Source organism: Pseudoalteromonas sp. APC 3250 (assembly GCF_030407915.1).
Classification (GTDB): domain Bacteria; phylum Pseudomonadota; class Gammaproteobacteria; order Enterobacterales; family Alteromonadaceae; genus Pseudoalteromonas; species Pseudoalteromonas tetraodonis.
This window is the reverse complement of the sequence record NZ_JASDCM010000007.1, coordinates 173014-230684: the sequence shown is the minus strand read 5'-3', so window position 1 is coordinate 230684 and position 57671 is coordinate 173014. Positions and strand designations below refer to the sequence as shown.

46 protein-coding genes (1 of these 46 running past the window's edge) are annotated in these 57671 nt (G+C 40.6%); 23 read left to right on the top strand and 23 right to left on the bottom strand.

Going from position 1 to position 57671, the window contains the following annotated elements:
• Positions 1–33: 33 nt before the first annotated feature.
• The 5 genes from QL986_RS10125 to QL986_RS10105 form a co-directional block, all read right to left on the bottom strand.
• Positions 34–2439 carry a glycoside hydrolase family 15 protein gene (locus tag QL986_RS10125; RefSeq protein ID WP_290191503.1) on the bottom strand — a complete coding sequence of 802 codons (2406 nt, stop codon included), beginning with the start codon at positions 2437–2439 and terminating at the stop codon, positions 34–36.
• 14 nt (positions 2440–2453) lie between these two features.
• Positions 2454–3944, bottom strand: coding sequence for an MFS transporter (locus QL986_RS10120; RefSeq protein ID WP_138686564.1), 1491 nt, complete (start codon positions 3942–3944; stop codon positions 2454–2456).
• On the bottom strand, positions 3941–5797 hold the full coding sequence (locus QL986_RS10115; RefSeq protein WP_138686563.1) for an alpha-amylase family protein: 1857 nt from the start codon (positions 5795–5797) through the stop codon (positions 3941–3943). Before QL986_RS10115 ends, QL986_RS10120 begins: the two co-directional genes overlap by 4 nt.
• Positions 5798–5946: 149 nt before the next feature.
• Entirely contained in the window at positions 5947–7440 is a 1494-nt protein-coding gene (locus tag QL986_RS10110; RefSeq protein ID WP_138686562.1) for a tryptophan halogenase family protein, read from the bottom strand.
• Between the two features lie 118 nt (positions 7441–7558).
• Entirely contained in the window at positions 7559–10351 is a 2793-nt protein-coding gene (locus QL986_RS10105; RefSeq protein WP_138686561.1) for a TonB-dependent receptor, read from the bottom strand.
• Positions 10352–11009: 658 nt separating this feature from the next.
• Here QL986_RS10105 and QL986_RS10100 point away from each other — a divergent pair.
• The gene (locus tag QL986_RS10100; RefSeq protein WP_016899530.1) at positions 11010–12650 is read left to right on the top strand and encodes an alpha-glucosidase family protein; all 1641 of its coding nucleotides are present in this window, start codon (positions 11010–11012) and stop codon (positions 12648–12650) included.
• 53 nt (positions 12651–12703) lie between these two features.
• On the opposite strand, the gene QL986_RS10095 is transcribed toward QL986_RS10100, so the two are convergent.
• Positions 12704–13258: a TIGR00645 family protein gene (locus QL986_RS10095; RefSeq protein ID WP_016899531.1), complete on the bottom strand. Its 555-nt coding sequence runs from the start codon at positions 13256–13258 to the stop codon at positions 12704–12706.
• A gap of 243 nt (positions 13259–13501) precedes the next feature.
• On the opposite strand from QL986_RS10095, the gene QL986_RS10090 reads away from it, so the two are divergent.
• Positions 13502–13744 carry a hypothetical protein gene (locus tag QL986_RS10090; RefSeq protein ID WP_016899532.1) on the top strand — a complete coding sequence of 81 codons (243 nt, stop codon included), beginning with the start codon at positions 13502–13504 and terminating at the stop codon, positions 13742–13744.
• Positions 13745–13910: 166 nt separating this feature from the next.
• Here QL986_RS10090 and topA read toward each other — a convergent pair whose 3' ends face one another.
• Together topA and QL986_RS10080 are read right to left on the bottom strand one after the other, a co-directional pair.
• A complete protein-coding gene (gene topA / locus QL986_RS10085; protein WP_138686560.1) occupies positions 13911–16619 on the bottom strand; it encodes a type I DNA topoisomerase in 2709 nt (902 codons plus the stop codon).
• Between the two features lie 253 nt (positions 16620–16872).
• Positions 16873–19584, bottom strand: a complete 2712-nt coding sequence (locus QL986_RS10080; RefSeq protein ID WP_290191502.1) for an Ig-like domain-containing protein — start codon at positions 19582–19584, stop codon at positions 16873–16875.
• Positions 19585–19769: 185 nt separating this feature from the next.
• Between QL986_RS10080 and QL986_RS10075 the strand changes: the two genes are divergently transcribed.
• Complete coding sequence (locus QL986_RS10075) at positions 19770–21101, top strand: dicarboxylate/amino acid:cation symporter (RefSeq protein ID WP_013464802.1); 1332 nt, start codon at positions 19770–19772, stop codon at positions 21099–21101.
• Positions 21102–21184: 83 nt separating this feature from the next.
• Here the strand turns inward: QL986_RS10075 and sohB are convergent, their stop codons facing one another.
• Complete coding sequence (gene sohB / locus QL986_RS10070; protein ID WP_036956513.1) at positions 21185–22201, bottom strand: protease SohB; 1017 nt, start codon at positions 22199–22201, stop codon at positions 21185–21187.
• A gap of 100 nt (positions 22202–22301) precedes the next feature.
• Complete coding sequence (locus QL986_RS10065) at positions 22302–24737, bottom strand: VolA/Pla-1 family phospholipase (protein WP_036956409.1); 2436 nt, start codon at positions 24735–24737, stop codon at positions 22302–22304.
• A 207-nt stretch (positions 24738–24944) separates the two neighbouring features.
• Here QL986_RS10065 and QL986_RS10060 point away from each other — a divergent pair, with 207 nt between their 5' ends.
• Positions 24945–25691: a YciK family oxidoreductase gene (locus QL986_RS10060; protein WP_028835839.1), complete on the top strand. Its 747-nt coding sequence runs from the start codon at positions 24945–24947 to the stop codon at positions 25689–25691.
• 61 nt (positions 25692–25752) lie between these two features.
• Here the strand turns inward: QL986_RS10060 and rluB are convergent, their stop codons facing one another.
• From rluB to QL986_RS10040, 4 genes are all read right to left on the bottom strand, one after another.
• Positions 25753–26622, bottom strand: coding sequence for a 23S rRNA pseudouridine(2605) synthase RluB (gene rluB, locus QL986_RS10055; protein WP_008110001.1), 870 nt, complete (start codon positions 26620–26622; stop codon positions 25753–25755).
• Positions 26619–27209: an SMC-Scp complex subunit ScpB gene (scpB, locus tag QL986_RS10050; RefSeq protein WP_013464798.1), complete on the bottom strand. Its 591-nt coding sequence runs from the start codon at positions 27207–27209 to the stop codon at positions 26619–26621. Before scpB ends, rluB begins: the two co-directional genes overlap by 4 nt.
• 151 nt (positions 27210–27360) lie before the next feature.
• A complete protein-coding gene (locus QL986_RS10045) occupies positions 27361–27882 on the bottom strand; it encodes an EF-hand domain-containing protein (RefSeq protein WP_036956407.1) in 522 nt (173 codons plus the stop codon).
• A gap of 201 nt (positions 27883–28083) precedes the next feature.
• Entirely contained in the window at positions 28084–28515 is a 432-nt protein-coding gene (locus QL986_RS10040; protein WP_013464796.1) for a hypothetical protein, read from the bottom strand.
• Positions 28516–28755: 240 nt separating this feature from the next.
• On the opposite strand from QL986_RS10040, the gene xthA reads away from it, so the two are divergent.
• From xthA to rlmA, 3 genes are read left to right on the top strand one after another with little or no spacing between them, the layout of a single operon-like run.
• Positions 28756–29562 (top strand): exodeoxyribonuclease III, encoded by an 807-nt coding sequence (xthA, locus tag QL986_RS10035; RefSeq protein ID WP_036956404.1) that lies wholly within the window; start codon positions 28756–28758, stop codon positions 29560–29562.
• A 5-nt stretch (positions 29563–29567) separates the two neighbouring features.
• Positions 29568–30215: an energy-coupling factor ABC transporter permease gene (locus QL986_RS10030; RefSeq protein WP_036956402.1), complete on the top strand. Its 648-nt coding sequence runs from the start codon at positions 29568–29570 to the stop codon at positions 30213–30215.
• The gene (rlmA, locus tag QL986_RS10025) at positions 30212–31015 is read left to right on the top strand and encodes a 23S rRNA (guanine(745)-N(1))-methyltransferase (RefSeq protein WP_036956400.1); all 804 of its coding nucleotides are present in this window, start codon (positions 30212–30214) and stop codon (positions 31013–31015) included. Before QL986_RS10030 ends, rlmA begins: the two co-directional genes overlap by 4 nt.
• Here rlmA and yfbV read toward each other — a convergent pair.
• Positions 30999–31445, bottom strand: a complete 447-nt coding sequence (yfbV, locus tag QL986_RS10020) for a terminus macrodomain insulation protein YfbV (RefSeq protein ID WP_016899917.1) — start codon at positions 31443–31445, stop codon at positions 30999–31001. The two genes, rlmA and yfbV, sit on opposite strands and share 17 nt — an antisense overlap.
• Before the next feature lie 253 nt (positions 31446–31698).
• On the opposite strand from yfbV, the gene QL986_RS10015 reads away from it, so the two are divergent.
• From QL986_RS10015 to QL986_RS09985, 7 genes are all read left to right on the top strand, one after another.
• Complete coding sequence (locus QL986_RS10015) at positions 31699–32913, top strand: acetate kinase (protein WP_013464791.1); 1215 nt, start codon at positions 31699–31701, stop codon at positions 32911–32913.
• Position 32914: 1 nt separating this feature from the next.
• A complete protein-coding gene (gene pta, locus QL986_RS10010) occupies positions 32915–35068 on the top strand; it encodes a phosphate acetyltransferase (RefSeq protein WP_016899915.1) in 2154 nt (717 codons plus the stop codon).
• A 221-nt stretch (positions 35069–35289) separates the two neighbouring features.
• Positions 35290–35673 (top strand): ACT domain-containing protein, encoded by a 384-nt coding sequence (locus QL986_RS10005; protein ID WP_010389757.1) that lies wholly within the window; start codon positions 35290–35292, stop codon positions 35671–35673.
• A gap of 6 nt (positions 35674–35679) precedes the next feature.
• Entirely contained in the window at positions 35680–36177 is a 498-nt protein-coding gene (locus QL986_RS10000) for a PTS glucose transporter subunit IIA (RefSeq protein ID WP_290191501.1), read from the top strand.
• Positions 36178–36181: 4 nt separating this feature from the next.
• Complete coding sequence (locus tag QL986_RS09995) at positions 36182–36526, top strand: ArsC family reductase (RefSeq protein WP_024602574.1); 345 nt, start codon at positions 36182–36184, stop codon at positions 36524–36526.
• Entirely contained in the window at positions 36526–37656 is a 1131-nt protein-coding gene (gene dapE / locus QL986_RS09990; protein WP_013464786.1) for a succinyl-diaminopimelate desuccinylase, read from the top strand. Before QL986_RS09995 ends, dapE begins: the two co-directional genes overlap by 1 nt.
• Complete coding sequence (locus QL986_RS09985; RefSeq protein WP_024602573.1) at positions 37656–38351, top strand: M15 family metallopeptidase; 696 nt, start codon at positions 37656–37658, stop codon at positions 38349–38351. The genes dapE and QL986_RS09985 overlap by 1 nt, the downstream gene beginning before the upstream one ends.
• Here QL986_RS09985 and QL986_RS09980 read toward each other — a convergent pair.
• Positions 38338–39213 carry a DMT family transporter gene (locus tag QL986_RS09980; RefSeq protein WP_290191500.1) on the bottom strand — a complete coding sequence of 292 codons (876 nt, stop codon included), beginning with the start codon at positions 39211–39213 and terminating at the stop codon, positions 38338–38340. The two genes, QL986_RS09985 and QL986_RS09980, sit on opposite strands and share 14 nt — an antisense overlap.
• 216 nt (positions 39214–39429) lie before the next feature.
• On the opposite strand from QL986_RS09980, the gene QL986_RS09975 reads away from it, so the two are divergent.
• Genes QL986_RS09975 through QL986_RS09960 form a run of 4 tightly spaced genes read left to right on the top strand, consistent with a single transcriptional unit; the run spans position 39430 to position 42341 of the window.
• Positions 39430–40794, top strand: a complete 1365-nt coding sequence (locus tag QL986_RS09975) for an adenine DNA methylase (protein WP_138765009.1) — start codon at positions 39430–39432, stop codon at positions 40792–40794.
• An 8-nt stretch (positions 40795–40802) separates the two neighbouring features.
• Positions 40803–41228: a YcfL family protein gene (locus tag QL986_RS09970; RefSeq protein WP_290191499.1), complete on the top strand. Its 426-nt coding sequence runs from the start codon at positions 40803–40805 to the stop codon at positions 41226–41228.
• An 8-nt stretch (positions 41229–41236) separates the two neighbouring features.
• Positions 41237–41857 carry a penicillin-binding protein activator LpoB gene (lpoB, locus tag QL986_RS09965; protein WP_013464781.1) on the top strand — a complete coding sequence of 207 codons (621 nt, stop codon included), beginning with the start codon at positions 41237–41239 and terminating at the stop codon, positions 41855–41857.
• 16 nt (positions 41858–41873) lie between these two features.
• The gene (locus QL986_RS09960; RefSeq protein WP_024602570.1) at positions 41874–42341 is read left to right on the top strand and encodes a glycine zipper 2TM domain-containing protein; all 468 of its coding nucleotides are present in this window, start codon (positions 41874–41876) and stop codon (positions 42339–42341) included.
• A gap of 97 nt (positions 42342–42438) precedes the next feature.
• On the opposite strand, the gene QL986_RS09955 is transcribed toward QL986_RS09960, so the two are convergent.
• Positions 42439–42885 (bottom strand): DUF4826 family protein, encoded by a 447-nt coding sequence (locus tag QL986_RS09955; RefSeq protein WP_008110031.1) that lies wholly within the window; start codon positions 42883–42885, stop codon positions 42439–42441.
• Between the two features lie 119 nt (positions 42886–43004).
• The gene (locus QL986_RS09950) at positions 43005–44399 is read right to left on the bottom strand and encodes a M28 family metallopeptidase (RefSeq protein ID WP_024602569.1); all 1395 of its coding nucleotides are present in this window, start codon (positions 44397–44399) and stop codon (positions 43005–43007) included.
• Positions 44400–44679: 280 nt separating this feature from the next.
• Here QL986_RS09950 and QL986_RS09945 point away from each other — a divergent pair, with 280 nt between their 5' ends.
• From QL986_RS09945 to yddG, 3 genes are all read left to right on the top strand, one after another.
• Positions 44680–45135, top strand: a complete 456-nt coding sequence (locus QL986_RS09945) for a phosphate-starvation-inducible PsiE family protein (RefSeq protein WP_013464778.1) — start codon at positions 44680–44682, stop codon at positions 45133–45135.
• A gap of 110 nt (positions 45136–45245) precedes the next feature.
• Positions 45246–47093, top strand: a complete 1848-nt coding sequence (locus tag QL986_RS09940) for an ABC transporter ATP-binding protein (protein ID WP_138686553.1) — start codon at positions 45246–45248, stop codon at positions 47091–47093.
• 181 nt (positions 47094–47274) lie between these two features.
• Positions 47275–48177, top strand: a complete 903-nt coding sequence (yddG, locus tag QL986_RS09935; protein ID WP_024602567.1) for an aromatic amino acid DMT transporter YddG — start codon at positions 47275–47277, stop codon at positions 48175–48177.
• A 52-nt stretch (positions 48178–48229) separates the two neighbouring features.
• On the opposite strand, the gene QL986_RS09930 is transcribed toward yddG, so the two are convergent.
• A complete protein-coding gene (locus QL986_RS09930; protein ID WP_024602566.1) occupies positions 48230–48649 on the bottom strand; it encodes an MAPEG family protein in 420 nt (139 codons plus the stop codon).
• Between the two features lie 273 nt (positions 48650–48922).
• On the opposite strand from QL986_RS09930, the gene QL986_RS09925 reads away from it, so the two are divergent.
• Positions 48923–50095: a DUF3103 family protein gene (locus QL986_RS09925; RefSeq protein ID WP_024602565.1), complete on the top strand. Its 1173-nt coding sequence runs from the start codon at positions 48923–48925 to the stop codon at positions 50093–50095.
• Between the two features lie 138 nt (positions 50096–50233).
• On the opposite strand, the gene QL986_RS09920 is transcribed toward QL986_RS09925, so the two are convergent.
• The 4 genes from QL986_RS09920 to QL986_RS09905 form a co-directional block, all read right to left on the bottom strand.
• The gene (locus tag QL986_RS09920; RefSeq protein WP_024602564.1) at positions 50234–51355 is read right to left on the bottom strand and encodes an ABC transporter permease; all 1122 of its coding nucleotides are present in this window, start codon (positions 51353–51355) and stop codon (positions 50234–50236) included.
• Between the two features lie 2 nt (positions 51356–51357).
• The gene (rbbA, locus tag QL986_RS09915; RefSeq protein WP_024602563.1) at positions 51358–54147 is read right to left on the bottom strand and encodes a ribosome-associated ATPase/putative transporter RbbA; all 2790 of its coding nucleotides are present in this window, start codon (positions 54145–54147) and stop codon (positions 51358–51360) included.
• Positions 54147–55151 (bottom strand): HlyD family efflux transporter periplasmic adaptor subunit, encoded by a 1005-nt coding sequence (locus QL986_RS09910; RefSeq protein WP_024602562.1) that lies wholly within the window; start codon positions 55149–55151, stop codon positions 54147–54149. The genes rbbA and QL986_RS09910 overlap by 1 nt, the downstream gene beginning before the upstream one ends.
• A 355-nt stretch (positions 55152–55506) precedes the next feature.
• Entirely contained in the window at positions 55507–56520 is a 1014-nt protein-coding gene (locus QL986_RS09905; protein WP_024602561.1) for an endonuclease/exonuclease/phosphatase family protein, read from the bottom strand.
• A gap of 234 nt (positions 56521–56754) precedes the next feature.
• Between QL986_RS09905 and QL986_RS09900 the strand changes: the two genes are divergently transcribed.
• Positions 56755–57671: the 5' portion of a valine--pyruvate transaminase gene (locus QL986_RS09900; protein ID WP_024602560.1), read on the top strand. Its footprint extends 346 nt past the window's final position; only the first 917 of its 1263 coding nucleotides appear in the window; the start codon lies at positions 56755–56757; its stop codon lies off the right edge, out of view.

Genomic DNA, 57671 nt, shown 5'->3' with positions numbered 1-57671 from the left:
TGTTAATTAACCTGAACTGCGGATAGTTTGTGGTTATTTTAGTGCTTTAGTTACCACCGGATAATGATCCCATACTTGTTTGTCGCTTAGTGAGCGCACTAGCTTCACGTATTCAGCATGCGTCCACGCCAGTGGTGTGGCCGAGTTTGTACCCTCGCCTAACGTGTATCCTGCTTTATTTACGCCTACGCCATCCCATACTTGTTCTGGTAGCATCATACCTTCGTTAGCAAATTGCTCTAGCCCTTTTACATAGCTATTTTTAATAGCCTGCTGTTTTGTTGCATCTAAGGTATTATTAGCATTTGCGGCGGCAATTTCATAATGGCCCCGTTCACCGGTAAAAAATGGCCAAACTCGCCCACGTTGCCCTGGGCTATTTTTTCCACCTTGCGCATAGTTAGCGCCAGTTACTTCATCTTCACCGTACCCGTCGTTACCATAGCGGCGGTATCCTGCAAATGTGCCGCTGCCATCAGTAAACTCAAAGCTGTATTTAACTTGTAGGTTATCGGTTAGGGTTTCGTCATCATATTCTGGGAGTGTTTTTACTATGCTAGGCGCTAGTGCATCACGTACACCATAGCGAACGAGCTCTAAAAATCCACCATCGAGAATTTGCTTTTTATTAAACCCTTCACGGCCATTATTGGCGTTAATTTTAGTATTTGAATTGGCGTCTTTGTCTTGACCAATACGTATAAAATACTCGCCGTCTGATGCGTTTGATTCTAAATTTCCTGCGGTGGTAAACATCATGCTTTCTATATTGGCGTTGTAACTTTTTGCTGTTGCTAGGTAGCGTTTAGCATTTACCTCATCACCTGCCATTTTTGCAATATCAGCGGCGGTAATTAAACCGGCAATAACAGCAGCGGTGGTTGATGGCGAATACCCTTCTTGCTCTTCCCAACGCTCTTGTTGAGTCGCAGGTGGGGTTATTTGCATGTCGTTCCATAGGATTTTAGCGCGCCCACCGTCTACCAAAAAGTCAGCGGCCGGTTTTAACATGCGGGTATACCAATCAGTTAGCTCAGCATCACTTAACACATCTGCCTGATGAAGCTTCCACGCTAGCATAATAGGCATAGCGGTTTGGTCTAGCTGTACGCCTACCCATTCAAGTTCGCCATCTACGTGTGTTTTTTGTAAAAACCACCCTGTGTCGCCTTTGTTGCCCGGGGTTTTGCTGTTTACTTGTACTTTTTCAAGGTATTCAAATGCGGTTTTGGCTGTTGCGGTATCGCCTAGTGCCATAAATGCCATGGCAACTTGATAAAAGTCGCGCACCCATACCGCTTTGTAACCGGTAGAGCCGGTTTTCGCCGATACGGTTTCACCCCATGGGTTAGATAAAGAGGCAATAAGTGCCCCAGCATGAGTTTTGTCTTCTTGCGCTTTTAACACCATAGCACTGGTGTAAAGTAACTTGCCGTTATCAGCGGTTTGTTCGCTCATGTTGTTTAGCGGTGCAAGGCTTTGCAGGTAGTCTTGCCAACCAAGCGCTTCGCCTTTACCGTTGTAATTATCAAGCACAGCTTGGTAACCTTTGGCAAGCGTAGCTTGCCCTTGTTTAAAGCTTGATTGCTGGTTGTTACCAAAGCTTAAGGTTAAATCGAACTGGCTGTTTTCACCAATTTCACCCAGCTCTGCAAGTAGGCTAACATTACCCGATTGTTCACCGGTAGTTTTATAAACTCGGGTAAGCTGCTGAGTTGTTTTAAGCTGGCTTAAACCATCGCTCACACCTGTAAAACCAACACTTGTTTGTTTAAATGGCTGTGCACCTTGCAATGACAAGTAATTATCGCCCTGCCACGCTACCAATCCTTGCTCGGTGGTTTTTGCAAAGTCATCTAAGCCGTTGTTGTTTATATACGGGTTAACTGTTACATATGCTTTTACACCGTCAAGCTGGGTATTAAAAATACTGCGTACAAATAAGCTTTGACCGTCTGGGTCGGTAAATATATGTTTTTCGAGGCTAAAGCGACCTTGCTTATCTTTGCTTACTACTTTGTATGCTAATGATAACGGGCGGCCTTTATCGTCTTTGTATAAGTAATCAATGGTAACGTCTAAATCGTCAGCTTCGGTGACTGTAAAATCTTTTCCGACTACAACAAATTGCATGTCTTTAATTTGCGCTTGATGAATAAGCCCGAACATGGTTTCGGTGATCATCCCTTTGGCAATCGAAAACCATACTTTTGACACTTTACCTGTAGGTGCTTCGTCACTGTAATGGCCATTTTGGTATTGCTCAAAAGACGTGCCTATCCCAGTTTTGCCTGCGTATGCCCAAAATGGGGCTTCGCCTGGTGCGCCTGACGCACTCACTGATGTTTGCGCTACTGCACTGGTTTGCGTATTTTGCACGCCACAACCTACAAGGCCTGCGGCCAATATTGTCGCGGTAATTAGGTTATATTTTTTCATTTTAGCCCCTTAAATTAAGACTGTTTAACACGCAGTACGGCAACCGCTGCAAGTACAAAAGACACAGCACCTAGCATCAATGCGTAAATAGGTTGATTTTGGAAAAAGTGACGGAGTATCAGGCCAAGTACACTGGCGGCTAATAATTGTGGGATCACAATAAAAAAGTTAAATATTCCCATATACACACCCATTTTATGACTCGGTACTGAGGTACTTAACATGGCGTAAGGCAACGACAATATAGACGCCCACGCAAAACCAATACCTATCATTGGCCAAATAAGTAAGCTCGGTTCTTGTATAAACATAAAGCTCGCCAAACCTAACGCACCTAAAATAAGGTTAAGTGCATGTGCTAGTTTTAAACCAACACGCTTAACGATGATCGGGATACATAAAGCCGCCAATGCAGCAAAACCGTTGTAAGCCGCAAATAAAATACCCACCCAGTCTGCACCATTGTTATACGCCGCTGAACTTGTGTCACTGCTACCATAATGAAAACTGGTTACCGCTGAGGTGGTGTAAATCCACATGGCAAATAAGGCAAACCAGCTAAAAAACTGTACCCAAGCGAGTTGTTTCATCGCCTCTGGCATGGTGAATACATCGTTAACGACTTGGTAAAAGCCACCGCTGGTGTGGTTTTTTGCCTGTAGTGCGGCTGCAATAAATTGAATAACGCCAAAACTCACTAAGCCAGCTGCTAATAGGTACAGCTCTTTTTCTAGGTTTAATCCCGTGACTAAACCAAGTACGGCAAGCCCTAGCACGGTAAATACACTGCCGCCTTTACTAAAGTTAATTTGTGCACAAACCGTCTGTTCGACTTGAGCTTGCTCTTGTTGATTAAATGCGGCCAATTCTTCAGGTGAATATTCTTTGGTGGTTATAATTGTCCAGCCCACTGCGACCAGCAATACAACTGCACCAAAGTAAAATGAGTACTTTACTGAATCAGGAATTTGCCCTGCAGCGGCGGTGTTGGCAATATCAAACCAGTTTGTCATCATCCAAGGGAGTGCAGAAGCAACCACGGCGCCTACGCCTATAAAAAAGCTTTGCATTGCATAGCCCTTAGCACGCTGTTTGTTTGGTAGGTTATCGCCTACAAGGGCGCGAAATGGTTCCATGGTGACGTTAATCGATGCATCCATGATCCATAACATGCCCGCTGCAATCCAAAGTGTTGGTGAGTTTGGCATAATAAATAACGATAATGTGGTTAAAATAGCGCCGTATAAAAAAAACGGACGACGGCGACCTAATTTACCCCACGTTTTATCACTCCAGTAACCAATAATTGGCTGTACAATTAAACCGGTAAGTGGTGCAGCTACCCACAAAATAGGAATATCGTCGACATTAGCGCCAAGGGTTTGAAAAATCCGACTTACGTTACCGTTTTGCAATGCAAAGCCAAATTGAATGCCTAAAAAGCCAAAGCACATGTTCCAAATTTGCCAAAAACTTAAATCTGGTTTGTTTTTATTGTTATTCATTTTTCAGCCTTATTAATTAAAACCGCACTACTAAATGCATCAAGGGTCAGTGTAAAGGTTGTATTTTGTTTCTCATCGCTCACCAAAATACCGTTATGCGACTCTAATAGATCGTAAAGCGTTGAGTTTGGTTTGAGCATTGTTGCTTGATTGGGCGTGAGCGTAATAGTGACTGTTTGCGCTTGCTGACTAAAGTTACTCAGCACCCATAATGATTGCTGTCCTAGGGTGCGTACAAAACCTACCACTCTATTACTGCCTGTTACCAACAAGGGTGCCATATCGCCGGCAACAATCGCTGGTAAATCGTTAAGTGCCATAATTGAAATGTAATATTGGCGTAATTGCGCTTGTTCAGTTGTTAACTGACCGCCATCAAATTTACCGTTGTTCATCCACGCTTGGTGAGCAGGAACACCAATATAGTCAAAAATACTGGTGCGAGTCGGGCTACCAAACCCCGCGTTTTCTGAGCCATCTTCACCGACATCTTGACCAAAATAAAGCAAGCTTGGCGAGCGACTGATTAGGTGAGAGACCAGCATTGCTGGCTTGCCCAATGCGGCATCGCCGGCAAAATCAGGACTTGCGATACGTTGCTCGTCATGGTTTTCTAAAAAGTGCAGCATATGTTGCTCTATGTCAGCCACTTTTTGCTGAGCATTAAAAATACTACTTGCGGCTTGCTTGCCTTGCATTATGGCTTTTAAGGTGTCGTAAAAGCCTACTTTGTCATACAAGTAATCCATTTTACCTTGGTGAATATAAGTTCGGTACATCAATGGGTTGTACACTTCTGCAAGTAAAAACGCATCGGGTTTATGCATTTTTATCGATGAATTTAAAAAGCTCCAAAATTCAACCGGCACCATTTCAGCCATATCATAGCGAAAGCCATCCACGCCTTTATCTAACCAATAAAGCGCAATATTTCTAAATTTATACCAGCTATTAGGTAACTCTTTATCTTGCCAAAAGGCGTAATGAGCGCGGTAGTCTTGGTGTTCTAGCGCCTTAGGTAAAGTTGGAAAATCTAGGCTACCATCGGGTTTAACGCCGTAGTTTACTTTTACTGTTTCGTACCAGTCGTTTATATCAGGCTGTGGAGAGCGTGCACCGTTTCCTGTCCATTTAGCCGGTGTTTCATTAAATTTACCATCAGCTAAGGGATGAGAATTTCCGCCAAGCACTTGATAACTGTCGCTCGAAGGCACTTGAAATGACTCACCAGGTACATAATAAAAGTTATTATTAACATCATAGTCTTTGCTGGTATCGTCTTGTTCACCAAAGTCTTTAACGCCATTAGGCTTAGCCGTTGAGTGGTAATCACGTGCAACGTGATTGGGCACAATGTCTATTATCACTTTCATATCATGATCGTGGGTACGTTCAATAAGCGCGCTAAACTCTTCGATTCTGTTCGTTACATTTACCGCCAAATCAGGATTTACATCGTAATAATCTTTAATTGCATAGGGCGAGCCTGCACGCCCTTTAACCACATCTGGATCATCCTGACTAATACCATATTCGGTGTAATCACCCACTAAGGCATGATGTAAAACGCCGGTATACCACACATGCGTAGTACCCAACTCTTTAATACCTTTAAGCGCAGCATCGTTAAAATCAGCAAACTTACCCACGCCATTTTGCTCTTTAGTACCCCACGGAATATTAGCTGTTTGCGTATTACCAAATAAACGAGTAAACACTTGATAAACAACTGGCTTTACAGGCTCTGTCTTATTTACAACCGTTTTTGCTTGCGTGCTTTCATTATCATCACTGCAGCCTTGCACAACTAATGTGCTTAATAGCAGCAAGGGTATGTAAAATCTTTTTTTCATTGTGTGTGTCATTTTTATTTCAGTGTTGTCATTGGTTTATACTAAAGCTAACTGTAGTTTGGTTACAGTTGCTGCATACGTATTCACAGCTATATTCAGACCCTGTTAACCCAAAAATTAAACTGCCAGCATGAAACTTTTTTTGGGGCTTACTTTGGTTTTAAACTACTTAAAAATACGGTGTGACTTGGCAGTTGCTCTACCGTTGAATTTATTAATGTTTTTAAATTACTAAATAACTCGGCTAATTGCTCATTGGTTAATGAATCTGCTAGTGCACCGTAATCATCGGGTAATAGGCCTTGACCTATCATGACTTGTTGCCATGCCACTTCGGCAAATAACTCGTCGTTTTCGCGCACTACTTTGCCTGTTTGTTTAAATAAATCCATTTTATGCGCTAACGATTGCGGAATTTCCATTTGCTTACATTGACGCCAAAATGGAGTATCTTCCCGCTCAGTTAGCTTATAGTGCAAAATAATGAAGTCACGAATATGCTCGATTTCGGTGATGCTTTGCTTATTAAATTCTGTTACTAACGCATCACTAACCCCATGGCGAGGAAATAACTTAATTAAACGCGTCACAGCACTTTGTATTAGGTGAATACTGGTTGATTCAAGTGGCTCTAAAAACCCACTCGATAAGCCAATGGCAACGACGTTTTTATGCCACTGTTTTAAACGACGACCTGTTTTAAACTTAATTAATCGGGGTTCAGTAATAGGCTCTGCAGGAAGATTATTGAGTAATAATTGTTTTGCGTCGTCATCAGATATATGGCGGCTACAATATACTAAGCCATTCCCCATTCTGTGCTGTAAGGGAATTTGCCACTGCCAACCGGCACTGTGCGCAATTGAACGTGTATAAGGTTTTAATTCATCATTTGATGCTGTTTGTACTGCAATGGCGCTATCGCAGGGTAAGTAGTGCGACCAATCTACATATCCAGTATTGAGTGTTTGCTCAATCAGTAAGGCACGCAGACCCGTACAATCTAAAAATAAATCGCCACTGATACTGCTGCCATCATCAAGGGTTAGGCTCTGAATATTGCCACTGGTTGGGCACTGCATGACCTCATTAATTTTAGCATCTAGATGTTTTACCCCCCGCTCTGTGGCTAAGTGCTTTAAAAACTCAGCATACAAACTGGCGTCAAAATGATACGCGTAGCTTAATCCTGGCAACGACGTGTTAGAAATGGTATTCAGTGGAGCAAATTTATTGTTTTTCGCAGCCTGATAATTTAATGAAAAATCCCAAAAATCATCTTTGTTGCCTTGCGTTTGGCCTTTAAGCCAAAAATTATAAAAGTCACAAAAAGGGAAGTTTTTACCCAAAGTGCCAAACACATGCATATAACTGTGTGCTGAGCTTTTCCAGTTTTCAAACTCAATACCAAGCTTAATCGTCGCGTTAGTGGCATTTATAAAGTGTTGTTCATTGATACCCAATGCATTATTTAGCTGCATTATAGGGGGTATAGTGGCTTCCCCTACGCCCACTGTGCCAATGTGAGTTGATTCTATTAGGGTAATATTAATTACTTTACCTAATACTTTATTTAACAGTGCAGCGGCTATCCATCCAGCTGTACCACCGCCTGCAATGACGACGTGTTTTATTGGTTTCATATTATTGCTCACTTTTTTAAATCAGAATTTAAAAAGTTTGATAAAACTTAGGTAAGGTAGTTATAAAAAAGCCCTTGTAAAACTAATTACAAGGGCTAATAACTTAACTAAATTTCAGTTAAAGCTTGTAGCTAAATCCAAGAATAAAGTTACGCCCATAATCTTGGTAATCACGCACTTGTAAAGCATTATCACCACTTAGTGTTGTAAATGGTTCTTCAGTGATATTTTGTACTTGGAATGTCACATTTAAGCCATCTAAGCTCTCAACACCTGCTTCGCCAAAATCGTAACCAACTTGTACGTCCCAAATTGTTTCACCTAAGATATTCACTTGCTGAGTTTCATAACCTGCGTTGTAAATATCACCTTTAAAGTCGCTACGCTTACGCATACTAGTACGTGCTTGGAAGCCATAGTTTTCATAATAAAAAGTTAAGCTTTCAATTTTATCCGACAAACCAGGTAATTCGTATTCATTACCGTTTTGATCTTCAATATCTTGTTCAATTCCTGTATGGCTGGCAATTAAACCAAAACCTTCTAATGAATCACTAAAAATATTAAACGGTAGAGCAAGAGACAATTCATAGCCCCAAAGATCTCCACCACCGCCATTCACTTTACCTGATCCAGTACCGGTACTATTCTCTGGTATCTCACCCGTTGAAGGGTTAGCAACTCCTGACATATCAACTTCGTATACACCATCAAATATCCATTGGCTTAAGTCTTTATAAAATACAGCCGCTGAGAAGTATCCTTCTGCACTAAAGTAGTTTTCATAAGTAAAATCAAAACCCGTTGCTTCTTTTGGTTCAAGTGTAGGATTACCACCAGATACTGACCAATAGTTGCCATTCTCATCAGGACGCTCTGAATTATAGCTCGCATTAACAGAAGCATTCATTTCATCTAGGCGGGCTCGTGAGATAGTTTTGGCGGCACCAAAACGCACAGTTTGATTTTCATCTAGCGCTAAAGATAAATTAAGACTAGGTAAAACATGACTATAATCGTGTGACACATTGTTAGGAACGGCGTCAACTAGACCAGTCACGTCATTCGGCACAGCCGCAAAACCTTGCGAAGATTGCTCAGTTCTAACATAGCGAACACCAAAGTTACCTGTTAATGGTAGTTCACCTACTTCAGCATTAATATCAGCTTGAACAAAAAACGCCGTAACTTTTTCTTGAACTGTGTACGACTGCGTAGTGTGTTTTATATCCGTTAAACTTTCTTGAATTGAGTCATAATATCCATCGTCAACTAGTGCACGGGTATCATAGGCAATCATATCCCCCATACCGATAAAGCCTAAGCTAGCTGTTCCGAGGCGATATTGATCTGGAACGACAAGCGTACCAGGATTATCTAATGAGAAATCGCTTAATGTTAAGTAATACCCTTCAGACTTTTTACTCTTCTCGCGGTCGCGATATGACATACCAAAACTTACTTTGCTTAAGTAATCGTTTTCTAATAGCTTGCTTGCTGCTAGTTTTAAAGTATGTAGTTCATCATTAACTTCAGGTGCATTAATAAAGCCATCTTGTGCGGTGTTTTGATAAGCCGTATCATTTAAGCCGTACTTATTATTTAGCGCTGAGCTGGTTCCCCATGACAAAGGACCACCTAACTGAATTAAAGCATAATCACTATAATCTAACTCGTGGCTAAATTTGGCGCCGGTATTGCCGCCATCAAGTGAGTAACCAATGTTGTCAGCAATACCGTTTGCATCGCCACGGCCTGTGCCAGAATAACTTTGTAAGCTCCAGTCCTTACGCTCAACTTCAGATAAGCTCGCATCAAACTCTACCGACCATGAATCGTCAATGTCATATTTAGTATTAAATCCAAATTGCGTTAATTCAGCATCACGTTCTTCAACATCATTGCGAACTACAACGCGTTGACCTTGCGTTGTTGCACTGGTGATAAAGCCAGACTGTTCATCTACAGTAACACTATTCGGGTCGATGCTACCTTGACCCCAGGCGAAAGGTACTTCAATACCACGTAAGATTTTTTCATCGTTAAAATCTACATATAACGCATCAAACGTCATGTTTAGACGATCATTTGGTGCAGCTTCCACTACTAGCATCGCTGAATCACGTTCAAGTGTTGATGAACGTACGAATGGTTTAGCGCCGCCTAAGATTGAATAATTCTGTCCATCAACGTCGAATTCAGGGTATCCCCAAGAATTCCAGCGTTTTTCTTGATTTGGTGAGCTCATTGTGTTGTAAGCAAATGCAACACCTATAGTGTCATCTGCAAACTGATCAATGTATGAAACCGTGCCACGAAAGCCTTTATCATCACCATCAGGGTTTAGCTTATCAAAACCTGACTGCTCTAACTGACCATTAAACATGATCACGCGCTCGCCTTTACTTAAAGGCTTTACCGTTTGCATGTCGATTACACCGGCAATACCTTCTGCTTCAATGCTAGCACTTGGTGTTTTATAAACGGTTACGCCGCTCATTATTTCTGATGGGTAAAGGTCAAACTCAACACCACGGTTGTCACCAATCGATACTTGCTCACGACCATTAAATGTGGTTGCGCTTTCGTTTTCGCTAAAACCACGAACACTTACACGACTAGCACGGCCATCAAGACGCTGGGCTGTTAAACCAGGTAAGCGTGCAATTGACTCAGCAATAGATGTATCTGGAAGTTTACCAATGTCTTCTGCAGAAATTGACTCAACCACCTGTGTTGAAAAACGCTTAGTATTAATTGATTCAACAACACTACCGCGAAAACCTTTTACTTCGATGATTTCTACATCATCATTTTTTATTGTTTCTTCTTGTGCCGCAGTGGTGGCAAAGCTTGATAGTCCGGCAGCAGTTAATGCTAGCGTTAGTATACTTGGTTTGAACATAGCCATAATGTTTTCCCGTTACCCATAATGTGATACCCGCTTACTTGCTTAAGTGATAGTTAAGCCTGCGAGCTTATTTTGTTGTCAGGATGAATATTAACGCTCGTATTATTTTATTAACAACTTTATGCATACGTATTCAAAGTTACACCACACGCATTAAGTTAACATTAAATTTACACACTATTTTATAAGTGACTGTTTTATTATGAGTTATTTTAGTGCAATTAGCATTTATAGCTTTAATGATAGTCATTATTTATTTTTTGATAAAATAAGTGTGTCATTAAACATAAATAAAGTGACACGACGCTATTTTATTTTCTAATTTATTATTATGGAGAACATTTATTTATGTACAATTGGTAAGACCAATATTAATAATCACCAATTTAGTGCACCCCCTTATTTTTAAGCACCTAAATAATGCAAACAATAAATTAACAATTTAACAAACCAAATTGGTAAAGAGATATTCAATAAACCGGCGTTAAAATCGATGAAATAAGCGATTGATTTAACCTCTTTTAATGGCCTTAAAACGGTGCATACGTATGCAGACTTTTTACAGTATGACGGGCTTCAAGTATGCTTTTTCAAATAAACGAGGATTAACACCTCTAAAAAAGAACAACACAAAGACAGTGTGAAAACGGAGAAAGGCATGGCCCAAAAGCAATGGTATAAAGGTGCGGTTATTTATCAGGTTTATCCGCGTAGCTTTCAAGATAGCAACAACGATGGCATTGGTGACTTAAAAGGGATAATTAATCGCATTGATTACATTAAAAGCTTAGGGGTGGATGCTATCTGGATCTCACCTTTCTTTAAATCACCTATGAAAGATTTTGGTTATGATATTAGCGACTATCGCGATATCGACCCCCTTTTTGGTAACTTAGATGATTTTGATGAGCTCATTGCGCAAGCACATCAACGCGATATTAAAATTATTATAGACCAAGTGCTTAGTCACACCTCAGATCAACACCAATGGTTTATTGATAGCCGTGAAGATTTAACCAACGATAAAGCTGATTGGTATGTATGGGCCGATGCTAAAGAAGACGGAACAGCACCAAACAACTGGTTATCAATTTTTGGTGGCGGTGCATGGCAATGGGAGCCGCGTCGTGGACAATACTACTTACATAACTTTTTCACGGAACAGCCAGATCTTAACTTTCATAACCCTGATGTTCGCCAAGCTGTATTAGATAATGTTGAGTTTTGGCTTAAAAAAGGCGTTGATGGTTTTAGGTTAGATGCAATTAACTTTTGCTACCATGACGCACAGCTTCGTGATAACCCTGCAAAACCAAAAGAAAAGCGTCAGGGCCGTGGTTTTAGTGAAGATAATCCGTATGCTTTTCAGTATCACTACTACAACAACACACAGCCAGAAAACATTGAGTTTATGCGTGATATTCGCACCTTGCTCAATAAATACCCAGGAACCGTGTCACTAGGTGAAATTTCATCTGAAGATTCATTAGCCACCATGGCAGAATACACCCAAGGCGGCGATAAACTGCACATGGGTTACAGCTTTGAGCTACTAACTGATGACTACTCGAGTGAATATATAAGAAACACCGTTACTACACTTGAACAACGTATGACTGAAGGCTGGCCTTGCTGGGCATTTAGTAACCATGACGTAGAGCGCGTTGCAAGTCGTTGGAGCGAAACGGGTGAAGTAAACCCTGCGCAATGTAAGATGTTAACCGCCCTATTGGCCTCGTTACGTGGTAGCGTGTGTATGTATCAAGGTGAAGAACTCGGGCTAGGTGAAGCCAGTGTTGCGTTTGAAGATTTACAAGACCCATACGGCATTACGTTTTGGCCAAACTTTAAAGGCCGTGATGGTTGTCGTACCCCAATGCCTTGGGAAAACCTTGATAGCTCACATGCCAATGCTCACAATGCGGGCTTTAGTGAAGTAAAACCGTGGTTACCTGTTGATCAACAACATAGACTGCAAGCAGTTGCTGAACAAGAGAATGATTCAAACTCAATATTAAATGCGTACCGTGAATTTATGGCATGGCGTAAAAACCAGCCGGTATTACTTGAAGGTGATATTGAGTTTTTACAAACCAAAGAGCCAATTTTAGCGTTTTACCGTACTCTAAACGATGAAAAAATGTTGTGTGTATTCAATTTGAGTGCTTCACAAGCAAAACTTACTATTAATGCAAGTGTTGAAAATGAACATAGCGACCTTTCTCATCACAACGCAAAGCTTGATAATGAAACACTGACAGTTGAGCCATTTGGTTGTTATTACGCCCACTGCAGTTAATATTTATATTATTATAAAAAACCCGAGCACTGCTCGGGTTTTTTTAGCATTTTTTAATGGCTAATTGTTTTACTATTTAAGTAATCAGTAAATGCAAACAGTACACCCGACACAACAAAGGTAACGTGTATAAGCACTTTCCAGAGTAATTCATCACTTGAATGAGATGCAGAGCTTATAAACACCTTTAGTAGCTCAACGGCTGAAATGGCGACTATTGCACTAATCAGTTTCATTTTTAAACCAGAAAACCCTACTTTTCCCATCCATACGGGACGGTCCTCATGATTTTCTATATTAAGCTTAGAGACAAAGTTTTCGTAGCCACTGAATATAATAATTAATAAAAGTCCAGCTAACAAAGCGGTATCAACCAAAGTTAATATACCCACCAACAACTCTTGATTACTGGCAGTAAACGTTGCGATCCCCATCAAATACAGCTGTTTAAAAAATTTTATTAGTAATAAAACCACAGCAAATAGTAAACCGACAAAAAATGGGGCTAATAACCAGCGTCCTTTGAATATAAACGACTCAAGAGCATGCTCTACTTTATGAACAGGTTGTATTTTTTTATTTATATTATTTGTATCTGGCTCTGACATAAGAACACCTAAAAATTAAAACGCGACATTAGCCTAAATTTAGCTGTAACACAATTAGTTAAGGTTAAACACTTTTACGCGATACGCTCATCTTGACGATAAAAATATTTCGTTTCCCTTTATTTTATATTCGATTAAAAATCAATATACCAACAGAGATGTTCTGGCTTGGTTACACTTGTTTTATGTAGGCATTGTATGAATGCATAACTCGATTGTTACTCCATTTTTAGGAATAAGAAAATGAATAAAGCATTACTCGCGTTAATCGTTGCACCATTTTTCGTTTTATCTGCTGCTAATGCAGTGGCAAACGATGCTACAGACGCTTCAGCTGAGACGATTCAAGAATTCACAGAAATGTGTGTTAGTTGGGCTAAAGAAGACGACGTAAGCAATGAAGAGCTTTATAACTATGTTTTAAAGTGTGTGAATGATGAACTAACATCTGAAGGCTATAACAAAGTCACTGCTGTTAAAATTTAATGAATAATTGAGTGAATTGAACCTAAATTGGTTACATTTTTTAATCCTGTAAAGTAAAAAAACAGATTAGAAATGCCATTGCGATAGGTTTGATTTGACAAAAAAAACCGGAACTGTCCAGGCTGTGCATTCCGGTTTTTTATTACTTAAAGCGGTGAATAATTAATTATTCATCGTCTTTTTTTACTTTTGCTTTCGCTTTACTTTTAGCAGGCGCTTTTTTAGCGGCGGCTTTCTTTTTAGGCGCGGCTTTTTTCTTTGCCTCTTCTACCCATTTACCACCTTCGTAGTGTGCCGTCCAACCAGTTGCTTTGCCATCAACCTCAGTCATTACATACTGTGATTTATTCTTACGACTGTAACGCACAATAGCAAGATTACCATCAGGATCTTTAGCTGGTGCATCAGCTAAGTAGTAAAACTTAGGCGAAATACGATCTCTAAAACGCTGTAACTCTTCTACTTTGGGGGCGCGTGTTTCTCGTGATTTAGGAAACGTATTTGCTGCTAAGAAAATACCTGCAGCACCATCACGTAATACAAAATAGGCTTCAGACTTTTCACATTCTAATTCAGGAATATGAACGGGATCTTCTTTTGGTGGCGCGGCTTCGCCATTTTTTAATAACTTACGGGTATTTTTACACTCGTCATTGTTACAGCCAAAATACTTACCAAATCGACCTGATTTTAATTCCATATCAGCGCCACATTTATCACATTCAATAATAGGGCCGTCGTAACCTTTAATTTTAAACGTACCCTCTTCAACCACATGCCCATGACACGCTGGGTTATTACCACACACGTGTAGTTTACGGGTTTCATCGATAAGGTATGAATCCATCGCTGTTTCACAAATTGGACAGCGCTTCATTTGCATTAATGTTTCTGTTTCAACGTCTTCAACATCAGCTGCAACCGCTTCATCACCCGACACTAAGTTCATAGTGGTAGTACAGCGCTCTTTAGGTGGCAGGTTATAACCAGTACATCCTAAGAATACGCCCGTTGAAGCAGTACGAATACCCATTTTTCTGCCACACGTTGGGCAGTCAATGTCGGTTTCTACCATTTGATTAAGACGCATACCGCCTTCATCGGGTTCACCTTTGGCAATATTCAATTGCGTTGAAAAATCAGCGTAAAATTTATCGAGAACTTGCGTCCAAACACGCTCACCTTCGGCGATATCATCTAAACGGCCTTCCATTTTAGCGGTAAAATCGAAGTTCATTAAATCGGTAAAGTTTTCAACAAGGCGATCGGTGACAATCTCCCCCATTTTTTCAGCGAAAAAGCGACGATTTTCTACTCGTACATAACCACGGTCTTGTATCGTTGATATAATAGAGGCATACGTAGATGGACGACCAATCCCACGTTTCTCGAGCTCTTTAACTAAGCTTGCTTCACTAAAACGAGCCGGTGGCTTAGTAAAGTGCTGCTTAGGATCAAGCTCAACTAACGTGAGCACCTCGCCATGCTTAACAGCAGGCAGCGATTGATCTTCTTCATTCTTTTTACGTACTGCCGGTTGCACTTTAGTCCAACCATCAAAACGTAAAACACGTCCTTTTGCTTTCAATGTAAAATCGTTGGCAGCGACCGTTAAGGTGGTTAAATCGTACTCAGCTGGCACCATTTGACAGGCCACAAACTGACGCCAAATAAGCTCATAAAGCTTTTTCGCATCGGCATCCACACCTTCAACATGCCCAGAAAGCACTGATACGCTAGAAGGACGAATCGCTTCGTGCGCCTCTTGTGCATTACCTTTAGAGCTATAGTTAATCGGATCAGCAGGTAAATACTTGGCACCAAACTCATTGGTTACGTATTCGCGACACATTTCAACCGCATCTTTCGATAAATTAGTTGAATCGGTACGCATATAAGTAATATAACCCCCCTCGTATAAACGCTGGGCAAGCATCATGGTCTTTTTAACGCCATAACCTAATCGGGTACTTGCTGCTTGTTGCATTGTTGAAGTAATAAATGGCGCACTTGGACGGCTCTTACTTGGTTTCTCTTCAACGCTGACAACTTTATATTCGGCATTCTCAAGGCTTTTAACTGCTGCACTAGCCTGAGCTTCATTTACTGGCTTAAATGGCTTGTCTGCTTGTTTAGTGACTTCTAAACGTAGGTCAGACTCGCTATTTTTAACATCGGCATGAATATCCCAAAACTCTTCAGGAATAAATGCTTTAATTTCACGTTCGCGTTCAACTAATAAACGCACTGCAACAGATTGCACTCGACCCGCTGATAAACCACGCGCTACTTTAGCCCATAATAGGGGCGATACCATAAAGCCAACAACACGGTCTAAGAAGCGACGGGTCTGCTGTGCATAAACCATGTCGGTGTTTAACTCACCTGGGGTTTCGAATGCTTGTTGTATTGCATTTTTAGTGATTTCGTTAAAAACAACACGCTTATATTTTTCTGGCTCGCCACCAATTATTTCTTGAAGGTGCCAAGCAATAGCTTCCCCTTCTCTATCCAAATCCGTTGCGAGATAGATTTGATCAGCATTTTGGGCAAGCTTTTGTAATTCTTGAACAACCTTTTCTTTACCCGGCAATATTTCGTAATGTGGCTCCCATCCTTTTTCAGGATCGATGCCCATTCGCGCGACTAAGTTAGTATAGTCACGTTGCTGTTTATACGCTGCTTTCTCATCAGGTGGCATTTTACGCACCTCAGCAGGCGTTTTGCTTGCTGGTGCTTTGTTTTTGCCAGAACCCGAAGTAGGTAAATCTCGTACGTGTCCAATACTGGACTTAACGATAAAATCATTACCTAAGTATTTATTAATTGTTTTAGCCTTAGCAGGTGACTCTACAATTACTAGCGATTTGCCCATAGTTGCCTATTTCTAACCTAGTTTTTTAAATGTGTTTAGCCGACTCATGCGGCGCGAATATTTATAGGTATATCTACAAACACTAGTTCTTACAAGCTTTTAATACAAACTTTTCAGTATTTACTGAATAAACAAACAATTTCTGTTGTAAATTTAATCAAACCAGTGCTTTTTGAATAATTGATGTGGAATATATAGAATAGAAACAAAAATGCCAACCTTATTGGTTGGCATTTTCTATGCTTTATTAATTTTAAACCTTAGGCTCGTCTAAAATCGACATCACGGTATATTGAGTTTTCACCCCACCAGGGGTCACAAATTCGATGTATAAAAAGCCAGAATCAACATCATTTGGCTCAGCCTCTTTTGTAATATTTACTGAAACAGAGATAGGCACTTGTTGCGCAGTATTCACAACGGTGTAATCTGTTAACCCTCTTAACACACCATTATCGGCACTGACAGTAACTGTAGTACCTGCAGGCAATGGATTGTTATAAATATCACTGAAGAAAATAGTCACTGAAATCGCGCTGTAAGGTGTGGAATTGCTAATATCAATAAGGTTTATGTCACACATACCCGCCATATCGGAAGCTTCTAAGCGAATACCATCACTTAAACTACAGTCATCTAAAGCCGTTACAGCTCTAATGAAAGGTGTACTTCCAGACATCACTAACTCTGAGCGATCGCGTACATTTACTGTTTCACGCGTACATGCATTTGCAGTAAGCGCCTCGTCACTACATAACAAACCATTGTAAATGCCATCGCCGGAATCAAACTGACCATTATTTAGTGCACCAGAGCGCTCCACATACCACTCATCCTCACCGCCATTAGAATTTACTGGGTTTGCAGGTGCGGGTAGATTTCCGTCAAAAATACCATTTTCATTAAAATCTATAAATGCTTCAGGTAAATCTTGTAATGTAGAATCAAACTCGTTTTGATTAAATTCACCGTTAGCAGATACATCATTAAATGATTCTTCACCCACTGAGTATGCTAACAAGCTTACACGCCCACCTAATGGATAATCTATTGGCGCATTACTTGGCGCATCCGCAAGTGATATCGGGTTACCACTACTATCAAAATAGGTAATTAGATTGCCGTTTGCGTCTAGTTGTGACTCTCTGATACCTAATGTACAAGGTGCTGCTTGACCAAAGTAACGGTCGCACTTATCAGCAACAGTATTCTTGTATTTGATATCACTATATGGAATTGGGTTTTGGCTTCGCCACTGCGCTTTACACACACCATCTATGGTGCGACAAAGTAATAAAGGTGTAAATTGTTGATCATCTATTGTGCCTACTGCACCACCTTCGCTGGCTATATAAATTGCCGTGTTATCAGGAACAAAATTATTAAAGTGATCGGCTGCAAATACAGTTAAGTCTGTTGTCACCCCGGCTTCATTTAATGACTCGGTATTAAATGTTTGCACTGCAAGCGTAAAACTGTCTTGATCTGGCACACCAGTGGTAATGGTTATGTCATTTGACACAATAGAGATCACATTATTTTGTGATGTGTCGCCAGCCTCAACTTGATGTGATGCAATAACAGATAAAACTCCTGCGGCTCTTCCTGAGCGGACATTTACAGTTACTAAACCTTCGTTATTGGTAAACTGAAATGCACTGTCTAGCAACGCGCCGCCGGGGTTTTGCGAAAGAGCAAAATCAATCTGCTTTTGACCAACAGGGTTACCATTAATATCTAAAAGTTTAAAGGTAAGCTCTGAGTTTTCAGTGAGAGTCTGACCGCCAGCTCCTTTAATAGCTAACACTTGATTGGTCACACCCATAAACGCGATTGAACCCGTTTGAGCGGCAGCTACATTAATATTAATTGTTTTAGTGGCAACGTTGCCACCGGTAACCACGGTTGCTGTAATCGTATCTATACCATTACAACCATCCGCTTTATAAGTTGCGCTTGCCGTGCCGCCAATGCTAGTTACCACACTATCGATAGTGGCTCTAGGAGTAGATTCTTCTGCACATGCCGAGTTAAATTGTACTTCAAGTGGAGTGGTGAATAAGTTATTGCTGCCATCTACAATCTGAGCGGTAATAATAGTAGTAGAACCTGCAGACAACACATCACCAGTTGCAATACCCGCGCTTAAATTGACATTTACTTGAACAGCGTTAATTTCAAATAAAGCACTCGCAACGCCGCCCTGAGCGGTTAACTCAACTTGGCCAACACCTGAGCTGCTGCCAGGCAATAAATTCAAAATAGCAACACCAAACGCATCCGTTTTAGCCGTTAAGCTTTCAGGTAATAAAATACCTAGCGTTGTTGTCGCTTGAACAAGTACATTACTTGCTGGCGTATTACTGCCAGGTTTGGTGATTTTTGCGTATACAATAGCTTGTTGCCCGAGTAAATTACTATTTTGAGAACATTCAGATGGATCAAGCTCTATAGAATCTCTGTCTATATTTAACCAGCTATCAGGGCAGTTTTGTAAAATTTTAATGTCAATATTTGCGGTTGAGTCATTCGATTGAGGCTCATCACCTGCCGTGTAAAAGCCAAGTTTACTTGTGGCATCTTCGTAACTTGCAACAATGGTTCCTGCTCCTTCAACACTACCCGCGCTAAGCTCGATAGTTGCAACACCGCTGGAATTTGTTAAAGCGCTACCTGTAGCCGGTATAAAAGAACCCAGTGTTGTGGTAAAGCTTACCTCTTGACGCACAACAGGTTGACCATCACTTCCGGTTACCGTTGCAACCACCTCTAGCGGGTTATCAGCAGTAACAATTCTATCTTCAAAATCAAGTTCAACTTGAATTGCTTGTTCGACAACGTCTCCACCGGTGCCTCCAGTATCACCGCCAACGGTTCCACTTTCTTTTTCCAGTGAGCCACCACCGCCACAGGCTATGAGTAATGTGCTGAGCCATATAATGCTGAGCAAACGAGTTAAAGGCATAGGTTTCTCCGTTGCGCTATTACTAAGTTAAACTTATTTACTTAATGTTAACCTATAACTTAGTCTAAAATCTCAGTTTTTTACTCCTTTTTTTGATAAAAATTTTTAAAAAGTTGACGTTTTTTCTGTAAAAAAAATTACATGCTGTTAGTCTATGCCAAATTTATAAAAAATAGATTGGAAATATGTCTAAAATCCGTTCAATGAGTTTAACTACTCGCATCATGATTGGTATGGTGCTTGGTGTTGCAGTAGGCTTTATATTTCAGGCTATATTAGCTGGTGAAGACGATTACCTAATTCCTCTTGGGTTATTCTCTTTGCCAATTAAAGCCTTTTTTGTTGATGGCCTTTTCCATGTAGGTGGGCAAATATTTATAGCCAGTTTGAAAATGCTGGTTGTGCCTTTAGTATTTGTATCGCTGGTATGTGGTACCTGCAGTTTAAGCGATCCGAAGAAACTAGGCCGTTTAGGCGGTAAATCAATTGGTTTATACTTAGTTACAACGGCAATAGCGATTACAGTCGCGATTACCTTAGCGTTACTATTTAACCCAGGTGAAGGCATTGGGTTACCCTCTCAAGCAAGTTATGATGCCAAAGAAGCGCCTACTTTAGCTCGCGTAATTATTGATATGTTCCCTACCAACCCTTTTGAAGCAATGGCAAAGGGCAACATGTTACAAGTAATTGTGTTTGCTCTATTATTCGGTATTGCAATGGCACTTAGCGGAAAAGCAGGTAAACGTGTCGCTACTGTATTTGAAGACTTAAACACCGTTATCTTAAAACTGGTTACTTTGCTAATGAACATTGCCCCTTACGGCGTATTTTTCTTAATGGCTAAATTGTTCACTACCATTGAACTAAACTTAATTGTGAGTTTAGCTAAGTACTTTGGCGTGGTTGTATTAGCCTTATTACTACACGCATTTGTAAACTACACCCTACTGCTAAAAATACTCACGGGTCTAAACCCGCTCACTTTCTTGGCTAAAATGAAGCACACTTGTTTATTTGCTTTTAGTACCTCAAGTTCAAGCGCGACTATGCCTATTACACTTGAAACGGCAACTAAAAAGCTTGGCGCTAATAATTCGGTCGCTTCGTTTACTATTCCGCTTGGTGCAACCATTAACATGGATGGCACCGCAATTATGCAAGGTGTGGCTACGGTATTTATCGCTCAGGTATTTAGTGTTGACTTAACTATTTCTGATTACTTAATGGTGATACTAACTGCAACGCTTGCCTCTGTTGGTACGGCGGGTGTACCTGGTGTTGGTTTAATTATGCTAGCCATGGTACTTAACCAAGTTGGCTTACCTGTTGAGGGCATCGCCATTATTATTGGTGTAGACAGATTGCTTGATATGACCCGTACAGCAGTAAACGTAACGGGTGACTGTATGGTTACGTGTGTCGTCGCTAAAAGCGAAGGTGAACTAGATGAAAGTATCTTTAACGACCCAAATGCAGCAAAAGATTTAGAGGACTACCACAAATCTATTGATTAGTATTTCTGACAATAGTCATAAAAAAAGCCTTGCTACTTCGTTAAGTAACAAGGCTTTTTTGTTGGGTTTGAGTGATTAAATTATTAAGGGTTTAACGCCTTAAACTTTGACATTAAACTTACACCCGCTTTATTCACACCATGGCTCAAACCCATTGCCAGCTTGTCACTTAATCCTTTTTTAATCTTGTATTGCACTTTATAAATTTGATATTGCTGTTGTTGCTCTAACAACGCATCATCGCTGGTTTTAATAGTATCGACTAACCCTTTTTCAATTGCTTGGGTTGCAAACCAATGTTCACCCGTTGCCACTAAATCCATATTTAAACTTGGGCGCTGAGTGCTCACAAAAGTTTTAAACAATACATGAGTTTGCTCTATCTCTTCGCGGAACTTTTCACGGGCTTTATCGGTATTTTCACCAAATAAAGTTAACGTGCGTTTAAATTCACCCGCCGTAATTTGCTCAAACTCGACATCATTTTTCTTTAAAATTTTATTAAAATTTGGAATTTGTGCAATAACACCAATAGAGCCAACAATTGCAAACGGTGCTGCAATAATATGATCAGCCACACAAGCCATCATGTAACCACCACTGGCGGCGACTTTATCTATTGATACAGTCAACTCAATACCGGCTGACTTTAAACGTTGTAATTGTGATGCGGCTAAACCATAGCCATGTACCACGCCACCACCACTTTCAAGGCGAACTAACACTTTATCTTTTTTTGCATCCGCTATCGAAATTATCGCGGTCACTTCTTCGCGCAAGCTTTCTACTTCATGTGCGTCCATACTGCCTTTAAAGTCAATAACATAGAGTCGTGATTTAGGCGCTTCTTTGTCCGCTTTTTTTTGCTCTGCTTTTTGTTGTTTTTGATAGGCTTTTAACTCTTTTTTACCTAGCGTATTATTTAAAAAGCTTTCTTTTATATTGGTCAGCTGCTCTGATAGGTCATCAATTTCAATCTCACCTTTTTTCGCTTTTGGCTTAACAGCCGAGCTTACAATTAAGGTTAAAATCACAGCAATAGCAATAACAAAGGTAATGGTTTTTGCAAAAAATAAGCCGTACTCGTATAAAAATTCCAACTGTGTTCTCCGTTTATAAATTTCAGCCAATTTAGCATGCTTTAAAATAAAAAAAAGCCACTATACAGTGGCTTTTTAGACTTAATTGAGTGGTTGATTATTAATTAGTCACAATGTCAGTATCTGATACAGATAATAAACGTCCACGCGATGCTAGATAAGTTGCAATTTGCAATTGCATTTCTGCATTAGCTGCGGCGCTGCCCGCTGCTGTAGACGACTGTCTTTCATCTTGCGCCGGTGTCAATACCGAGCCATGATGACCTGTGTTAAATTTAACTAAATAGCTAGCGCCCATCTCTGTTGGTGCTTGAGTTGTACTCACTGTTTCTAACCCCATAAAGTTAGCTAGAGGTAGTGTACCTGCAATTGGATTGTTAGCAGTCATCGGCGGAATAACTTGGTCTGGCTTGTTACTATCAGTACCATCACCAACAACAACATTCATATACACAGGTGTTTCTAGTGCTTTAACCGTTGCTGCATAGTTAGTCGGGTCGCCACTATCCAATGCGGTTTGAGCTGCAAATACAAACTGCGTCATCACGCCCTTAATGTTAGCCAATTTATCAGCTTCTCCCGCCATCGTTAGCGATGCTGCAAATTCATTAAAGCCACAGCTTAAGAAGTCCTGCATGTCTGGTAACAAGGCGCCACAGTTTGATAACGCACCAGCATTTAAGAATGCATTAAACTCGTCAGCTTCAGCAGTTCCAGCTTGAGAAAGTACAGAGCCTTGAATAAATGGACCAAACGCGGCTGACTCTAATAAGAAGCTAGCAATACCGCCACCGCCGCTTGCCAATGCAACAGCATTAACTTTAAAGAGTGGGTCTACTTGATCAGCCAATGGGCTATTCGCTTGTGCAATAAATGCAGGCGCTACAATTGAGCCCAGTGAATGGCCAATATAAGATACATCTCTAGAATTGAGTGAACTATCACCACTGAAGTTTAAGCCTAAACGTAAACCAAGTAAGTCAGCACTTGACTGGCGTAAGCTGTCTCTAGCGACCAATAACGAGCTTAGGTTCATGTAACTAAGTACAGAGCCTGATGTTGCGTTAAAGTCATCTGTGCCATCAACATCAACATCTATTCCACGCTCGCCATGACGAGGATGGTCAATTGCAACCGTTGCAAAGCCTTGCAATGAAAGCTGCGCTGTTAGCGTTAACATGCTTTCTTTTTGTGTGGTAATACCGTGTTGCATAATAACCACTGGCCAGCCATTTTCTGGCATAGCAGCAAAAGGCTCTAAACCTAAGCCTGTTCGGTACGCATTAACAACCGGTAAAATCGGTTTGGTAATTTGTACTGGCACATTTTCCATACTTTGCATTTTAGGAAGTGAGTTATATTTAGTTAAGTGTTTAGTGCTATCAAGCCCTAAGTCACGAAGCTGTCCATCACTCAAAGCAGCACACATCGCATCGTTAGTGCTAATGGGATCAGTTGGGAACGCTTCACCCGCTTGCGCTTTGTAACCTAAAATAGCAACGGCACTGTCACACATACCTTGCCAGTAAGTATCATTTAAATCACTGATTTCTTTACCCGTAGGTGTACCTAAATACATAGGTAGCTGGATGCTGCCTTTTTGATACTGTGCTACTTGGAATACGTCAGGCACCGTTACACCTTGTATTGCAAACGCTTGTTGTACATTAGCCATAGGCTGTGTTGGAATTTGCAACGCAGGCGTTGGAATTGTTGGCTCTGTTAAGCTTGCTGCTAAAACCTTTTTAATCGTGCCAAGCACAGGACCTGCTGATTGCATTGTCATGGCAGCTGAGTAAATGATATCGTCTTTGGTGATATTTCCTGAGCTTACCACTACGTTTTCGTAGCTGTTAACAGCCCCTTGCAGCGCAAGTTGTGATGGCGTTACTAACGGCGCTTCTTGTTTAACAGTCGCATATGTTGATGATGGCTCAATTGAGCGACCTTCTGAATCTTTAAGCCCAGTCGTTAATACATTAATGTACGAGCTACCAGCCTTAAATGGCTTAAGTGGAATAATTGCAACCGCGTCTCCAGAGCCTTGTGTAACAAAATCAACACCAAAGGTTAATTCGCCCACTAATTTACATGCAGCACCGGCTGGTGCTTGTGAGCATTCGGCATCTGTTAGGCTTGCACCCATGATCACTTCAAAAATACGTACTGAGCCTGGTGAAGCTGCAGACGTTTCATCTAGGCTAATGCCCGGTGGAAACGTTAAATCTATTTTAAAAGGAACTTGCGTAGACCAGCCATCAAGTGCCCCTAGTGCAAGTTGCGGATCCGCATACGCAGCGCGAGGGATAGAAACATTTTCGTCATTTAGCTCACCAGGAATGTTTAATGTGCCATCGCGCGTACCGCTCATCAATAAATCATTAGGAACCGAAATTACACCATTTGCAGGGTCAAATTTTACCGTAGCTTTTGGAATAACTGTAACTGAATCGTTTTTAACATCTTCTAACGTTTCTCCGCCGCCACAGCCTGCTAATGCAGCTGCAACTGAGAGCGAGAGTAGCATTTTTTTCATAGTGTTCTCCGCACAAATCTTATTTTTATAGTGTGTTTATAGCCAGTGTAATTAAGTTAAAATAATGTAGCTAGTATATTAATGAGACATTAGACCAGTTAAACTTAACGTAAACTTTCTAGTTTCGCCACCTAAATTTGTAATAAATTCGATTACTTGTCGATTTGCTATGTTAAAATCAAAAAAAATTTAAACATTGGTACTTTTATGCATACCTATCAAGCAACTGAAAACGCACTTAAAGACAAAGTAATTTTGATAACAGGCGCAGGTGATGGTATCGGCCGTGTTGCAGCAATTACTTATGCTAAACATGGTGCAACCGTTATTTTATTAGGAAAAACAACTAATAAACTAGAATGTGTGTATGACGAAATCGTCAATGCAGGCTACCCACAGCCAGCGATTGTGCCTATGGACTTAAAAGGTGCAACTAAACAAAACTACCGCGACCTTGCTGCAACTATCGAGAGCCAATTTGGCCGCCTTGATGGACTATTAAATAACGCGGGTATTTTAGGTACTTTAGGGCCGTTGGAGCACTTTTGTTCATCAACATTCGAAAATGTAATGAAAGTAAACGTAACTGCACAAGCGATGATCACCAAAGCGTTGTTCCCTGTAATGCGTAAGTCAAAAAGTGCTTCAGTGGTATTTACCTCATCGGGTGTAGGTCGTAAAGGAAGAGAATTTTGGGGACCTTACGCTATTTCTAAGTTTGCGGTAGAGGGTATGATGCAAACATGGGCGTGTGAAGTTGAAAAAACGCCAATCCGTGTTAACTGCATCAATCCAGGCGCAACACGTACATCAATGCGTGCAAGTGCATTTCCAGGTGAAGATCGTGATTTACTAGCAACACCTGAAGATTTAATGCCAACTTACCTGTATTTAATGAGTGATGACTCAAAAAATATCAATGGCCAATCGTTAGACGCACAAGCTAAAAAGTAATATTTAGTTTTAAACGTAAAAAAGCCGCTATAAAAAGCGGCTTTGTTGTTTTATGCTTTAATTACTTACGTTTAGTCGGTTTTACACGTTGATTGTGCTTTTTAACCGCCTTGCGAATTTGGTTTATTTTAGCGCGCTTGTCTTTACGCTTTTCAGGAATAACCGACAGCTTAGTTTGTGTTTCTTTGCCAAGCTTTACTGTTTTACGTAAATAGTTAACCGTATCTAAATCATACTCAATCCAGCCACCTTGCGGTACACGCTTATCAAGCTCTAATTTACCGTAACGAATACGAATAAGACGTGATACTTCCACATCTTGTGATTGCCATAAACGACGCACTTCACGGTTACGACCTTCGTTAAGCGTTACATTATACCAACGATTAATACCTTCACCGCCCATAGGCTTGATACCAGTGAACTTTGCGGGGCCATCTTCAAGTTCTACGCCACGCAGTAAGTTTTTCATTGTTTCGTCAGTGACTTCACCAAATACACGTGCTGAATATTCGCGTTCAACTTCATAGCTTGGGTGCATTAAGCGGTTTGCCAATTCACCGTCATTGGTAAACAGCATTAGGCCTGAGGTATTCACGTCTAATCGGCCTACTGCTATCCAGCGATCGCCATCAATACGAGGTAAGCGGTCAAAAACGGTTCTACGGCCTTCAGGGTCTTTACGCGTACTTAACTCGCCTTCTGGTTTGTTATACATAATTACACGACAAATTCTGTCTGCTTTTTCCTCTATTTTAACGGTATGGCCGTCAACACGAATTAAATCGGTTTCTTCAACCCTGTCGCCTAACTTAGCTACTTTACCATTTACACTCACACGATTTGCATCAATGTATTTTTCCATTTCACGGCGTGAGCCTACACCTGCACGGGCTAGGACTTTTTGTAACTTTTCACCTTGTATACTCATTCGGATGGTTCTCTCACAGAAGGATCACTTAATAACTGGGTAATTTTACTTTGCTGTTGCTCTGGCAATGCGGGTAAATCATGAAGTCCCGTTATCGAAAAATAATCTAAAAATTGTTTAGTCGTTGCATAAAGTGCCGGTTTACCGGGTACTTCTTTATGCCCAACTACTTTAATCCACTCTCTTTCAAGCAGAGTTTTAATAATATTTGAGCCAGTTGCTACACCCCGCACTTGCTCAATTTCACCACGGGTAATGGGTTGCTTGTATGCAATTAACGACAGGGTTTCGAGTAAAGCTCTCGAGTATTTAGGGGCACGTTCTTGCCATAAATTACTCAACCATGGGCTTAAACTACTGCACGCTTGAAAACGATAGCCACTGCCTACTTCAACTAAACGTATTCCACGCGTCTGATAGTGAACTTGAATGGCCTCTACAGCATCATTAATGCGCGCCATAGAAATTGCTAAGTCGTTTAAAACCGTGTCCTTAAGATGACGTTTTGATACGGGTTTGCCTGCCACAAAAATCGCCGCTTCAATGATTTCAATTAATTGTTCATCACTAATTCGCCGACCAACCATAATCACTCTAAAGTTAATAAAAACACACAGCCATCTATTATGACAGAACAACGGCAAACTAGGAAAACATATTAATAAAATAACATTTTATAGGTATAAAAAAGCCAGTGAAAAACACTGGCTTGGTATCAAGTGTATTTAATAATGTAATTTAGCTATTTTTAAATTGCTCAAGTGCATCGTCCTCTGCAACAGAATCACCATGCTTTTTGATATAGCTATTAAACTCTTTTTTACTTACTCGTTTATCTTTATTGCTGTCCATGTAACCAAAATGATTTGAAATATCATCATCGTCAGCTTCAGAAACTGAAATAAAACCGTTGCTATCATTATCTAAGCTTTTAAAGTCATTTTCTATTTTATCAAACTTCGCAATATCAGCCTTAAATGCAGACTCACTCACTTCACTATCTGTAGCAACTTTCCCAGCATTTAGCTGCATATAAGCATCATATTCATTACGGCTTATTTGATTATCCATATTTGTATCTATATTTGAAAAGTGCTGCCAAATACTATCATCGTCGGCTTCTGTTTTAGAAATAAAGCCATCGCTGTCGTTATCTAAGCTTGCAAAATCACTGTCGATTTTTTCTAAACCTTGATTTGAAGAACAAGCGGCTAAACTCAATGCGGCTAAAATAGTAGAAGCTATCGTTAATTTTTTCATCAGACGTATCCTTGTATTAATAAATTTCAAATCTAGTAATACAAATACGATGCCAAAAAAAATAAACTATTAAAATCAAACAATTAACCAAGAACAACTTCTATTACGATATTTAATAATGCAATTTTTGCAAGCTACTCTGGTAATTTTTGCAAAAAAAAGCTCGGTAAGAACCGAGCTATTTATATCTAATACGGTAATTTAGATTGCAGCGTTTTGGTAACGCTTAACAAAATCAGTAACGCTTTGGCCATTACACTTTAATGAATTTAAGTTACCAATTTGCTTACGTACTGGTTGTAAGCCTTGCTTTAATGCAGTCATACATAACTGTGTTTCTTGGTGTGAATCTTTTGCAAATACTTCTACTTTAGACACAACTGATTGCGTTGCTGCTTCTTTTTTTGCAATGTCACGGATGTCTTGACCGTTACATAGGATACTTTTTGAATAACGCGATAAATATACACCGTGCTTTGCTGCCATTTTACGAGCAGCAGAAAACCCCTCATTGGCGCTTACTACACATAAGTTAGACTCTAATTTGTTGTCTTGGCTGTAATACGTATTGCTTTGCGCAGTAGCAGTTACAGAAACAAAAAGAGAGGCGGCTAAAAGTAATTGAGTTTTCATCAGGTAGTCCTATTTGAACGAGTTAAACAAACGATTTTTGCGCATTATATAGACAACTTTTAACATATCAATTGAATATTTTATTTATTTTATTATTTAATATTGCATTTACAATGTTTAAACATTAAGCAAAAATTGATCAACATTTGTGCAGCTATTTTCTCGTTTCAGTCATGTTATGTCGCTCCAAATACTGATACAATTTAGCTAACAATGAAAATAAATTTGAAGGTAAACTTTATGAAAGTGATTTCTTTTAATATCAATGGCCTGCGTGCTCGCCTACATCAGTTACAAGCTATTATTGATAAACACCAGCCAGATATTATTGGTCTTCAAGAGATAAAAGTGCACGATGAAGCATTTCCGCTAGACGATGTACAAAAAATGGGTTACCACGTTTATTTTCATGGACAAAAAGCGCATTACGGTGTGGCAATGTTATGCAAAAAAGAGCCTAAGTCGGTATTAAAAGGCTTTTCCACCGACACAGATGAGTCGCAAAAGCGAATGATCAGCGTTACCGTAGAGCAAGAAAATGACCGTGACCTACATGTCATGAATGGCTACTTCCCGCAAGGCGATAATATCAACCACGAAACTAAATTCCCTTATAAACGTCAATTTTATCAAGACTTAATGACTCACCTAAATAGTCATTACACGCCTGATCAAGATGTAATTGTAATGGGCGATATTAATATCTCTCCAACCGATTTAGATATTGGTATTGGTGAGGTAAACGCAAAACGCTGGTTAAAAACCGGAAAATGTTCATTTCAACCCGTTGAGCGTGAATGGCTAGCAACGTTATTAAACTGGGGCTTTAAAGACACCTTTAGGGAGCAAAACCCAGAAACTAACGATCAATACTCATGGTTTGACTACCGCTCTAAGGGTTTTGTTGATAATCGTGGACTAAGGATTGATGTGGTTCTGGCAACGCATGACTTAGCAGCTCGCTGTATCGACACCGGTATAGATTACGAATTACGTGCTATCGACAAGCCTTCAGATCATGCGCCTATTTGGTCTGAGTTTAATTAACGATTATGCTAAGTGTGCAATTACAGGCATTACTGTGGATTGGTGTTATTGTTATTGGCTTTTTAAGTGTTAATAAATCAACATACGCCAATTTATTTAATACGCCAGCAAGGCAAACAGGTGTGTTTGCCTGCGCGCTGGTGCTCGCTTTACTATGGCGTATAAAAGCCGGTATTTTACCTGGTCTTGATCTTCATATACTGGGCATTACTGCTGTTACGCTGATTTTAGGCTGGCGTCTGGCTATTTTAAGTTGTGTATTAGCAACAGCCCTGCTAACTGCTTTTGGACAAATAGCATTCGAGCTGATTGCGGTAAAATTACTAATAAGTGCGTTTATTCCAGTATTATTAAGCTACATTGTATTTATGCTTTGTTACCACTACTTAGCGCGGCACTTTTTTATCTATATATTTGTTTGTAGCTTTTTAACGGCTGGTGTCGTTGCTTGCGTTAACATTATACTCGGGGGTGTTTTTTATTACGCAATTGGCGAATATAATTGGCATCAGCTAACAGAAAACTACATTTATCTCAGTCCTATTTTAGCGTTTCCTGAAGCAATGCTAAACGGTATGGCAATAACTGTTATGATCACCTATCGCCCGCACTGGGTAAAAACTTTTTTTGATAAGGACTATTTAGGCTCATGAGTCTTCATTACCATTGCCCTATTTGCAAACTTCCATTGGCACTTAATGAAAAAACATTACGCTGTGATAATAACCACAGCTTTGATTTTGCCAAAGAAGGCTATGTAAACTTACTCCCCGTGCAAAATAAAAACTCTAAACAGCCCGGTGACTCTTTAGAAATGGTACAAGCAAGGCGTTCTTTTTTAGAGCAAGGCCATTATGCATTTTTACAGACAGCCTTAGCTAATTTAGTCAGACCGCTCAATGCAAATATAGTGATTGATTTAGGGTGTGGCGAGGGGTTTTACACCCATGCTATAGCAAATAACACGCAAGCTACTGTTTATGGTGTTGATATATCTAAGTCGGCGGTAAAATACGCAGCAAAACGATACAAACAATGTCAATTTAGCGTGGCATCAATAAGCCACGCGCCCTTTAATGATCACCTTGCTGATGTGTTAATTAGCGTGTTTGCCCCTTTGTTTGACGATGAACTTTCTCGCCTTGTTAAAGAGGATGGCTGTTTAGTGGTGGCAAGCCCTGGGCCTATGCACCTCAAAGAGTTGAAAAAATATATCTATAATACGGTAAATGAACATACTGAAGTGGCTACGCCAACAGGCTTTAAACAATCATCGCAACAGCTCATTACAGAGCAAGTGTCACTCACATTTAGCGACGTAAGAAATTTAATAATGATGACACCCTTTGCATGGAAGTTCAGACCCGAGCATTGGCAGGCACTTGAACAAAAACAGCATCATAAGGTTACCTTGTCATTTTATATTAGCCAGTTTGTTAAAACTGCTCTTTAGTAAAGGTTTTATCCATTTTATCAAACATGTCTTTTAACAATTCAGCAAGCTCCAAATAGCGGGGCTTGTTTTTCCCCATTTGTGCGTCGTAACCGTTGGCGATCATTTTTGCAAACAACTCGTTGTACCATTGCAGCATAGCGGGTTCTAATTCTGTTTGCGCACGTTTACCTAGCCATAAAAGCCCTTGTAACGGCAAGGAGATAAAAAATAGACTACTGGCAATAGCTTGAGGTAAAAAATCAGGGCCTAAATAATTAAGCTGAAAAAACAAAGTTAGCATGGCTAAAATAGGCATTACTGTAATCGCAAGCTCGGTTGCTCTGATCACTTTAAACTCGGCAAATAATGGCGCGACCTCTTTACGCATAGGCCATGTTTTAGCATAAGCGCGCCCTAATTGAACTTGTGATATCACACTTTTTTGCATTATAAATCCTCACAATCACGGCATTTAACACTTGTAAAAGCATCTTGCTTATAAAAGTGTAACACAACTCTCACTTTATCGGTAAAAATGCTTAATTTCATTAGTAAAACTCACAAAAAGCATAAATTATAGAAAGAATTCCACAAAGCCCTTTTAATAAAGTCAACTACACTTTAGTCTATACCCATTTAAGCTTACAATGCTTATATATCAACCAAGTGTACTGATTAATATTTAAATGGAAAATGAATCTATGCCAACTCTCCCAAAAAAACCAAACCATGTTTTGGTACTTAATTGTGGAAGCTCAAGTTTAAAGTTTGCAATTATTGATGCAAACACAGGAAAAGACATTATTTCAGGTTTAGCTGAGCGCCTAGGTGCAGATGCTCCCTCAATAAAATATAAATTTAAGGGAGAAAAGACCACCATTAAACTTGCTGCTAATCAGGCACACGCGCATGCCATTGATACGCTGGTTGATTTAATAAAAGATCACAATCTTGATGAGCAACTAGTTGCTGTTGGTCATCGTGTTGTGCATGGTGGTGAGCATTTTACCCAATCAGTATTAATTGACGAACGCGTTATTGCAGGTATCACGCAAGCAGCTACGCTAGCACCTTTGCATGGCCACGCTAACTTACTGGGTATTTCATCAGCGCAAGCATCATTTAAAAACTTACCGCAAGTAGCCGTGTTCGATACGGCATTTCATCAAACAATGGATGAAGTCGCTTATCTTTATGCCCTTCCTTATCAGCTTTATAAAGACTTTGGTGTTAGGCGCTATGGTTTTCATGGCACCAGCCATTTTTATGTGGCAGGGCAAACTGCGAAGTTGTTGGCACTTCCTATTGAAAACAGTAACTTTATTAGCGCTCACTTAGGCAACGGCTGTTCAGTGTGTGCGATTAAAAATGGCAAAAGTGTTGATACCAGTATGGGGTTAACCCCGCTTGAAGGGCTTGTTATGGGTACGCGCTGTGGCGACATTGATCCGGGCCTATTTAACTTTTTAACCACGCAACTCGATTACACTGCTCAGCAAATTGATGACTTACTCAATCAAAAAAGTGGTTTATTAGGCATAAGCGAGTTGTCTAACGATTGTCGCACCATAGAAGAAGCCGCTATTGCAGGCAACCAGCAAGCTATGCTGGCTCTTAATATGTTTTGTTACCGCCTCGCAAAACAAATAGCCGCTTACATGGTCCCGCTGCAACAGCTAGACGCAGTTATTTTTACCGGCGGTATTGGCGAAAATTCCGATATTATCCGTGATAAAGTACTTAAACAATTGGCCTTTTTAGGTATTAATTTAGACCCACAAGCAAACCTTGATGCACGTTTTGGCCAAGCTGGGTTAATTAGTACAGCTGATTCACGTAGCAAAGCGGTTGTTATGCCCACAAACGAAGAATGGGTGATCGCACTTGATGCCGCAAACATCACCAAGGAGTTATAATATGGCTCGTCGTATTATGTTGATCCCCGTTTCTACTGGGGTTGGTTTAACCTCAGTATCGGTGGGTTTGGTAAGGGCGCTGGAACAGAAAACTGTTAAAGTTAATTTTTTTAAACCTATAGCCCAACCACGCGCGGGTGAAACAGGCCCAGAAAAGTCAACACAAATTGTTACCCAAGGCTCACCTATTGATCCACCTACGTCATTTGCGCTGGATTACGCCGAGCAAATGATTGGCGATGGCAAAGGCGATGACCTGCTAGAAGAAATTGTAGAGCGTTTTCAAAGTAAAATTAACGATGATGAAGTGGCTATTATTGAAGGCATGGTGCCTACCCGTCGCCAACCATATGCGGGGAGAGTAAATCGCGAAATCGCACAAACTTTAGGGGCCGATATCGTTTTTGTACTTACCCCTGGCAATTACAACATTACTCAAATTGAAGACCGACTTGAAATAGCCGCTGGCAATTATGGTGGCATTGACCACCCTCGCGTGCTTGGCTGTATTTTTAATAAAGTAAACGCCCCCCTTGATGAGGAAGGTCGAGCTCGCGCCGATTTAGTCGATACCTATAAGCCAGAAGCGCTTGATAACGAATTAAACCGCTTAGCTTCTTTACCTATTTTTAGAAAAAACCCGTTTATGTTACTCGGCGCTATTCCGTGGGATTTTGAACTGGTTGCCCCACGTGTTAAAGATTTAAGTGCCTATTTAAAAGCCACTATTATCAACGAAGGCGATATGGTGCACCGCCGACTCAGACGAATTACATTTTGTGCCCGCACGGTATCCAATATTTTAAATTATTTTACGCCAGGTGCGTTATTGGTAACCCCAGGCGATCGCTCAGATATACTCGTTGCAGCTTGCTTATCGGCCATGAATGGCACAAAACTAGGTGCAATTTTACTTACCGGTGGTTTTGAACCTGAGCCGCGCATTATGGCGCTATGCGAACAAGCTATGCAAACTGGTCTGCCAATTTTGGCAACCGAGGGCGATACCTGGCGCACTTCTTTATTGCTGCATAACTTTAACCTAGAAGTGCCTAGCGACGATGAACAACGCATAGAAAAAGTAAAAGATCATAACGCTGCACATATCGATTCTGATTGGCTGGACACATTAGCAAAAAGTGTGGGAAAAACCCGCAAGTTATCCCCCCCGGCCTTTAGGTATTTATTAACCGATAAAGCCCGTAAAGCGGATAAAACGATTGTGTTGCCTGAGGGTAACGAGCCTCGTACCATTAAAGCCGCTGCTATTTGTGGCCAGCGCGGCATTGCTAAAACAATTTTACTTGGCGATCGCGATGAAATATTTCGCATCGCGGAGCAACAAGGGATTGAACTGAACGAGCATGTGACTGTAATAGAGCCAAGTAGTATTATTAATGACTACGTAGCACCTATGGTTGAGATTCGTAAAAACAAAGGCTTAACTGACGTTATTGCAAAGGAACAACTGCAAGATAACGTGGTACTGGGCACCATGATGCTAGAGCAAGGAAAAGTAGATGGGCTGGTTTCAGGGGCAGTCAATACCACGGCTAATACTATTCGCCCGCCTTTACAGTTGATTAAAACCGCACCAGGTTCATCATTAGTCTCGTCGGTATTTTTTATGTTGCTTCCTGATCAAGTGCTTGTTTATGGTGACTGTGCTATTAACCCTGATCCTAATGCTGAACAACTAGCCGATATTGCAATTCAATCTGCCGATTCTGCTGCCGCATTTGGCATAGAACCTCGTGTAGCAATGATAAGTTACAGCACGGGTAATTCGGGCAGTGGCGCTGATGTAGAAAAAGTCCGCGAAGCAACAAAAATTGCCCAACAAAAGCGCCCAGATCTCATTATCGATGGGCCATTGCAATACGATGCGGCCATTATGGAAAGTGTAGCTATTAAAAAAGCGCCAGATAGCCCGGTTGCCGGTAAAGCAACCGTGTTTATTTTCCCTGATTTAAATACGGGTAATACCACCTACAAAGCAGTGCAACGAAGTGCCGATTTGATCAGTATTGGTCCTATGTTACAAGGGATGCGCAAACCTGTTAACGACTTAAGCCGTGGCGCATTAGTTGACGATATTGTGTATACCATTGCTTTAACAGCCATTCAGGCGGCGCAAGTAGAAGCGCTTAATTAAGGCCTGTAATTAACTTGCCCTTTTTATAGTCTAGCCATTTTTTATTTAATAATTAACTGGTTAGGCTATTTATACCTCACAACCCCCAAGCTTATCCACAGAAATTGTGGACAATTATTTTTTAGCTAATAAAAATATAGCACTGCCTAAACTTGAGCCTTTAATTTAGCTTCAATACTCTATACTATAAAGCTATTATCTTGCTGCTAGGGATGGGTTTTATGTCAAAACAAACACTACAATTACACAGCACTGTTTTATCAATTCATAGTTTAGCGCTTGATGCCGACATCCCTCCTGCCCTGTTAAAGCAACCATTATTTTTTATTTCAAAAACGCACGACGAACTCTCGGTCGTTTGCCCTGATGACTTTATAATTGATAGCCAAGATACAGAATCGAATTGGCAAGCATTAGAAGTAATTGGCCCATTAGGATTTTCGTTAACCGGTATTATGGCAAATATTTCAGGAGTATTAGCAAGAGCTGGCGTGTCAATTTTTTCAATTTCAACCTATGACACCGACTATATCTTAGTAAAAAAGCAAACAGTCAACAAAGCGATGGCTGCTCTTAGAGCCGATGGCTACAACGTGGTAACTTAATTAATAATGAAATCTGAAGACGTTAGCTATTTAACTAAAAATAAAATTGGCCGAAGCGCGATACAAATAACTAGCCCATTCAGTGGCAAAGTTATGCAGATGGACGCGCATCCTGAAGCTTTTTTCCGCTTTGGAACTTTAGGGCCAGGAATCATGGTCAGCTTAACTAGCCATAAAGTGTTAGCGCCATTTAATGGCACTTTATTACAAGTTAAAAGCGGCGGGTGCGAGTTTATTTTAAAAGCTAAAAATGGCTTAAAAGTATTAATAAACTTAGCTGTTCCTGATTCTCAAACTCTCACGCATACTCATATTGCTCAGCTTAATGGCAGCAAAATAACCAAAGGACAGCGCCTCGCTTACTTTGATTTGCGTGAACTCGATACGCCTATTTTAGCTAGCCTTATCATACTCAATGGCCACGACTTAGGCACTTTTCATTATTCTCACCCGCAGGTCAATGCTGGTGTAGATATCTTATTAACTATTATCAAAAAGAAGTAGGTTTATGATCACTCTCTATGGCATTAGCAACTGCGACACAATCAAAAAAGCAAAAAAATACCTAAGCGATAATGACATCGCGTTCACTTTCCATGACTATCGTAAAGATGGCGTTAATCATAATATGGTTAGCGATTTTGCAGAGCATATTGACTGGGAACAGCTTGTTAATAAACGTAGCACAACATACAGAGCGCTGTCGGATGAGCAAAAGCAAAGCTTAACTAAGCAAACTGCTATCGATATATTGGTTGAACAACCTGCAATGATTAAACGCCCTGTTCTTATTAATAACGGGCAATACCATTTAGGCTTTAAAGCAGCCCAGTACGATGAGATCTTTAAATAATGACCCATCCAGTAATTACCCTAGCCCAAGCCTTAATTCAGCGAGAGTCGGTTACACCTGAAGATGCCGGGTGCCAACATATGATGAATGAACGCCTAAGCGCCATTGGCTTTGATATTGAATCGCTCTTTTTTACTGACACGCTCAATACTTGGGCACGAAAAGGCACGCAATCACCGCATTTTTGTTTTGCCGGTCATACTGATGTGGTGCCCACTGGACCTGAAAAAAACTGGCAGCATCCGCCTTTTGCAGGCCTAATTGAAGACGGCTTATTACATGGCCGTGGCGCTGCCGACATGAAAGGCTCATTAGCAGCGATGATTGTGGCAACCGAACGCTTTGTGACTAAGCATCCAGATCACAAAGGTTCCATTTCGTTTTTAATTACCTCAGATGAAGAAGGCCCGTTTATTAACGGCACCACGCGCGTGATAGATACTTTAGAGGAGCGCGGTGAAAAAATAGACATGTGCCTTGTAGGTGAACCCTCTTCTCGCGATGTACTCGGTGATGTGGTTAAAAATGGCCGCCGTGGTTCACTCACGGGGTTTTTAACTATAAAAGGCGTGCAAGGTCATGTGGCCTATCCACATTTAGCACAAAACCCAATTCATTTAGCCACGCCAGCTTTAACCGAGTTAAGCCAAACTGTGTGGGATATGGGTAATGACTTTTTTCCAGCCACCAGCTTTCAAATCTCTAATATTAATGGCGGTACGGGCGCAGGCAATGTGATCCCTGGGGAGCTAGAGGTACAATTTAATTTTAGATTTAGTACCGAAGTTACTCATCAACAACTACAACAAAAAGTAAATGCCATTTTACAAAAACACAATTTAAATTATGAACTCAATTGGATTGTGAATGGCTTGCCGTTTTTAACCGATCACGGCCCATTGGTTGATGCCACCGTAGCCGCCATTAAATCGGTAACGGGGTTAACCACTAACTTAGAAACAACAGGTGGCACCTCAGATGGTCGTTTTATCGCACAAACGGGTGCTAAAGTTATTGAATTAGGGCCACGTAATGCCACTATTCATAAAGTGGACGAGTGTGTTAGCACCGACGACCTAATCGCGCTGGCCGATATTTACGAACAAATATTAGAGCACCTGTTAACTTAATGACTGCAAATAAAGAACTCATACAATGCATCACTGGCCAAAGTGATGCACATTTAGTTGCCATACAAAATCACTTTTTGCATGCCGATATTGTAAATGACTTTATTGCACTGCAAACTGCGGCTGCATCAGCAGGCTTTGATTTATGTATTGCATCAAGTTTTCGGGATTTTAACCGTCAATCCGCTATTTGGAACGCTAAATTTTCCGCTAAGCGGCCGGTATTAAACAAAGCGCAGCAACACGTTGATATTAATTCGCTCAGTGATATTGATAAATGCATTGCCATTATGCTTTATTCTGCGCTACCGGGGGCGAGTCGCCATCATTTAGGGACTGATTTAGATATTTACGATAAAAGCGCAGTGAGTGACGATTATGTTTTGCAATTGAGCCCTAATGAATATCAGCAAGGTGGGCCTTTTGCTAAACTAAGCCAATGGCTAGACACTCATCTAGCAGAATTTGGATTTTATCGACCTTACCAGTACGACTTGGGCGGGGTAGCTCCTGAGCTTTGGCATATTAGCCACATAGCGCAATCAGCGCAGCTTATTCGTCACCTTACGCCAGAAGTGTTGCACGACTGCATTAAAAACAGTGATTTATTAGGTAAAGACGCTATTTTAACCCACTTACCTGCATTGTATGAACGCTTTGTGATCAATGTAAGTCCACCAGCTAAGCAGTTTTAGTCTTTTTATTTAAAGTAAAAACTAATACCGCTAGTAAAATGATACTGCTGGGGAGCATAAATTGTACAGTTAATATCTCTGATAAAAACACTGCCCCTGCAATAGCCGCCAAAACGGGTACGCATAACTGCACTATGGCTGCATGCGTGCTCTTTAATAGTGGCATAGCCACATACCAAATACTGTACCCTACGCCAGATGCGATGGCACCTGAGGCTATTGCAAGTAACGCCCCTTCGATACGTATATTTTTAAGCTGGCTCATTCCCACCACAATTAAAATAGGTAGCACTAATAAACTACGAATAAAATTAAAGGCAGTGGCTCTTAGCGGCGACACACACGCCTTGCCACGAATACTGTAAATTCCCCACGCAATGCCACTTATACTCATTAATAATGCAGCCATCAACGGTGGTGCTGTCTGTGAGGGCACCATTAAGTAAACAAATGCAGCAAACGCCACTATAAATGCAAGCCATTGCACAGCACTTAAACGCTCTTGTTTATATATGCCCCAGCCAATCATTGTAAATTGCACCGCCGAGAATAAAATAAGCGCCCCCATACCGGTATCAAGCTCGATATAAGCAACAGAAAAACACAGCGCATATATCAATAAGCTAGCACTGCTTCGCCAACTGCCAGTATCGTTAATAATAGGATTACTTAACTGCGCTTTTTTATTTAACTGCCTAGTATAGAGCAGCATAATAATGGTCAAACACACTGCCCCGCTCAGTAACCTAATAACGGTAAAATTCCACGCATCAATGTAGCCTTGCGCCAACGCTAACCGACATAATAACGAATTTGCAGCAAAGGCAACTAACGCGATAATAGTAAACAGTGTTGCTTTCAAATTAATTCCTAACGTATTGATAAATATGTACCGTACTTATATACCGATTAAATTAACGTCCAATGTTGTAAACGTTACCATGGTTATTTTTTAAATGATAAAGTTTTTATTAAGGGTTTTTGTTCTATGTTTATACACTACGCTTTTTTACAATCTTTCACACTTGTATTTATTGGCAGTATGTTAACCTTACAGAATAAATAAGAAGGAGTGCGCGTGCGTCACATTTTAATTTTTAGTCTTTGCTTTATTGTAAGTGGTTGCAGCACCATTGGCTTTGACGATCTCTTTAATGATTACGCCACTAATACCACCCCTATTAGACAAGCCATTACGAATAATAATATTGAGAGTGCACGCTCCTTAATAAGCAAAAACAGCAAAACACACAGTAATTATTTACTGAGCCAATTAGAACAAGGCCGTATCGCGGATTTAGCCAACAACCCCGATAACGCACAAGTTCATTTTGAAACTGTCTATCAACAAATGCAATCTAAGCGCCAAGCTGCAAAAATACAAGTAAGTGCTGGGCTTGAGCAAAGTAATGCGCTGTTAACCAACGACTCAGCTATTGGTTATACACCGCCCGCCTACGAAATGAGTATGTTGCATAGCTACAAAGCACTCAATTATGTTTATAAACATGATATTGAAAGCGCCTTAGTTGAAATACGCCGTGCTAATAAAGTACAAGTTGATGAACTATTAAATAATCAAAGCGAATTTGATAATGCGGTTGCCCAAGCACAGCAACACTATCCCGATATGGATAACTTAATTCGCTCGGTTAAAAATGGCTTTCAAAATGCGTACACGTTTTATTTATCAGGGTTACTATATGAAACGGCAAAGCAAGGTGATGATGCCTACATAGACTATAAAAAAGCGCTCGAAATACAACCTAACAATCCGTATTTACAACACGATGTACTGCGTCTTGCTAAGCAGCAAGGTTTTGCCGATGACTATAACCAATTTAAACGCCAGTTTGGTGAAGTTAACAGCTTAGAAAAAAACCAAGGCGAAGTGGTTATATTATTCGAACAAGGCCTGATACCAAAACAACACGAATTTAAATTGCGACTACCCATTTATACTTCACAGGGAGACGCCCGCTTTTATAGTCTCGCCATGCCCATTTATATAAATAATGCCTATGAAAGCACCGTTAAAAACGTCAAAATTAATGACCACGTATTATCACTAAGCCCGCTAGTGCACTTAGAAGCACTGGCCGCTAAAACGTTAGAGCAGCAAGTTGCTGGGCGCGTATCGAGGCAAATATTGCGCTTAGTGGCGAAAGAAAAGCTGCGCGCTGAGCTTGCCCGCAGTGGCGGTGATGTGGGGAATATTTTAGCAAACTTATATAATCTTGCATCTGAGCAAGCCGATACCCGCAGCTGGCTTACCTTACCCAATCAAATTAGCCTTGCCCGCAGTGCAGTGGCTGCAGGCGAACATACCTTAAATGTTGGCTCAAAACCGCCAATAAATTTTACCGTTAGTAAGCAAAGGTTAACGTTAATCTACCTAACCTCTGTTAATAACTATTTTAACTCCCATGTAGTGCAACTTTAGGAGCCATCATGAAATACATACTCCCCATTATTGCGTTGTTTATGCTTAGCGCATGTAGCAGCCGACCTGTAACCTCAGGCATTGGAGTTGAACAAACTACCAACGCCTACAAAGAGCAGCTCAATGTTAACAATCTACAGTTAGCAAAAAAGCTATTAATTAGTGATGTAAAAACTCGTCAAACAAATAACCTAACCGCCGTGGTAGTCACCTTGGCAAGTACCTATAAAAAGTCACAATATTTACAGTATCAATTTAACTGGTTTGATAAAGATGGCTTTGTAATTAAAGGCAACCACTCGCCGTGGCAAGCCCTCACATTATTTGGCTTTGCTAAAACTCAGCTTGCAGGGCTCGCGCCTAGCCCTAATGCCGTTACTTTCTCTTTAGCTGTAAGAGAAGTGTCTACTGAAGCACAAGAATTTAAAGATTAAAGGAAACCATGATGATCAATAAACAATTCAAATCACTCTCTGGCTATGCAATTTTAGGCTTAGCCGCACTCACACTAACAGGCTGTGCTAATAAAGCAGTCGTTAGTTATGGTGATGCCCAAGCCGTAGAAACCACAGATATAAACTTTGGCTCTACCGACCTACAAAAAGTAGCCTCGCAAATGACCGACTCACTTCTCAGTTCGCCAGTGGTTGGTACTATGACTGCCAATACACGCCCTGTGGTATTTGTTGAGCGTATTAAAAACAAAACCAGTGAACACATAGACACTGAGTCAATTACCGACTCAATTTCGACTCAATTACTTCGCAGTGGAAAATTTAGATTTGTTGATATGACTCGTGTAGAAGCGGTTCGTGAACAACTTACATTTCAAAATGAAGATGCACTGATCAATCCAAGCACTGCGGTGGCCTTTGGTAAACAAATTGGTGCGCAATATATGCTGTACGGTAACCTATCGAGCATTGTTAAATCCAATGCTGACAAAGCCGATGTGTACTACAAATTTACAATGCGCTTAATGGATATGCAAAGTGGCCTTGTTGAATGGGCTGACGAAACTGAAATTCGTAAAACCCGTGAAAAATCTACCTTTGGTTGGTAACTAACAGGAGCGAACCATGAAAACGCTTAGCTTATTTTTATGCACTTTATTAATATTTAGTGCCCCCACTTTTGCCAAGTATGAACGCAATAAAGCCGTTCCTGTGCAGCAAGTACTATTTGGTAAAGTGAAGTCAGTGCGCAACATTACAGAGCAACAATTGGTTCACGATAAAAGCAACGGCTGGAAAACCTTTGGCGGTGCCCTATTAGGTGGAGTTATTGGTAACCAGTTTGGTGGTGGCAGCGGTCGCACGGTAGCGACTATTTTAGGATCAGTGATTGGTGGTAATGTTGCGCATAATCAGCAACAGACACAACGCTATGAAAACCTCCAATTAGTTGAACTACTTATACAAGTAGAAAGTGGTGAACAATTTATGGTGGTACAAGACAACGATCCCGCTATGCGTTTTCACCAAGGTGATAATGTGCGTCTTATTTATTTAACTAATAACACAGTCCGCGTAGATAGCGCTTATTAGAGTCTATTTATGTTTCGAGCTTAATTATTAAAGTTCCAACAAAAAACCTAACTTAGGTCACTAAGTTAGGTTTTTTATACGTATTCACTTTTATTTATTAAGCGGGTTCTTTTGCCCACAGCTGCTCGTTTTCATGCATTTCATATAAACCATGTGCACGGTTAATCAGTAAATTTGCAAAATCAGCTTGGGTTTTATCTCGCGCGCCCGCGGTAATAATTTGATCGGCCTTTAACTGCCACTGCAGTGAAAAATAACGCATAGCATCGCGTGCATCTTTTGCTGCAGATGCTTCAGCGTGATCAGTTGGTAAACGACCGGTGATCACCCAGTAGCTTTTACCGTTTTGCGCTTTAAATTTCCAAAGCGCGCATAAAGGCGCTAAAAAACGGCTTTCTTTTTCAAGCAATGTTTTGGGCATAATGCCTTTTTCAGCTAAATGTTTTTGCGCATTTTGAAAACATTCGCGCTGCCATTGAATTTCTTGTTGCTGAAGTTCAGCTTGCTGCTCTGGTGTTAATGGTTTTTGTTCTTGTTGCTGCATTTTAATAACCTTTTTACTTCTTTGTTTACACTTTAAGGGCATAACAAATAAGGCGCAAGCATAAATAGCGTGCTTAACACCTTATTCGCAGCTGTTTGCTGGGTTTTTAAGCAAACCGATTATTTTATGTTGTGATCAAACGACCCCACATCACCGGGGAACACCACTGGCGATTCAACACCCTGTTTATTCACGCTAGCAACGCCAAAATAGTAGTTATCAATAACCACATTTTTAAGCGTAAACTCGCTTACATTATCAACCCATTGGCTGTATTGCCATTGTGGCTCACTCGTATAGCGCCAGTAAATTTTGTAACCGGCAATATTTTTATCATCCGATGGTTGCCAAGAAAGTGTGGTACTGGCGCGTACGGCACCACTAATTTTCACTTCTTTCGGTGGCGCTGGTGCCCATGCCATTGACGCTAGGCTCACCGCATTCAATGACGTGAGTTTTGCGGCGTAATCAAAATCAACCCCATCGATGGTATCACCGTACACTATGCCATTTTCGTTGCGTAGGTCTTGATGTTGACGGTCGTAATGCTCGTTAGTTTCCATTATACGTACAGCCGCAAAGCCCGCATCATTAAATGGGCGATGATGCCCTCCTCGAGCAAATCGGTCGAGTCTGTATACCAGCATAGTGTCTAAATTTTCAATGTATTTATCGGCAATGGTGTCTATGTAACGCGCTAAATTACGACTCGCTGAGTCAACTTCGCCACCTGTAAAACGACGAGTACGCGCTTGCTCTTTGGTTTCAACCACTCGCGTCCCTTCAGAAAAAATACGTGCAGTGGTGTTATCGGTTACGCCATTAATACCGGTAATATTACCAATCATGTCGTTATTTAAAACACCATGAACCTGCCAATTATTTTTTTGCGCATAAGCGGTTAAAATTTTACCGCCAAATAAACCTTGCTCTTCACCTGAGAGCGCCGCGTAAACAACCGAGCCATTAAATGTATATTTCGATAAAACACGCGCTGCCTCAATAACACCGGCAACCCCTGAAGCGTTATCATTTGCCCCTGGCGCATCGCTGGTAAAATCCATTACATCACTAACACGCGAGTCTATATCACCCGACATCATCACCATACGATTAGGCTCAGTACTGCCGCGCTGAATCGCAATTATGTTAACCACTTCTACAGGGTTAGGAATGCGCTTTTCTCCCGAAATGGTTTGTTTTACCTCTATTATTTTTAAGCAGCCACCACATTGTGCCGAAATCGCTTCAAATTCTTTTTTAATCCAACGCCTTGCCGCGCCAATACCACGTGTATCAGACTTAGTCTCTGATAGCGTATGTCGCGTACCAAAACCCACCAGCGTTTGAATATCACTCTCAATACGCTGCGCCGAAATTTCTTGTGCAATTTTATGCAATGATGCTTGTTGTGTAGACTCGCCAGCAAAGCTTGTAAGCGTTACAGAACTTAATGATGCCAACACACCATACTTTATAAGTCGATTAACTAACTTTAAACCTAAATAAGACATAGCATTGTTATCCTCATAATGAATGCTACCAACATGACAGCAGAAACCAATAACCGCAAACCTTTTGAGATAGACACTAAAAATCACACGCTTAATTACATATTATTAACACCTTGAATTTTACTTAGAATTTAACCCACACCAAACAAGTCCTCTGTTCAAGCACACTATTTTAATAAAAATAATCACTTATACTGTTTTGACCGTATATAGTGCTAAACATAATTAATCAGCTATCATTTTATAAAGGCTAATTTAATCAATAAGGTGCTGAAATAACATGAAGAAACACGAAGAATTACCAGAGGATCATGTTGATCCCCTGATGCAGTATTTACATCATGCTATTCGCTTTGCAATTAAAATACTGGCAGTGCTCATGGTGCTGGTTATTTTTTGGAGTATTGCTGATGTAGTGTATGTTTTATACATGCGGTTAAGTTCTCCGCCTTATTTTTTATTAAATATTGAAGACATTCTGCAAACCTTTGGTGCCTTTATGGTGGTGCTAATTGCGGTAGAAATATTTACTAACATTCGGTTATATTTGGGCTCTAGCTCGCTGCCCGTTGAACTTGTTATTGCTACCGCACTGATGGCTGTGGCGCGTAAAATTATTGTCCTCGATTTAAAATTAGTGACCTCAGAGCAAATTGTTGGCCTTGCGTTAGTTACCTTAGCACTGGGTATATCGTATTGGCTGGTAAAAAATAAAACCGGCCACACTAAGCTATAAACGGTTAACTCAACTTGAGTTAACCGACGCACACCTTATTCCCACTGCGCCTTTGTGTTTTACAATGGTATAGTGGGACATCTTTATAAATATTTAATTAAGCAGTTAATATGTATCGACTATTTGAACGGATGACTAAACCGTTCCCAGAGCGTTCTCCATCTCAGCCTCCTAAAACCCTTTTTGCATTTTGTCGTCACTACACCAAAGGCATGGAATTGTCGTTAGTGCTTATGTCGCTCAGTGCCGCATTACTCGCTATTTTAGAGGTGTCTTTATTTAGTTATATGGGCCAACTGGTTGACTGGCTTGGCGAATACACACCTGAAGAGCTGTTTTCGCAGCAACAATCTGCGTTAATAAAAATGGGGTTAATGCTTTTAGTCGTCATGCCTATAGTGGTGTTTTTTAGATCAGCTATTTTACATCAATCGCTATTGGGCAATTACCCTATGTCTATTCGTTGGTTGGCACACCGTTATTTACTGCGCCAAAGTGTCAGCTTTTATCAAAACGAATTTGCTGGGCGTATCGCTACAAAAGTATTACAAACCTCATTAGCAGTACGTGAGTCAGTCACTAAGTTACTTGATGTACTTATGTACATTGCTGTTTATTTTGGCTCAATGGTGTTTTTAGTGGCCGCCTCAGACTGGCGTTTAATGTTGCCATTATTAGTGTGGTTAGCATTGTATATTTGCGTGCAAATTTACTTTGTACCCCGATTAAAAAGTATTGCCAGTTCACAAGCTGATGCACGCTCAGAAATGACCGGCCGTATCGTCGACAGCTACACAAATATTTCAACCATTAAGCTGTTTTCTTACACCCAACGCGAAGAACAATACGCCAAACAAAGTATGGATGTATTTTTACAGCCTGTTTATAAACAAATGCGCTTGGTCACCAGCTTAAACGTGGTTATTCAAAGCTTAAACTATTTGTTAGTGTTTTCGGTAGCAGCAGTGTCTTTGTATTTATGGTCGTTAAGCGCCATTAGTGCAGGAGCGATTGCCGTGGCATTGAGTTTATCGTTAAGGCTTAATGGTATGGCCCAATGGATCATGTGGGAAATTAGCAGCTTGTTTGAAAACATTGGTACCGTAGCCGATGGCATGCGCACCCTTTCTAATCCTATTGCGGTTGCTGACAAACCAGAAGCCGAAACGTTAAAGGTCACCCAAGGGGCAATCGACTTTAATAATGTATATTTTAACTACGGTAAAGCCGCGAATGAAAATAACCGTGGCCCCGTAATAAACGGATTAAACTTAAACATTAAACCCGGCGAAAAAATCGGCTTAGTGGGTCGTTCTGGCGCGGGTAAATCCACATTAGTTAACTTGTTGCTGCGCTTTTACGACACCGACAAAGGCAGCATTAGTATTGATGGCCAAAATATCACGGATGTAAGCCAAGAAAGCCTTCGCCGCTATATTGCTATGGTTACCCAAGATACATCCCTACTGCATCGTTCAGTAAAAGATAACATTTTATACGGCAGACCCGATGCCACAGAAGCCGAAATGCTCGATGCGACTAAGCAAGCCAAAGCCCTTGATTTTATAACCGATTTAGAAGACAGCAAAGGCAACAAAGGCTTTGATGCGCAAGTAGGCGAACGAGGGGTCACCCTGTCAGGCGGTCAGCGCCAACGTATTGCTATTGCACGCGTACTACTTAAAAACGCACCAATCCTCATACTTGATGAAGCCACCAGCGCTTTAGACTCTGAAGTCGAAGCGGCTATTCAAGCAAGCTTAGATGATTTAATGACAGGTAAAACAGTAATCGCCATTGCCCATCGATTATCGACCATTGCACAAATGGACAGACTCATCGTGCTTGATGAAGGCGGCGTTGTAGAGCAAGGCAGTCACGATGAATTAATTGCCCAAGGCGGCATTTACGCTGCTCTTTGGGCGCATCAAACCGGTGGTTTTATTGGCGTTGAGTAATTAGGTTAACAGGGCAAGCTGAATATTAAGCTTGCCCTGCTTAATGCTACATTCTGTCCTTAGCTATTGATCTTAAATATAATTTATAAGCATTTAGTCGGCATTTTGATACATATGCTTGTTCTTTAAATCATAAAATGCCACATTCCCCGTGTTTTATCATCACGCTTTGAATTTTATTATGTCTTTATTAAGTAAACACAAATACACCCTGTTTGGGGTGCTCGCAATTTTGCTCTGGAGCAGTTTAACTGCCTTTATTCGCGACTTATCAGAACTATTTAGCCCAATTGGTGGCGCTGCTTTAATGTACAGCGTCAGTGCGATTTTTTTAATACTAGTCATGGGTGTACCAAGGCTAAGCAATTACCCAAAACGCTATTTAGTCTTTGGTGGTAGCTTATTTGTTATTTACGAAATGTGTTTAGCGTTATCCCTCGGCTTTGCAAATAGTCGCCAGCAAGCGTTGGAAATGGCGATTATTAACTACCTTTGGCCAGCGTTAACCATTTTATTTTCGATTATTGTTAACCGCACTAAAGTAAGCGTATTAGTCTACCCCAGCATACTGATTGCGTTTTTAGGCGTTGCATGGTGCATTGCAGGTAATAGTGGTTTATCTGTGGAAGTATTAACCGCTAATATTAGTGACAATCCAGTACCCTACTCCATGGCATTTGCAGCGGCGTTTATTTGGGCTGTGTATTGCAGTGTAACGGTAAAACTTAGCGAGGGTAAAAATGCCATTAGTATATTTTTTGCAGCCACGGCAATCTTTTTATGGATAAGTTACGGATTGAGTAATGAACCCAGCTTTGAGTTTAACGTATATTCTAGTTTTACTTTATTGCTGGCAGGGGTGGTTATTGGTGGAGGTTACGCACTATGGAACCAAGCAATCATTGGCGGTAACCTAGTGTTGTTAGGCACCTTGTCTTACTTTATTCCTGTATTGTCTACGCTATTTGCCTCTATTTACTTATCACTATCGCTCACCAACGCATTTTGGCAAGGCGTAGTATTAGTTACATTAGGCTCATTAATGTGTTTCATTGTGACCCGAAAAACAAAGCCAGCCCAATAAAATAAGTAAGCGAAAAGCTAGGGACTGTCTGCTTTTCGCTTTAATCATTTAATTAGCTTGCTAATCGCAGTCCTAACAGCACTAACATCACAATGTTTGCAATCACACCAATCAAAAAGAAGTAACTACGCGGGCTGGGGTTTTTCTCTGTGGCAATGGCGTAATACAGTGCCATATGAATTAAACGTGCAATAACGTAAACCCAAATACAGATTGCAAAAACCGAACTGTGATAATTCATCACAAAGGCAAATAAAACCGTTCCTATAAATAACGCACTGTTTTCTAATGTGTTATGAAAGGTGCGATGCGCTCTAAATATAAAACTCTCATGAGATAGGTCTTTATCTATTTTTCCTGGTACAGCCCCAGGCTGTTTGGCTTTACTAAACGTCGCCACTGTCCACTGAACTAACATCATAATTAAATATAAATAAAATGCTATAAACGCTGAATGTGCTATATCGGTCATTGTTTAATCCTTTGTGTTGTTATTAGAGTAATAGTTACAGCAACTATCAAGCCAAAGATAAGCCACTGATGTATATAGTAATTACTTTTTAGTAAAATAATTTTTTGTAATAGATTCATTCTTTATATAAAACTTACTCTATCACAGCGTCTTGGTATTTTTTTAGAGTCTGAGCGCAACTTAAAACCAGTACTAATTACGTATTTTATAATTTTTATTTGAGTATTTATTCTAAGTGTTGTTTTATAGTGTTACTGATAACGGAACGGTAAAATGAATATGATGAATAAAATAACCAAATGCTTGGTAACCTTAGCGCTATTGAACTGTGTATCACCGCCCGCTTTTTCAGCTCAATATGAAATCGAAAAAGGTGAAAACTTGGCTAAGTTGGCGCAATACAAAGACGTAGCCACCATTAAACGCAATTTCGCAAAACAAATAGCGCTTAATTACAGTGTATTAAACGCTGATCTTAAACAAACGCTAAGCCAATATAAACTGGTTTTGAATGCGGATCAGCTACCGTCTTTAGGTATGCACACACAACAAAATACTCGTTTAGCAAACAACGCGTTACAACAACTGAAAGGTTTACCACAAAACACAGGTAGTTTGTTACAAGTGCGTTTGGCAAGCGATAAAATGCTTAGCGCTTGGCAGCAAGGCGAACGCCCTTTATTTGCATTTGCACCCGCTGGTGACGATACGCAATGGAGCGAGATTGAAGCGTTCGATCAGTATGGTGACATTCATTATCTTAGTGTTGACCAAATGCCGACCCAACCTGTCTTTATTGTCGAATTAGATCAACAAAAAGTACAAGATGCGGGTATTGCAGTAATGAGAGGAATTTTATCTACTAACAAATTCAGTAAAAGCACGGTTAGTCCACGAAACCAGTTAAGCAATGAACAACCTCTGCAAACCAGTGTATTGAAAAAAATACGCTTAGAAGATGACAAAGAACCTTGGATCTCAGGTGGTGCTGAAATTTATGCCATTGTAACGGGTGTCGACCCCACCCGAGATGAACCAATATTAGATATCGTTGATTTACCGTATTTAGATCATGATCAAACCGATTACAGTCCTAATCAGGTGCTAATTCATTGGCAGCGTTATCGTTGGCAGGCGGTTGATTTACTCTTAATGGAACAAGATGACAACACCAACTATAAAACTCTAGCAATAAAATTATTAGAAATATCAGAGCAAGTAATGGCGAGCATTCCTGATTTACAAGCGCAAGGTTATGCCATTATTCCTAAGCTGACCAATGAACTGCTAAAAGCAATGCCGGATGAATGGTTTACTAATAATGACGATTATGTTGATGTTTTTTACACGCTGTTTGAAAACAAAGACTATCAAGAATATAAAGGAGCAAGCAGTAATGCGACCATTACGCTATCTCCTTTAGAAATTAACCCAAGACTAAACTAAGTCATCCCCATTCGCTTAATTATTATTGCGGATGGTATCACTCCCCCATACTTCAATAGTCACCCATTAGCGCTTTAACGTTAACGGGTGGCTTTATCACAGCCACTTTTTTGAAATTACACGTTATATTTTAATACCCTAACCTTGCGCCACTGATTTACGAAAGCGCATTAATGCAACAATAAAAAACACACTGCCAATAACAGTTAATGCTAAAAAGTAAGGCCAAACTACATCCCACCCTGCTCCTCGGTATAAAATTGCTTGAGCAAATTTTACAAAATGCGTTGTTGGCGCCAATAACATAATATTTTGCACTACCTCAGGCATACTTTCACGCGGCGTAACACCGCCAGAGAGCATTTGTAATGGTAATAAAATTAAGATCATCAATAACCCGAGTTGCGGCATGGTGCGCGCCTGTGTGCCTAACAATATACCCAGCGATGTGGTCGCAAATAAATGAATAGCAACGCCAAATAAAAATAAGCCTGGCGAGCCATGAATAGGCACTTGTAACAAACCTTCGATCACAATAAATAATGAAAACGCAGTCAGTAATAAAATCACTAAACCATTAGCCCAAATTTTCGCCATCACTATTTCAAAGGGGCTTAACGGCATCACTAATAAATGCTCTAATGTGCCGTGTTCGCGTTCACGGATCACCGCGGCTCCAGTTAAAATAATCGAAATCATTGTGATCACGTTCATTAATTCCATCACGCTACCAAACCATACACTTGTCATGTTTGGATTAAACATAATGTGCGCCGATTGCTTTATTGGCAGTGAATAAACGGTTCGATAACCTTGCACAAACTCATTTACTTCGCCGTTAATAATAATTTGAATATAGTTATCACCAATAAATGCTTGCGACATACGCGTAGCATCTATATTTACTTGAATCGTAGGTTGCTTAGCTGCAAGTACATCACGCTCAAAATAAGGCGGTATATTAAGCACAAAAGTATAACGGCCATTATCCATAGCTGAGTCAATATCGCTTAATGAAATACTGTCTGGTGTTTTAAAGTAAGGCTCATAAAAGGCATTAATAATACGCTTAGATAATTGCGATTGGTCGTGATCAACAACTGCAATCGGCGCATTATTTAACTCTATCGACGTGGCTGAAGCCACCACATAAATCAGCCCAGTAAAAGCAAAAAAAACAAATAGCAGTAAAACCTTATCACGCCATAAACTACGCAACTCTTTAATACCTAAATTAATAATTTTTCCGCGACGTTGCATGGCTATTTGTCCTGCTTTGGAAGTAAAAATACACTGGCCAGAGTCAGCACGGGTATAAAAGCGAATAAAGGCAGTAGCTGGGCTGATAAATCAGAAAAATTAAGCGCTTTATTAAAGACCCCCCGACACGCCTCTAAAAAGTAGGTGGTTGGAAACAGTTTGCCAATAATCGCTCCAAACCCTTCCAAGGAAGAAACAGGGTCAATTAGCCCACAAAAGTTAACGGCAATCATCAACACCACCACCGTAGTGGCTGCCAGTGCTGAAATTTGTGTTTTTGTAAAAGCCGAAATTAACAGCCCCACTCCGGTAGTCGCTGTAACGTATAATAATGCAGCCAAACTAAGCGCCCAAAAGCTGCCTTTTAGCGCCACACCAAACACAGTAATAGCAAGTGCAACTAAGCCAAAAAAGCTAATCATACTCACTAAAATGTAAGGCAGCTGTTTGCCAATAATAAATTCCAGCCGGTTAACCGGTGTGACATATAAGTTTATGATTGAACCCAACTCTTTTTCGCGCACTACGCCAAGCGCCATCAATATCGCAGGAATAAATACCAATAGCAGTGGAATAACCGCCGGCACCATGGCCTCAATGCTTTTAAAATCTTGGTTATAACGATAGCGAGATTCAATATTAGCTGGCACTAAATTGGGTATCTGCGCATAAGTGCGCAAAGATAAGTTGGTTAAATAGCTGTAATACACGCCGCTCATATAACCATTAATCGTTTCTGCCCTAAACGGCATAGAACCATCAATCCACACTACAATTTCAGGTTTACGGCCGCGTTTAAATTGCTGAGCAAAGTTAGGTGGAATTTCAACGGCCACGCTTAACTCGCCACTGCGCATTCGTTTATCAAGTTCTTGCGGGCTTTTAATATCTGCTTTTTGAATAAAGTAACGTGAACCTGCAATATTTTGGATGTAGTTGCGGCTCTCTGGCGATTGGTCTTGATCTAGTACCGCAAAGCTTAAATCTTCAACATCAAATGTAATGCCGTAACCTAAAATAAACAGCAAAATTATCGAGCCCAGCAAAGCAAACGTTAGGCGAATAGGATCGCGCCATAACTCTAGCGTTTCGCGATGCGCATAACCAAATAACCGCAACAAACTAAATGCGGGGTTAGTGTTATTTTTACGAGTAGCGGGCGCTGTAGCCAATGCTTTGGGTTTATCCGTTATCGATGCTTGTATCGCCGAGCTTGCTCCGGCTGCATTTACCGCCTCTTCTAAATATTCAATAAAGGCAGCTTCTAGTGTGTCGGTATTACGCGTTTGGCACAGTGCAGCTGGCGTATCGCTGGCAAGTATTTTACCTGCATGCATTAACGAAATTCTATCGCAACGTGCCGCTTCATCCATAAAGTGAGTCGAAATAAAAATAGTCACGCCTTGTTCGCGCGAAAGCTCAATGAGTAACTGCCAAAAGTCATCCCTTGCAACGGGGTCTACACCCGATGTGGGCTCATCAAGTATGAGCATTTCAGGGCTATGTACTACCGCAACAGCAAGCGATAAACGCTGGCGAATACCTAGGGGCAAATCGGTAGGAAAATCGTCACTGTATTTTTTAAGGTTAAACCGAGTAATTAAATCTTTAACGCGCGGCTCTATTTTCTCTGCGGGTAAGTGGAATAAACGTGCATGCAATACCAAGTTTTGCTTCACTGTAAGCTCGTTATAAAGCGAAAATGCTTGCGACATAAAACCAACGCGTTTGCGGCTTTCGATGTTATTGGCATCGACCTTTTCACCAAACAATTTTGCTTCGCCGCTGGTTGCCGGTTGTAACCCGGTAAGCATTTTCATTGTGGTGGTTTTTCCACAGCCATTTGAGCCTAAAAAGCCAAAAATTTCACCTTGTTCAATACTTAAACTCACCTTGTTAACAGCGGTAAAATCGCCAAATGTTTTACATAATCCATTTGCTTCTATAGCGAACTGAGTTGTGTTTAAGTCTTGTTTACGAGGTGGCACAACTAACCGCTGATGATCATGGCGTTTTTCTTCAGGAAGTAATGCTATAAAGGCTTCATCAAGCGATTCTTTGTTAGTTTGTGCTTTTAGATTTTGTGGGCTGCCCGTACCGATTACTTTTCCATCGTCCATAGCAACTAGCCAATCAAAATCATCGGCTTCTTCCATGTAGGCGGTCGCAACCAGTACGCTCATCTGAGTATTTTCAGCGCGAATACTGTTTATTAATTGCCAAAATTGACGACGCGATAGCGGATCAACTCCGGTTGTTGGCTCATCTAAAATTAATAATTGAGGGTCATGGATCAGTGCGCAGCACAAACCGAGTTTTTGTTTCATCCCGCCAGAGAGCTTTTCTGCGGGGCGATCGGCAAATGCCTCTAAGCCTGTACTTTTTAAAAGGTTATTAATTCGTTGTTTTCGCTCGGCTTTATTTTGAGAAAATAGACGACCAAAAAAATCTATATTTTCAAACACAGAAAGTGTTGGATACACATTTTTGCCAAGCCCTTGAGGCATGTAAGCAATGCGTGGCGACACCGTATTACGAAAACCACTGCTGCGCATATTGCCGTTTAATACCTCAACCTCTCCCACTTGAATCGCCCTTGCCCCCGCTATAAGTGCCAGCAAGCTTGATTTTCCTACGCCATCAGGGCCTATAAACCCGACCATTTTCCCGCCAGGTAATGAAATACTAATGTTGTCCAGCACGCGATTATTAGCATAGCGATGGCTCACCTTAGTAAGCGTAACCACACTTTCACTTGGTGGCTTTTGAATGTTTTTATCGTCGTTATCCATTATTCAGGCACTCGTACCTGTAATGACGTAGGCCAATTTTTTTCAGGCGCTAACAACACATAAGCAAGCCCTGGCACCCCTGTTTTTACTTGTTTGATATGATCTTTTAATAACTGCGAGTCGAGCTTTACCTTAACTCTAAACATCAGTTTATCGCGCTCGTTTCGGGTTTCTACCGATTTAGGGGTAAATTGCGCCTGTGCAGATACAAACGTCACTTTAGCCGGTAATGTATACTCGGCAACAGCATCAATAACAATGCGTGCTTGTGAGCCTATTGTTACCTTGCCCGCTTGCGCTGTTGGTAAATATATACTCATATAAACATCGGTTAAATCCAATAACGATAAAACTTTACCACCACTGCCAAGCACTTCGCCAGGCTCAGCTAATCGATACAATATGCGTCCATTGATTGGTGCTGTGAGCGTGCTGTCGGCTATGTTGCTTTGTAATCGCTCAATACGTGCCTGCGCTGCTTCTATTTCAGCATCCGACTGCACAACTTTTACGTTTGCCGCGGTTAAAGCAGCTTGCGCAATAGCAGAGGTGGTTCGTTGTTGATCTACCACTTCTGTTGAAATATGGCCTTTTTCTAATAATTTTGCAGAGCGGCGCAATTCAGTTTGTGCAAAATTAAGCTCACTTTTATGCTGCTCTACAATCGCTAATGCGTATTTACGAGACTCATTAGCAACACGAAGCCCCGCCTGAGCTTCACGTAACTGTGCATTTAAATCATCAGTATCAATAACCGCTAACGTTTGACCCGCTTTGACCATATCGCCTTCTTGCACCATAACGTCAACTAAGCGGCCCGGTAATTTTGTAGCAATATCGTACTCAGTCGCTTCAATTCGCCCATTTCCATAGGCAACGCTGTCAGGGAGTTGATCAGCAAATGATGTAGGCTGCAAGGTTTGCCAAGCATACCAGCCAGCCCCCCCCACAATGACCAATACAGCGAGCTTACTCAAAGATTTGAACGTTGATTTAATTGTCATGTGCTAAAACTCCATGTATGTATAAAGTAATGTAAGTGAGGGTAGTTAAGGTAAAAATTTTTAGGATACAGCACGCTATTTGTTATATGAAAGCAACCCTGCTTTGTAAGTACAACAAGGGTAGTTGTAATAAGCGATTTAAACGAACTTAAAAATCTAGCGTCACTAATCTACCACCCTCACCGTTAATAAAGATGATGTGGATCAATATAAATTAGGGTTAATGCACTAATTATTAGTGATTTTTTAAAACAGCAGGATAAAAGAAAGGGAAAACATCAAGGCACCTACTGAGCGCCTTAATATTAATTATGTCAGCGGCAGATTAGCTTACAATTTATAGTAACAAAATTCGCTACGACCTTAATGCTAAGCTAATCAATACCACGCCATGATCGGTGCTTAAATCATCACGCTCAAATTCAGGGTTAATTAAATGACGATCGTAAGTATGGTAATGGCTCACCTCAAAAAAGCTGTCGTCGTAACTTGAGTCAAACTCGCAAGACAACAAAATGTAGTCAAGCACTGAGCTGCTCGCGCCAAAATAATGGGTAGGCTTTCGCTTTAAATCCACTTTATTTTCATTATTTTGATTAGCCAAATTTAATTGCGACCTTGCAAATAACTGCCATGCGTCGTTAAGGCAATATTTTGCAAGGTAAGTGTTACTGTCAAACGTGGGGGCAAAGCGCAGTGTATTTGTTAGTAAATGGCTTAAAACGCCATCGGCTAAGTCGTTGTTAAAATCGCCCATTAAAACCATTGGGTTTTGTGTAGATTCGCGGCGTGCAATGATGTCTATCATCAGCAATGTAGCCTCACTGCCGCGCTGAATAGTTGAGCCCCAACTCCCTGCTATATCGGCTTTTAAAAGCTCGATAATATTTTTTTCGGGTGTGAGGTCTTTGTTTTGCTCATCAAGCTCTATCATTGAGCGCTTAGACTTAAAATGCACCACATAACAATCCGTGTTGCCGATATGCGGTAAGGTTATTGTAGCTCTAAGCACCTTTCGGCTAAATGTAAAATCCTCAGTTAAACCAAGGGTTTCAGCAAGCTCATGGTCATGCTCAACACTTGCCACTTCAGCAATGGGGTATTTTGCGGCTATTGCCACAACAGGGCGTTTGTAAATAAAGTCGTCGATTACCTGGGGCTCATCTACCACGCCAAAGTACGTATAGCCTTGATCTTTAACTAATTCTTTAAGCGACTCAATACTAAATACTTCCTGAAAACCAATCACATCAGGCTGATGTTCGGTTAAGTAATTAATAAGCCAACGCTGCTTTCTAGCCCACTGCTCTGCGGTGTATATGCGTTCAAATTCATAATAGGCATTAGGCGGCTCAAGGTAATTAAACAAGTTAAAAGTGGCAATTTTAAGAATCGTATCAGTAATAACCGAATCGTCTGCTTTGGTGTTTAAAGGTGTTTTAGTGTGTGATTCAAGGTTGCTGATAAGGCTGCCCTACTTAAAATATGAAAAACGATTATAGCGGGTTATGGCTATAGTAATCTAAGCGGTGAAAATTTTTCAATATCAAATTCATAGTGTTAATTTACACTAACTTATCATTTTTTAAGGCACACGGTCATTATGGATTACTCAAACTTCGGCACTAAATTTACTCAACCTAATGGTATTACTCAGTTAATGGAAGATTTAGGCGATGCTAAAAACAGTAATAATCCAAATATTGTTATGCTCGGTGGTGGTAATCCGGCCCTAGTGCCTGAGGTTAATGATATTTTTATCAATGAGTTACAAAAGCTTGTTGCTAATAATACACTTTCCAACGTATTTGGACTTTACGATGGCCCAACGGGTAATGATGCATTTCGTGCAGCTCTGGCCAAGCAACTAAAAAGTGAATACTCATGGGATTTAACCGCAAATAATATAGCGCTTGGTAATGACAGCCAAGCCAATTTTTTTGTGTTATTTAATCTGTTAGCTGGCAGTATGCCTGATGGAAGCCATAAAAAGGTTTTATTTCCGCTGGCACCTGAATATGTAGGCTATGCAGATCAAGGCTTAACTGACGATATGTTTGTAGCAATAAAGCCCGATATCGAAATTTTAAATACTGAAAGTGGCTCAAACCAATTTAAATATATCATTAATTTTAAAGCTGTTGAGCAAGTATTAGCAAGCGACAGCAGCATTAGCGCACTGTGTGTATCGCGCCCGACTAACCCAACAGGCAATGTCATTACTGATGAAGAAGTACAGCATCTCGATTTATTGGCTAAGCAATATAATATCCCACTGATCATTGATAACGCCTACGGCGACCCATTCCCTGGGTGTATTTATACCGACGCAAACTTAACCTGGAACTCAAACATTATTTTATGCATGTCACTTTCAAAGCTTGGCCTACCGGGTTTGCGAACCGGTATTGTAGTGGCTAACAATGACATAATTAAAGCCATTGGCCGTGTGAATGGCAGTATGGTTTTGTCGCCGAATAGTTTTGGCCCAAGTTTAGTAACGCGCCTTATTAATGAAGA

What these genes read in the sequence shown, in the direction of transcription:
- QL986_RS10125 (WP_290191503.1), bottom strand. Translation starts at nt 2,439, where the DNA reads ATGAAAAAATATAACCTAATTACCGCGACAATATTGGCCGCAGGCCTT.
- QL986_RS10120 (WP_138686564.1), bottom strand. Translation starts at nt 3,944, where the DNA reads ATGAATAACAATAAAAACAAACCAGATTTAAGTTTTTGGCAAATTTGG.
- QL986_RS10115 (WP_138686563.1), bottom strand. Translation starts at nt 5,797, where the DNA reads ATGAAAAAAAGATTTTACATACCCTTGCTGCTATTAAGCACATTAGTT.
- QL986_RS10110 (WP_138686562.1), bottom strand. Translation starts at nt 7,440, where the DNA reads ATGAAACCAATAAAACACGTCGTCATTGCAGGCGGTGGTACAGCTGGA.
- QL986_RS10105 (WP_138686561.1), bottom strand. Translation starts at nt 10,351, where the DNA reads ATGGCTATGTTCAAACCAAGTATACTAACGCTAGCATTAACTGCTGCC.
- QL986_RS10100 (WP_016899530.1), top strand. Translation starts at nt 11,010, where the DNA reads ATGGCCCAAAAGCAATGGTATAAAGGTGCGGTTATTTATCAGGTTTAT.
- QL986_RS10095 (WP_016899531.1), bottom strand. Translation starts at nt 13,258, where the DNA reads ATGTCAGAGCCAGATACAAATAATATAAATAAAAAAATACAACCTGTT.
- QL986_RS10090 (WP_016899532.1), top strand. Translation starts at nt 13,502, where the DNA reads ATGAATAAAGCATTACTCGCGTTAATCGTTGCACCATTTTTCGTTTTA.
- topA (WP_138686560.1), bottom strand. Translation starts at nt 16,619, where the DNA reads ATGGGCAAATCGCTAGTAATTGTAGAGTCACCTGCTAAGGCTAAAACA.
- QL986_RS10080 (WP_290191502.1), bottom strand. Translation starts at nt 19,584, where the DNA reads ATGCCTTTAACTCGTTTGCTCAGCATTATATGGCTCAGCACATTACTC.
- QL986_RS10075 (WP_013464802.1), top strand. Translation starts at nt 19,770, where the DNA reads ATGTCTAAAATCCGTTCAATGAGTTTAACTACTCGCATCATGATTGGT.
- QL986_RS10065 (WP_036956409.1), bottom strand. Translation starts at nt 24,737, where the DNA reads ATGAAAAAAATGCTACTCTCGCTCTCAGTTGCAGCTGCATTAGCAGGC.
- QL986_RS10060 (WP_028835839.1), top strand. Translation starts at nt 24,945, where the DNA reads ATGCATACCTATCAAGCAACTGAAAACGCACTTAAAGACAAAGTAATT.
- rluB (WP_008110001.1), bottom strand. Translation starts at nt 26,622, where the DNA reads ATGAGTATACAAGGTGAAAAGTTACAAAAAGTCCTAGCCCGTGCAGGT.
- scpB (WP_013464798.1), bottom strand. Translation starts at nt 27,209, where the DNA reads ATGGTTGGTCGGCGAATTAGTGATGAACAATTAATTGAAATCATTGAA.
- QL986_RS10045 (WP_036956407.1), bottom strand. Translation starts at nt 27,882, where the DNA reads ATGAAAAAATTAACGATAGCTTCTACTATTTTAGCCGCATTGAGTTTA.
- QL986_RS10040 (WP_013464796.1), bottom strand. Translation starts at nt 28,515, where the DNA reads ATGAAAACTCAATTACTTTTAGCCGCCTCTCTTTTTGTTTCTGTAACT.
- xthA (WP_036956404.1), top strand. Translation starts at nt 28,756, where the DNA reads ATGAAAGTGATTTCTTTTAATATCAATGGCCTGCGTGCTCGCCTACAT.
- QL986_RS10030 (WP_036956402.1), top strand. Translation starts at nt 29,568, where the DNA reads ATGCTAAGTGTGCAATTACAGGCATTACTGTGGATTGGTGTTATTGTT.
- rlmA (WP_036956400.1), top strand. Translation starts at nt 30,212, where the DNA reads ATGAGTCTTCATTACCATTGCCCTATTTGCAAACTTCCATTGGCACTT.
- yfbV (WP_016899917.1), bottom strand. Translation starts at nt 31,445, where the DNA reads ATGCAAAAAAGTGTGATATCACAAGTTCAATTAGGGCGCGCTTATGCT.
- QL986_RS10015 (WP_013464791.1), top strand. Translation starts at nt 31,699, where the DNA reads ATGCCAACTCTCCCAAAAAAACCAAACCATGTTTTGGTACTTAATTGT.
- pta (WP_016899915.1), top strand. Translation starts at nt 32,915, where the DNA reads ATGGCTCGTCGTATTATGTTGATCCCCGTTTCTACTGGGGTTGGTTTA.
- QL986_RS10005 (WP_010389757.1), top strand. Translation starts at nt 35,290, where the DNA reads ATGTCAAAACAAACACTACAATTACACAGCACTGTTTTATCAATTCAT.
- QL986_RS10000 (WP_290191501.1), top strand. Translation starts at nt 35,680, where the DNA reads ATGAAATCTGAAGACGTTAGCTATTTAACTAAAAATAAAATTGGCCGA.
- QL986_RS09995 (WP_024602574.1), top strand. Translation starts at nt 36,182, where the DNA reads ATGATCACTCTCTATGGCATTAGCAACTGCGACACAATCAAAAAAGCA.
- dapE (WP_013464786.1), top strand. Translation starts at nt 36,526, where the DNA reads ATGACCCATCCAGTAATTACCCTAGCCCAAGCCTTAATTCAGCGAGAG.
- QL986_RS09985 (WP_024602573.1), top strand. Translation starts at nt 37,656, where the DNA reads ATGACTGCAAATAAAGAACTCATACAATGCATCACTGGCCAAAGTGAT.
- QL986_RS09970 (WP_290191499.1), top strand. Translation starts at nt 40,803, where the DNA reads ATGAAATACATACTCCCCATTATTGCGTTGTTTATGCTTAGCGCATGT.
- lpoB (WP_013464781.1), top strand. Translation starts at nt 41,237, where the DNA reads ATGATGATCAATAAACAATTCAAATCACTCTCTGGCTATGCAATTTTA.
- QL986_RS09960 (WP_024602570.1), top strand. Translation starts at nt 41,874, where the DNA reads ATGAAAACGCTTAGCTTATTTTTATGCACTTTATTAATATTTAGTGCC.
- QL986_RS09955 (WP_008110031.1), bottom strand. Translation starts at nt 42,885, where the DNA reads ATGCAGCAACAAGAACAAAAACCATTAACACCAGAGCAGCAAGCTGAA.
- QL986_RS09950 (WP_024602569.1), bottom strand. Translation starts at nt 44,399, where the DNA reads ATGTCTTATTTAGGTTTAAAGTTAGTTAATCGACTTATAAAGTATGGT.
- QL986_RS09945 (WP_013464778.1), top strand. Translation starts at nt 44,680, where the DNA reads ATGAAGAAACACGAAGAATTACCAGAGGATCATGTTGATCCCCTGATG.
- QL986_RS09940 (WP_138686553.1), top strand. Translation starts at nt 45,246, where the DNA reads ATGTATCGACTATTTGAACGGATGACTAAACCGTTCCCAGAGCGTTCT.
- yddG (WP_024602567.1), top strand. Translation starts at nt 47,275, where the DNA reads ATGTCTTTATTAAGTAAACACAAATACACCCTGTTTGGGGTGCTCGCA.
- QL986_RS09930 (WP_024602566.1), bottom strand. Translation starts at nt 48,649, where the DNA reads ATGACCGATATAGCACATTCAGCGTTTATAGCATTTTATTTATATTTA.
- QL986_RS09925 (WP_024602565.1), top strand. Translation starts at nt 48,923, where the DNA reads ATGAATATGATGAATAAAATAACCAAATGCTTGGTAACCTTAGCGCTA.
- QL986_RS09920 (WP_024602564.1), bottom strand. Translation starts at nt 51,355, where the DNA reads ATGCAACGTCGCGGAAAAATTATTAATTTAGGTATTAAAGAGTTGCGT.
- rbbA (WP_024602563.1), bottom strand. Translation starts at nt 54,147, where the DNA reads ATGGATAACGACGATAAAAACATTCAAAAGCCACCAAGTGAAAGTGTG.
- QL986_RS09910 (WP_024602562.1), bottom strand. Translation starts at nt 55,151, where the DNA reads ATGACAATTAAATCAACGTTCAAATCTTTGAGTAAGCTCGCTGTATTG.